This is a genomic window from Type-C symbiont of Plautia stali (assembly GCF_059730935.1).
This window is the reverse complement of record NZ_AP035923.1, coordinates 287686-343854: the sequence shown is the minus strand read 5'-3', so window position 1 is coordinate 343854 and position 56169 is coordinate 287686. Positions and strand designations below refer to the sequence as shown.

Sequence of the window (56169 nt, the reverse complement as noted above, 5' to 3'; positions counted from 1 at the left end):
TGGTGGTAAAACCTTCATTAACAAACAGCGCCTTGCGTCCGCTCACCGGATGGGTGCGGATCACCGGATGCTGCACCGGCGGATGCTTCGCCACGGCCTGCTGCCAGCGCTGATGCTCCTCTTCCGTCTTACGGTACTTATACTCCTGGAACGATTTCTTAAAGTCGTGCTCCGCCTGCAGGCCACTCAGCAGCTGTTTGAACGGCTCTGACAGCGCCTCGTAAGCGGCAATCCCGCTGGTCCACAGCGTATCGCCACCGCTCTCCGGCAGCAGCTTTGAGGCCAGAATGGCGATCGCCGGCGGCGTCTGAATAAAGGTGACGTCGGTATGCCAGTTATCGTTGTCCGGCGGATTATCCTGATGCGTATCCAGCACGATAATCTCTTCCACGCCTTCAGCATGCGGATAAACCGGATGAATGTGCAGATCGCCGAAGCGGATCGCCAGCGCGCGCTGCTGCTCCGGCGTAATGCGCTGATCGCGCAGAAACAGCACCTGGTGACGCAACAGACCGTGATAAAGCTGCTCAAACTGCGCGTCACTCAGCGGATGGCTGAGATCGACATCGCTGACCTGCGCCCCGATATACGGACCCAGCGCGGTAAAGTTCACTCGTTCGTTCATTGCTGTTCTCCATTCCAGGGCGTCAGTCGGCGCTGTAGCGCACGTAAACCCAGTTCTAAACTAAAGGCAATCAGGGCGATCACCGCGATGCCCGCCAGCACCACATCGGTGGCGAGAAACTCCCCAGCCGACTGCACCATAAAGCCCAGTCCGCGCGTCGCGGCAATCAGTTCGGCCGCCACCAGCGTGGACCAGCCCACACCAAGACCGATGCGCAGACCGGTGAGAATCTCCGGCAACGCTCCGGGCAGAATGACAAAACGCAGCAGCTGCCCGCGCGTCGCCCCCAGCGCCTGAGCGGCACGGATCCGCACCTGCTGCGTATTCTTCACGCCGGCCAGGGTGGATAAAGTCACCGGCGCGAAAATTGCCAGATAAATCAGTAAAATCTTTGAGGTTTCGCCAATGCCAAACCAAATCACCATCAGCGGCAAATAGGCCAGCGGCGGCACCGGTCGATAGAGTTCAATCAGCGGATCGAGCAGCCCGCGCACCGCCGGACTAAGCCCCATGGCAATGCCCACCGGAATGCCGATCAGTGCGGCAAAGAACAGCGCCACCAGCATGCGCGTCAGGCTGGCACCAAGGTGCTGCCATAGCGTGGCATCCATAAAGCCCTGCGGACCAGCAATAACCAGCAGCTTATGCAGCACCTGCTGCGGCGGCGGCAGAAACAAGGGCGCAATCAGCCCCAGCGCGGTCACGCCCCACCACAGCAGCAGCAGCACGGCCACGCTCAGCAGGCTCAGCGACAGCTGGCGGGAAAACGGCCAGCGCAGGCGACGAACGCGGGACGTCCGGCGCTTGTCATCAATAACGGCACTCATACAAACGCCTCCCGCTGCGCGAACACCTGATTCAGGACATACTCACGTCGTTCGATAAATGCCGGATCGGATTTGATGCTGCGGCACGGCTCGCCTGCGGCGAAGCGCTGACCAAAGTCGAGCTTCAGGCGTTCCACTACGCGACCCGGACCCGGCGACAGCAGCACCAGTTCGCTGGCGAGAAAGACTGCTTCTTCGATGTCATGGGTGATTAGCAGAATCTGCTTGCCGGTATCGCGCCATAACGTCAGCAGCAGCGTCTGCATCTGCTCGCGCGTGAAGGCATCCAGCGCACCGAACGGCTCATCTAACAGCAGCAGCTGCGGATCAGCGGCCAGCGCACGGGCAATCCCCACGCGCTGACGCTGACCCCCAGAGAGCTGCCAGATAAAACGCTTTTCTGCGCCCTCGAGCCCGACCTTACGGATCAGACGGCGGGCGATCGCGTGCCGTTCAGCTTTTGCCATGCCCGCCAGCTGCAGGCCAAACGCCACGTTATCGATGACATTACGCCACGGCAGTAGCCCTTCGTTCTGAAAGACCACGCCGCGCTCTGCGCCCGGTCCGCGTACCGGCTTGCCATCCAGCGTGATACTGCCGGACTCCAGTGGCAGAAAGCCGGCGATCAAGTTCAGCAGCGTGGTTTTGCCACAGCCGGACGGCCCCAGCACCACCAGCAATTCGCGGCTGGCCAGCTGCAGATTGATATCCTGCAGCGCCGGTTGCCCGGCGTAACGTGCGTTGAGATGGGTGATGCTGAGCATAAGGCCTCCGTTATTTGGCTAAGGGGGCAACAAAGCGCGTGGTGACAAAGCTGCTGTAGTCACTGGCGGCATCCGGCACTTTGCCCTGCTCTTTCAGAAACTGTGCGGTATCGACAATCGCCTTGTTGACCGGTTTGCCCAGCTGTTCCACCTGCTGCTGCGCCGTCAGGTAGGTATTGCCTTTCACCAGCCCGAGGACGTCACTTTCCGGCACGCCGCTCAGGCGCGACAGCTTGCTGAGATTATCCGGCTGCTGCAGCCACTGTTCCGGGTTGGCGATATAAGCCTGCTGCGCGGCAATCGCGCTGCGGGCGAAAGCGGTGACCACTTCAGGATGCTGCCGGGCAAAATCCTTGCGCACCACCCAGACGTCGAGCGTCGGTGAGCCCCACTGCCCGACCTGCGACGAGTCGGTCAGCACCTTGCCGTCTTTCTCCAGTTCATTGACGGCGGGTGCCCAGACGTAAGCGCCGTCGATATCACCGCGCTGCCAGGCAGCAATGATCGCCGGCGGCTGCAGATTAACCAGTTGCACCTGGGTCGGTTTGATGCCCCAGTGTTTCAGCGCGGCCAGCAGGCTGTAATGGGTGGTAGAGATGAAGGGAACGGCAATGCGTTTGCCGATCAAATCTTTGGGCGAGCTGATGCCTTTTTTCACCACCAGCGCTTCAGAATTGCCCAGCTGTGAAGCCAGCAGGAAAGCTTCAATCGGCAGCTGCTGCGTGGCGGCCACCGCCAGCGGGCTGGAACCAATGTTGCCAATTTGCACATCGCCCGAGGCTAACGCACGCAGGACGCTGGCGCCGCTGTCGAATTTGCGCCAGTCAACCGTGGCACCGCTCTCTTTGGCAAAGGTATTGTCAGCCTGCGCCACTTTGGCCGGTTCCGCCGACGTCTGATAAGCCACGGTCACATTGACCGCCTGCGCCTGAAAGGTCATCAGCGCTAACGCGGCTGCTACCGCGCTTATTGTTTTGGTTACTGCCATCATCATGCACCCCAATGTTGAGTCGTGACGGCAGTGTCGCCAGCAGCAATGATTTCATAAAGGAATTAAAAATTATCCCTAATAAAAATCGGTTCTTAGATCAACATCGGGTAACGCTATGCAAAAAGTGCAAATACAAAACCGCTGGTGCGGAACAAATATGTCAGGCGCTCACATGCCGACTGTGGTATTGATCTCGTCTTGATTTTTTCCCCCTTTTACAGCGGTACTGGCCTCCATGTCGATTGAGAAAGTTGCGCGCCTCGCGGGCGTGTCGAAAGCCACGGTTTCACGGGTGTTAAACCAGCATCCTGGCGTCCGGCCAGATACGCGTAAACGGGTGCTGGCCGCAATTAATGTGTGCGAATACCAGCCTAACCTGCTGGCGCGCCAGCTGCGTACCGCGCAAAGCAACATGTTGCTGGTGCTCATTTCCGATATCACCAATCCGTTCTGTTCACGGGTGGTGCAGGGCATTGAGGCGGAGGCCGAAGCGCACGGTTATCACATCCTGTTATGTAATTCCGCCTCACAGCTGCGGCGCGAAACCGCCTATCTGGCGCTGCTGGCCGGCAAAGTGGTAGATGGGGTGATCACCATGGACGCCGCGGCCTGTCTGCAGGGACTGAAAGAGTTGATTGGTGATGCGCCGTGGGTGCAGTGTGCGGAGTACGATCCCTCGGTGAACGCCTCCAGCGTCACCATCGATAACCGTCAGGCGGCCTATGACACGGTGCATTATCTGGCCGGCAAAGGGCGTCAGCGCATTGCGCTGGTCAACTGTGATATGCGCTATCTCTATTCGCACCAGCGCGAAAGCGGCTATCGCGACGCCATCACGCAGCTGGGGCTTGACTGGCACGGCGTCGCTTACGCCAGCGACATCTCCTGCGAAGCGGGCAGCGCGGCGCTGCGCGAACTGCTAACGCAGCCAGAGCGGCCGGATGCGGTGTTTGCGGTATCAGACGTGCTGGCGGTTGGTGTGATTCACGCTGCTCTGGAGGCTGGACTGCGCGTGCCGGAGGATCTGGCGGTAGTCGGCTTTGACGGCATTCCGTTCACCAGCAGCATCAACCCGCCGCTGACCACCATTGCCCAGCCGATGAACCAGATGGGTGCCCGCAGCGTGCAGCTGCTGCTGGCGCGCATCCGTCAGCGCCAGGCGGCAGTGGTGCATGAAGTGCTGCCGTGGACGCGCATTGAGCGCGCCTCCAGCTGACTCAGTGCCAGATCAACAGCACGCAGGCTGCGGTCAGCGCACCCATGGCGAGGTTGAAGATTTTCCACGCGCGCGGGCTGCGCAGCAGGCGGCCAATCAGCGAGCCGAAACCCATCCAGATCACGCCGGAAACCACGTTCACCAGCGCCATGCCGATGCTGATCGCCACCACGGAATGCAGATAGGCGCTGCCGGCAAGGCTAAAGCTGGCGACCGCACCCAGCGCCATCAGCCACGCTTTCGGGTTGATCAGTTGCAGTAACCCGCCCTGCCAGAAAGGCATCTGCTTCACGCTGGCATCGTCGGTCTCCAGCGTTTCGTATTCGGCGGTGGCAATTTTCCACGCCAGCCACAGCAGGTAGAGGCTACCGGCCACTTTCAGTACCAGATGCAGTGAGGGATAGAGCAGAATCAGGCTGCCGATGCCAAACGCCACCATCAGCAACATCACCTGCATGCCAATCATGATACCAATCAGCAGTGGAAAGGTGCGCAGGAAGCCAAAATTAGCACCTGAGGCGGTAAGTAACATATTATTGGGCCCTGGCGTGATGGCCGCGACCCAGAGAAAGCCCAGCATTGATAAAAAAAGACTCAGTTCCATGTATATTCGGGTGCTCCTCACCCAGAAAAGCGAACAACCCATCGAAGCTATCAGCGAGTTATGCATCAGACAAGTACTATCCCAGGCTATTTTGATCGCCCGAGCGGCGAGCGCTTTACCCCGCTGCGCGGCTTCGGCAATGCGCATCTGCAAACGCTGCTGCCGCGCCTGCTGCGCCGGCGCGTCACGCTGCGCCCGCACTGGCAGCGCCTCGATCTGCCAGACGGCGACTTCGTCGATCTGGCGTGGAGCGAAGATCCGGCACAGGCACGTCACAAGCCGCGCATGGTGCTGTTCCACGGGCTGGAAGGCAGTTTCCGCAGCCCGTATGCCCATGGGCTGATGCAGGCGTGTCAGGCGCGCGGCTGGCTGGCGGTGATCATGCACTTCCGCGGCTGCAGCGGCGAGCCTAACCGTCTGCAGCGCATCTATCACTCCGGTGAAACTGAAGATGCGACCTATTTTCTGCACTGGCTGCAGCGCGAATGGGGCACGGTGCCGACTGCGGCGGTCGGCGTTTCGCTCGGCGGCAATATGCTGGCCTGTCTGCTGGGGCTGCAGGGCACGTCGGCCCCGCTGGATGCCGCGGTCGCCATCTCCGCGCCGCTGGCGCTTGAGCCATGCAGCCAGAAGCTGGACGTGGGCTTTTCACGCTTTTATCAGCACTACCTGCTGACCCAGCTGAAGAAAAACGCCACGCGCAAACTGCGCGCCTGGCCAGGCACGCTGCCGGTCGATCTGACGCAGCTGCGCGCCTTCCGCCGGCTGCGTGAGTTTGATGATGCGATTACCGCCCGCGCCCACGGTTTTATTGATGCGCGCGACTATTATCAGCGCGCCAGCGCCATGCCATTGCTGACCGGCGTGCGCAAGCCGCTGCTGATCATCCATGCTAAAGACGATCCCTTCATGACCGATGCGGTGATCCCGCAGCCGCAGCAGTTGTCTGCCACAATTGAGTATCAGCTGACGCAGCAAGGTGGTCACGTCGGCTTCGTGGGCGGCAGCCTGCTGCGACCCAAAATGTGGCTGGAGCAGCGCGTGCCGGACTGGCTCTCAACTTATCTGGATATGTAATTGTGATTATTCCCTGGCAAGAACTCGACCCGACAACGCTGGAAAACCTGATAGAAAGTTTTGTGCTGCGTGAAGGCACCGATTATGGCGAGCAGGAGCGCAGCCTGACGCAGAAAGTGGCCGACGTGCGCCGCCAGCTCGAGCAGGGCGAAGTGGTACTGGTGTGGTCAGAATTGCATGAATCGGTCAATATTATGCCGCGGCGGGAATTTCGCGGCTGATGCGTCAGGCGGCAATTCGTGGTAACAATGCTCATCGCCGGACTTCACAGGGAGCGCTGTTATGTCAGCCAGGCATCCAGTCATAGCCGTTACCGGTTCCAGCGGCGCCGGAACCACCACCACCAGTCTCGCCTTCCGTAAAATTTTCCAGCAGCTGGATCTGCACGCAGCGGAAGTAGAAGGCGACAGTTTCCATCGCTATACCCGTCCGGAAATGGACATGGCGATTCGTAAGGCGCGCGACCTCGGGCGTCACATCAGCTACTTTGGCCCGGAAGCCAACGACTTCGGCCTGCTGGAGCAGACTTTCCGCGACTATGGCCAGAGCGGACTCGGCCAGTCGCGCAAATATCTGCACACCTACGATGAAGCGGTGCCGTGGAATCAGGTGCCGGGCACCTTTACACCCTGGCAGCAGCTGCCGGAAAACACCGATGTGCTGTTCTATGAAGGCCTGCACGGCGGCGTGGTGACGCAGCAGCATAACGTGGCTGAACATGTCGATCTGCTGGTTGGGGTAGTACCGATTGTCAATCTGGAGTGGATTCAGAAACTGGTGCGCGACACCAGCGAGCGCGGCCATTCGCGCGAAGCGGTGATGGATTCGGTGGTGCGTTCGATGGAAGACTACATCAACTACATCACGCCGCAGTTTTCCCGCACGCACCTCAACTTCCAGCGCGTGCCGACCGTGGATACCTCGAACCCGTTTGCCGCGCGTGAAATCCCGTCGCTGGATGAGAGCTTTGTGGTGATCCATTTTCGCGGCCTGGAGGGCATCGCTTTTCCTTATTTACTGGCGATGATCCAGGGCTCGTTTATTTCCCACATGAATACGCTGGTGGTGCCGGGCGGCAAGATGGGACTGGCGATGGAGTTGATCATGACGCCGCTGGTGCAGCGGTTGATTGAAGGAAAACGTATTGAATAGCGCAGGCTAACGCGCCAGTTTCGCCGGGAGGAACTGAGATCGGGAGCGCAGCGCCGCGCTCCCGGCTGGATTACAGCTCCACCACTTCGTAGCTGTGCGTTATCTCGACGCCCTTGCCCAACATGATCGCCACCGAGCAGTACTTCTCCGCGGACAGATCCACCGCGCGCGCCACCGCTTTATCGCTCAGCGCTTTGCCGCTGACAATAAAATGCAGATTGATATGCGTAAAAATGCGTGGCGCTTCTTCGCGGCGTTCCGAGGTCAGTTTGACTTCACAATCGGCGACATCGTTGCGCCCCTTTTGCAGAATCGACACCACGTCAATCGCGCTGCAGCCGCCCGCAGCCATCAACACCATCTCCATCGGGCTGGGCGCTTTATCACCGGAATTGCCGTCCATTAATACCTGATGACCGGATGAGGATTCTCCGAGAAAGGTCAGCCCTTCCACCCATTTCACTCGTGCCTGCATTATTCTTTCTCCTGAAGCGGCGGTTTTGCCGCCAGAGTACGCTTTCACCTGACAAACAGCAATGCAGACGCATCCCCCACCTGCTGAAGCGAGACAACAGGAGACAGGTTGCAAAAGCTATGCTACAAACAGTGCTGAAAATATTTTCGTCACGAAAGACGAAAGCGGGACGAATCAAAAGCATCGCTTACGAATCCACCCCCGAATAACTGTCCCTCACGGGAAACGCTGGACGATTTCACCGCCTGACAGGGAAAACTGCCCCCTGTATTTTGGGCACGATTACAACAGAGGATAATAGCGAATGGTTCTCGGCAAACCGCAAACAGACCCTACACTCGAATGGTTCCTGTCCCATTGCCATATTCACAAATATCCATCCAAAAGCACCCTCATCCATCAGGGTGAGAAAGCGGAAACGCTGTACTACATCGTGAAAGGTTCCGTCGCGGTACTGATTAAAGATGAAGAAGGCAAAGAGATGATACTCTCCTACCTCAATCAGGGGGATTTCATCGGTGAGCTCGGCCTGTTTGAAGAGGGCCAGGAGCGTAGCGCCTGGGTACGTGCGAAAACCGCCTGCGAAGTGGCTGAAATTTCCTACAAAAAATTCCGTCAGCTGATTCAGGTCAATCCGGATATTTTAATGCGCCTGTCGGCGCAGATGGCGCGTCGCCTGCAGGTTACATCTGAAAAAGTCGGCAACCTTGCCTTCCTCGATGTGACCGGCCGTATCGCGCAGACGCTGCTCAACCTGGCGAAACAGCCTGACGCCATGACCCACCCGGACGGCATGCAGATTAAAATCACCCGTCAGGAGATTGGTCAGATCGTGGGCTGCTCACGCGAAACCGTGGGTCGTATCCTGAAAATGCTGGAAGATCAGAACCTGATCTCCGCACACGGCAAAACCATCGTCGTTTACGGCACCCGCTGATTTCTTCTCACCCACGGCGTGATGGCAACATCGCGCCGTTTCTGTTTACGATGAGCTGATGTGGCGTCGAATCATCTATCATCCGGAAGTTAACTATGCGCTGCGGCAAACGCTGGTGCTGTGCCTGCCTGTGGCGCTCGGCTGGCTGTTTGGCGATCTGCAAAAAGGGCTGCTGTTCTCCCTGGTGCCGGCCTGCTGCAACATCGCCGGTCTGGATACGCCACACAAGCGGTTCTTCAAACGGCTGATTGTCGGCGGCGCACTGTTCGCCAGCGGCAGTTTTCTGATTCAGTACCTCACGGCTTACGCTGTGCCGCTGCCGCTGATTCTGCTGGTGTTGCCGCTGCTGGTGGGCGTGACCGGTGAAATCAGCCCGCTGCATGGTCGTTTGCTGCCCGGCACGCTGATCGCCGCCATCTTTACCTTAAGCCTCGTCGGCCGTATGCCGATGTGGGTTCCGCCGCTGCTGTATATCGGCGGGACGCTGTGGTACGGGCTGTTTAACTGGTTCTGGTTCTGGCTGTGGAAAGAGCAGCCGATGCGCGAGACCCTCAGCCTGCTGTATCGCGAGCTGGCCGATTACTGCGACGCCAAATACACCCTGCTGACGCAGCTGACCGATCCGGAAAAAGCGCTGCCACCATTACTGGCGCGCCAGCAGAAAGCGGTCGATCTGATCACCACCTGCTACCAGCAGATGCATATGCTGTCCGCCAGCCGTGATAACAGCCATAAACGCCTGACGCGCGCCTTTCAGGTTGCGCTCGATCTGCAGGAGCATATCTCGGTCAGCCTGCACCAGCCGGAAGAGGTGCAAAAGCTGGTGGAGCAGAGCCACGCCGAGGCGGTGATCCGCTGGAACGCGAAAATCATTTCGGCACGGCTACGCGTGCTGGCCGATGCCATTCTCTATCACCAGCTGCCGGAACGCTTCCACATGGAAAAGCCGCTCGGCGCGCTGGAGAAAATTGCCCGGCAGCACCCGGATAATCCGGTCGGTAATTTCTGCCTCTACCATTTCAGCCGCATCGCCCGCGTGCTGCGCACGCAGAAGCCGCTGTACACCCGCGACCTGATGGCCGATCGCCAGCGACGCCTGCCGCTGTTGCCGGCGCTGCGCAGCTACCTGTCGCTGAAATCTGCCGCGCTGCGGACGGCGGCGCGCTTCGCCGTGATGCTGATGTTCGGCAGCGCGCTGGCGCTGTTCTTCAATATTCCCAAGCCTTACTGGATTCTGATGACCATCATGTTTGTCAGCCAGAACGGCTACAGCGCCACGCGCGTGCGCATTCAGCACCGGGCACTCGGCACCTTCGCCGGCTTGCTGATCGCCGCGGCGTCGCTGCGCTTTGCCGTACCGGAGTCGATTGCCCTGCTGACCATGCTGGTCATCACCCTCGCCAGCTATCTGATCACGCGTAAATATTATGGCTGGTCGATGATTGGCTTTACGGTGACGGCGGTGTATTCGCTGCAGCTGCTGTCGCTGAACGGCGCGCAGTTCCTGCTGCCGCGCATGATGGATACGCTGATGGGCTGCCTGATTGCCTTCGCCGGCATGATCTGGCTGTGGCCGCAGTGGCAGAGCGGGCTGCTGCGCAATAATGCGCATGATGCGCTGGAGGCTTATCAGGAGGCGCTGCGCCTGCTGCTCGGTCCGGAGCAGGCGCCGGAGAAGCTGGCGTATCAGCGCGTCAAGGTTAACCAGGCGCACAACGCGCTGTTTAACTCGCTCAACCAGGCGTCTACCGAACCGGGCTTTAACTTCCAGTATCTGAAAGATATGCGCCTGTGGGTGACTCACAGCCAGTTTATCGTCGAGCACATCAACGCCATGACCATTCTGGCGCGCGAGCACACCATGCTGACGCCAAAGCTGGCAGAGCGCTATTTGCAGTCCTGTGAAATTGCGCTGCAGCGCTGTCAGCAGCGGCTGGCTTACGACGGGCCGGGCAACGACAACAATATTCTGGAAGCGCCGGAGAATCTGAATGAGGGGCCGGTGACGATTGTCGAACAGCATGTGAAGCGCATTCTGCAGCACCTCAATGTGATGCACACCATTTCTTCACTGGCGTGGAGCCAGCGCCCGCATCACGGCCGCTGGCTCAGCGTGCTGAAGCCGAAAGGTTAGTTCAGGACTTTCGCGATCGCCCGGGCGAAGCGCGCCATGCCTTCTGCGATATCGGTCGGCTCAATCACCAGCGACGGCACAAAGCGAATCACATCGCTGCCGGCGGTCAGCACCATCAGGCCTTCAGCGGCGGAAGCGTTGAGGATATCGCGCGCTTTGCTGGCGTGCTGCGCGTTGAGTACGGCACCCAGCAGCAGCCCTTTGCCCCGAATTTCACTGAAGATGTCGAACTGCTGATTGATCTTCTGCAGCGCCGAGACAAACTGCTCACGGCGCGCGTCAACACCGTTCAGTACCTCGGGCGTATTGATGATATCCAGCGCGGTTTCGGCAATCGCACAGGCCAGCGGGTTGCCGCCGTAGGTGGTGCCGTGCACGCCTGGCGCCATCACCGAGGCGATTTCATGAGTGGTCAGCATCGCGCTCACCGGGAAACCGCCGCCCAGCGCTTTAGCGGTGGTGATGATATCTGGCTTGATACCATAGTGTTCGTAAGCAAACAGCTTACCGCTGCGGCCCATGCCGCTCTGCACTTCATCCAGCACCAGCAGCGCGTTGTGCTGATCGCACAGCGCACGCAATCCCTGCATGAATTCCGTCGTTGCCGGCATCACGCCGCCTTCCCCCTGAATCGGCTCCACCACAATCGCGCAGGTGTGGTCGTCAATCACCGCTTTCACCGCTGCCAGATCGTTAAACGGCACATGGACGATATCCGCCGGCTTCGGACCAAAGCCATCGGAGTATTTCGGCTGACCGCCCACCGAGACGGTGAACAGCGTGCGGCCGTGGAAGGCGTTGTGGAAAGCGATAATTTTGCTTTTGAACGGGCTGTGCTTTTTGCAGGCGTAGTAGCGCGCCAGTTTGAACGCCGCTTCGTTCGCTTCGGCACCGGAGTTACCGAAGAATACCCGCTCGGCGAAGGTCGCCGCGATCAGTTTACTGGCGAGGCGCAGTGCCGGCTCATTGGTGAACACGTTACTGGTGTGCCACAGGGTTTCGCCCTGACTTTTCAGCGTTTCCACCAGCGCCGGATGACAATGGCCAAGCGCGGTGACCGCGATACCACCGGAGAAGTCGATATACTCTTTGCCCTGTTGATCCCACACGCGGCTGCCTTTGCCTTTGACCGGCACAAACTGCGCAGGTGCATAAACAGGCAAAATAACGTTATCGAACGTTTCCCGGCTTACCGCTAGATTTTCCGCTGCCATTGATGACCTCATCGGGTTATTTGTTGAGCTGATGTGAAATTATAATCACAAAATATGCATAAAAAATCATGCAATGGCAAACGGAAGTTATGTATTGAGGAAATTCGCCAGCAGCTGATGTCCCTGCTCACTGAGAATGCTCTCCGGATGGAACTGCACGCCCTCGAGCGGCAGCGTACGATGGCGGAAGCCCATGATCTCATCGGCAACGCCGTCGCGCAGGCTCCAGGCGGTGACTTCAAACTCCGGCGGCAGCGTGTCGCGCGCCACAATCAGCGAGTGATAGCGCGTGACGGTTAGCGGATTATTCAGGTTGCGGAACACGCCCTGGCCGGTGTGCTGCACCGCAGAGGTTTTGCCGTGCATCACCTGGCGCGCGCGCACCACCTGCGCGCCGTAGGCCTGGGCGATGGCCTGATGGCCCAGGCATACCCCGAGAATAGGCAACCGTCCGGCAAAGTGGTGAATGGCTTCGAGCGAAATGCCGGACTGATCCGGCGTACAGGGGCCCGGCGAGATCACCAGATGACTCAGCGGCAGCGCTGTCATCTCTTCCAGCGTCATCGCATCGTTGCGCACCACGCGCACCTGCGCGCCCAGTTCACAAAAGTACTGGTAGAGATTCCAGGTAAAGGAGTCGTAGTTATCAATTAGCAGCAGCATACATTACAGATGAATTGAGTGGGTGCTGTCGGTGGACGACAAGCAAGAAAGGTCGCAAAAAAGCAATGTTACCACTTTCGACCTCAATCCCCGCTAGCTGTCAAAAAAGAATCTGATTACTCTCGCACCAGGTGCTAGATCTAACGGAGCTTTGATGACAATACACATGCAAAAAATAAAAAGCCCAGTCCTGGAGGCAATTCACAGTGCAGCAACAGGCCTGTTTGAAGCCGGAGCCCTGAATAAACAGAGCATGCGGGATTTTGACCAACGCTGTCTGGAAGAGGTTAAAGCGCTGGAGGCCGGAGATATCAAAGCGCTGCGCGAAAACCTTAACGTGAGTCAGCCCGTTTTTGCCCGCTACCTCAACACCAGCGTTTCCACGGTGCAGAAATGGGAGAGCGGAGTAAAACGCCCTGGAGGCATTTCACTCAAATTGCTCCACGTCGTGCAAAAACACGGGCTGGAAATATTACTTTAGCGGTGAGGCCGGGCTCACCACTTTCGCAAACTGCGCGTTGAGCGGCGCGAGATCGCCGCCGACGCCGGCGACGATGGCCTTGTGCCAGCTTTCAGGCTCCAGCGTATCCCAGTTCAGCAGATAGCCCGCGTGCAGCGCCAGCTGTTCGAAAAAGATGCGCTGTGCCCGCCCGTTACCGGCACGGAACGGATGCAGGACGTAGATTTCACAGTAGTAGTGCGCGATGCGTGCCACGAAGGTCTGCGGGTCGAGGTCGCACAGGCCCTCTTCCTCCTCCAGTGCGCTCATCAGCGCATTGCCCTCATTCTCGATGTACTCGCAGTGGCAATAGGGCGTGTCGTCGCGCCAGATGTCGATGGTACGCAGTTCGCCGGCCCAGCTGTAGATATCCTGAAACAGCGTGCGGTGAATATGACGCAGGTGCGGCAGGCCAGGCGTGGCCGGTCCGAGCGCCAGCGTGGCCAGCCGCGCCGCGCTGAATGCCAGCTCGGCTTTACGCAGCTGCGCCACGTCGTGAATTTCCAGCAGGTTTTTCAGCACGTCATCGTTGTGCCACAAATAGGGATCGCGCACCGCCAGGCTGTTATCCGCCATATTGCCTCCTCAGCGAGGCCAGACGATCGTCCGCCTGGGCGCTCTCGACGGCAGGTTCATTCAGCGTATAACCGGCCAGTTTGCAGCTGGCCTGATAATTGGCCGCACGGGTTTGCTGCCACAACGTGATTTTCTGTTTTTCGGTGAGTTTGCTGCTCATAGCGCCTCCGGCAAGCAGGATGTGCCCTAAGTATAAGAGCAAATTTCAGCTTTGCCGGAGCGCGGCAGACGGCGCCACCCAGGGGTGGCGCGCAGAGGGATTACGGCAGGACTTTCGCGGAAGTGATAACAATCGGTTTTGACGGCACATTCTGGTATGGCCCGACATCTTTGGTCGGCACCTGGGCGATCTTGTCGATCACATCCATGCCTTTCACTACTTTACCAAACACCGCATAGCCGAAGTCGCGCTGGCCATGGTCAAGAAAAGCGTTGTCCGCCACGTTCAGGAAGAACTGGCTGGTGGCACTGTCTTTCTCAGCGGTACGCGCCATGGAAATGGTGCCACGCAGGTTGCGCAGGCCGTTATCCGCTTCGTTTTTGATCGGCGCGTTGGTCTGCTTCTGCTGCATATCCGCCGTGAAGCCGCCGCCCTGAATCATGAAACCCGGGATCACACGATGGAAAATGGTGTTGTTGTAGAAGCCGTTATTCACGTAATCCACAAAGTTTTTTACTGAAACCGGGGCTTTCTGATTATCCAGTTCAAGTTCGATATTGCCCGCAGAGGTGGTGAGCAGCACGTGCGTATCCCCTTTCGCCGCCAGAGCCGAAGCAGATACAGAAGAGAGCGCTAACAGGGCAACCGCCGCTGTCAAAGTACGTTTAAGCATGAAAGATTCCTTACCTTGGAGAGCAAGCTCAAAAACGAGATTGATTGTAAAGAGCATGTAATACAAGAGCCAGCGTTTTACCTATATTTACGCTGATGTTGCTATCGTCATACTTTTCCCGTCGCGCAATCATTTGCGTGACGAAAATCACACTATTAATGAAATATTTCTCGCACGTTTCACTGCTTGTTTATTACGATCACAGATCAATTTACAATTCATGACACTTTTTGCCACGTCGGCGCATCACAGGTTCAGAACATGACAAACCGTAATCGCATTGGCCTTACCTGGATCAGCTTTTTCTCCTATGCGCTCACCGGCGCACTGGTGATCGTTACCGGTATGGTGCTGGATAATATTGCCCAGTATTTCCAGCTGCCCATCTCAGAGATGAGCAACACCTTCACTTTCCTAAACGCCGGTATTCTGGCGGCGGTGTTCCTGAACGCCTGGCTGATGGTGATTGTGCCACTCAAGCGCCAGCTGATCTTTGGCTTTGTGCTGATGATCCTCGCCGTGGCCGGGCTGATGACCAGCCATAACCTCACGGTGTTCTCGCTGTGCATGTTCGTGCTCGGCGTGGTCAGCGGTATCACCATGTCGATCGGCACCTTCCTGATTACCCATCTGTACGATGGTCGCCAGCGCGGTTCCCGTCTGCTGTTTACCGACTCGTTCTTTAGCATGGCCGGCACCATCTTCCCGATTATCGCGGGCATTCTGCTGGCGCGCGCGCTGCCGTGGTACTGGGTTTACGCCTGCATTGGCGTGATCTACGTGGCGATCTTCATCCTGACGCTGATGGTCGAGTTCCCGGTACTGAAGAGCGAAGCCGCGGTGCAGGGCGGCGAAAAAGAGAAGTGGGGCATCGGCGTGCTGTTCCTGTCGATCGCGGCACTGTGCTACATCCTCGGCCAGCTCGGCTTCATCTCCTGGGTGCCGGAATACGCCACCAAATCGATGGGCATGGATATCGCCGCCGCCGGTCAGCTGGTCGGTAACTTCTGGACCGCCTATATGGTCGGCATGTGGGCGTTCAGCTTCCTGCTGCGCTTCTTCGACCTGCAACGCATTCTGGTGGTGCTGGCGCTGCTGGCCACCGGCCTGATGTTCTGGTTCGTGAAAACCACCGATGCCAGCATGCTGCACTGGATCATTATGTCGCTTGGCTTCTTCTCCAGCGCCATTTACACCACCATCATCACGCTGGGCTCGCTGCAGACCAAAGCGTCATCGCCGAAGCTGGTGAACTTCATCCTCACCTGCGGCACCGTCGGCACCATGCTGACCTTCGTGGTCACCGGCCCGATCGTGGCGAAAGGCGGTGCCCACGCGGCGCTGTCCACCGCGAACGCGCTGTACGCGGTGGTGTTCGTGATGTGTGTGCTGCTCGGCTTTGTCACCAAACATCGCCAGCACGCTCACCAGACTGCCTGATCCCCGAGCGGCGCGAAGCCTCGCGCCGCTATTCCTCTTCCCGCTCCCTTAACGCCGGAACGTCACCGCTTCGCTAGCACCGAGATAAATTTCACTGCTTGCCGGCTGTGTGGCCGCCACCAGCACGCCCTTACGCAGCGAATAGCGCACCGGCACCTGACGGCGCAGCGCATCGAACCCGTTATCAGCAGGCAAAATAATCAGGCTGGCCGCGTTGCCCACCTGCACGCCATAATCCGCCAGCTGCATGGTTTTCGCACTGTTGTGCGTGATGAGTTGCAGACCGCTGTCGATCTGCTCATAGCCCATCAGCTGACAGACGTGCAGCCCCATATGCAGCACCTGCAGCATGCTGGCGGTGCCGAGCGGATACCAGGGATCGAACACATCATCATGGCCGAAGCAGACGTTGATACCCGCCTCAAGCAGCTCTTTCACCCGCGTCACGCCGCGCCGTTTCGGGTAGCTGTCAAAACGTCCCTGCAGATGAATATTCACCAGCGGATTGGCGACAAAGTTAATCTGCGACAGCTTCAGCAGGCGGAACAGCCGCGAGGTATACGCGTTATTGTACGAATGCATCGCCGTGGTGTGGCTGGCGGTGACGCGCGCGCCCATGCCCTCGCGGTGCGCCAGCGCCGCCACGGTCTCGACAAAGCGCGACTGCTCATCATCAATCTCGTCACAGTGCACGTCCACCAGCCGGTCATAGCGCTGCGCCAGCGCAAACGCCTTGTGCAGTGATTCGACGCCATATTCGCGGGTAAATTCATAATGTGGGATCGCGCCCACCACGTCGGCACCGAGGCGCAGCGCCTCTTCCAGCAGCGCTTCGCCGTTGGGATAAGAGAGAATGCCCTCCTGCGGAAAGGCCACGATCTGGATATCGATCCACGGCGCCATCTCCGCTTTCACCTCCAGCATCGCGGTTAATGCGGTCAGCGTGGGATCGGACACATCCACGTGGGTGCGCACGTGCTGAATGCCGTTGGCAATTTGCCACTTCAGCGTCTGCCGCGCGCGCTGTTTCACATCCTCATGGCTGAGCAGCGCCTTGCGTTCAGCCCAGCGCTCAATGCCTTCAAACAGCGTGCCGGACTGATTCCACGCCGGTTCGCCAGCGGTTTGCGTGGTGTCGAGATGAATATGCGGCTCGATAAACGGCGCGCTCGCCAGGCCACCGGCGGCATCCAGCGCATCCGGCTGGGCGGCCGTCTGCGGCGGCTGCGGAATGATGGCGCTGATGTTGCCGTGGCGAATTTCGATCTGCCATAAACCCGGTTGGCCTGCCAGGCGCAGGTTGTTTATCCACTTAAACGCTTGCTGGGTCATATCCTTCTCCGCTGAAAACGCAACATCTTAAGCTAGCACGAAAAACGACCGCGCCGCTGGCAACTTTTCTGCCGCCATTGGGTAATTTTCAACCAAATAAAAGACTTAGATAAAAACGCGTAAAATCAGCAACATACCTCTAAATGGGTATATAAAGCCGCAGTTGATGTACGTCAATAAGCGCCAGAAACAGCGCGCTAAGGTAGGCGCAGATCCCGCAAATTTTGAGGCAAGCATGAGCAAGCACAGTGTCGTTATTATTGGCAACGGCATGGTTGGCCACCGCTTTATCGAAGAACTGATCGACAAAGCCGCCCCTGAGCAGTTCGCGATAACCGTTTTCTGTGAAGAGCCCCGCGTCGCCTATGACCGCGTCCATCTCTCCGCCTATTTTTCCCACCACACCGCCGAAGAACTCTCACTGGTGCGCGAAGGCTACTACGAAAAGCATCAGGTCAATCTGCTGCTCGGCGAGCGCGCCATTACCCTCAACCGTGAGGAAAAGCTGATTCACTCCAACACCGGTCGTGCGGTGCATTACGACACGCTGATTCTGGCCACCGGTTCTTATCCGTGGATCCCGCCGATCGCCGGCGCGGAGGGCAGCGACTGCTTTGTCTATCGCACCATCGAAGATCTCAACGCCATTGAAGCCTGCGCGCGCCGCAGCAAACGCGGTGCGGTGATTGGCGGCGGTCTGCTCGGACTGGAAGCGGCGGGCGCGCTGAAAAATCTCGGCATTGAAACGCACGTGATTGAGTTTGCGCCGGTGCTGATGGCGGAACAACTGGATACGCAGGGCGGCGAACAGCTACGGCGTAAGATCGAACAGATGGGCGTGCAGGTCCATACCGGCAAAAATACCCGGCAGATTGTGCATCACGCTAAGGGCGGTAAAACGCTGGAGTTCGCCGATGGCAGCGCGCTCGACGTCGACTTCATCGTGTTCTCCACCGGCATTCGTCCGCAGGATAAGCTGGCGCAACAATGCGGCCTGGCGCTCGGCCAGCGCGGTGGCGTTGCCATCAACGATCGCTGCCAGACCAGCGATGCGGCGATCTACGCGATTGGGGAATGCGCCGCCTGGCAGGATCGGATTTACGGTCTGGTGGCGCCGGGCTACAAAATGGCGCAGGTCGCCAGCGATGCGCTGGTCGGGCGTGACAGCGTCTTTGCCGGTGCCGATATGAGCGCCAAACTCAAGCTGCTGGGCGTGGACGTCGGCGGCATTGGCGATGCGCACGGCCGCACGCCGGGCGCGCGCAGTTACATCTGGCTCGATGAACAGCAGCACGTGTATAAGCGCCTGATCGTCAGCGAAGACAACAAAACTCTGCTCGGCGCGGTGCTGGTGGGCGACACCAGCGACTACGGCAATCTGCTGCAGCTGGCGCTCAATCACATCGCCTTACCGGAAAACCCGGCGCTGCTGATTCTGCCGGCGGGCAGCGGCGAAAAACCGGCGCTGGGCGTCGATTCGCTGCCGGACAGCGCGCAAATCTGCTCCTGCTTTGACGTCAGCAAAGGCGATATCGTTAACGCGGTGCAGGCGGGTTGCCACACCGTGGCGGCGCTGAAAGCCGAAACCCGCGCCGGTACCGGCTGCGGCGGCTGTATCCCGTTGATTACGCAGGTGCTGAACGCTGAGCTGAGCCGTCAGGGCATCGAAGTCAATCATCACCTGTGCGAGCATTTCGCCTATTCGCGCCAGGAGCTGTATCACCTGATCCGCGTGGAGGAGATCAAGTCGTTTGACGCGCTGCTGGCGAAGTATGGCCAGGGTTACGGCTGTGAAGTGTGTAAACCGACCGTCGGATCGCTGCTGGCCTCCTGCTGGAACGAATACATCCTCAAGCCGCAGCATACGCCGCTTCAGGACAGCAACGATCTCTATCTCGGCAACATCCAGAAAGATGGTACCTACTCGGTGATTCCGCGCACCGCCGGCGGTGAAATCACGCCGCAGGGGCTGATGACGCTGGGCGAAGTGGCGCGGCAATACAACCTTTACACCAAAATCACCGGCTCACAGCGCATCGGCCTGTTTGGGGCGCAGCGCGACGACCTGCCGGCGATCTGGTCACAGCTGATTGCCGCCGGCTTTGAAACCGGACAGGCTTATGCCAAAGCGCTGCGCATGGCGAAAACCTGCGTCGGCAGCAGCTGGTGCCGCTATGGCGTTGGCGACAGCCTCGGCTTCGGCATTGAGCTGGAAAACCGCTACAAAGGCATCCGCACGCCGCACAAGATGAAGTTTGGCGTCTCTGGCTGCACCCGTGAATGCGCCGAAGCGCAGGGCAAAGATGTCGGCGTCATCGCCACCGAAAAAGGCTGGAACCTGTACGTGTGCGGCAACGGCGGCATGAAACCGCGCCACGCCGATCTGCTGGCGGCTGACCTCGACCGCGACACGCTGCTGCAGTATCTCGACCGCTTCATGATGTTTTACATCCGCACCGGCGACCGCCTGCAGCGCACTTCGCTGTGGCTGGAGAGCTTGGACGGCGGCATCGACTATCTGCGCAGCGTGATTATCGACGACCGGCTCGGCCTTAACGCGCAGCTGGAGCAGGAGCTGACGCGTCTGCGCGCTGACGTCCGCTGTGAATGGACCGCCACGGTTAACGACCCGCAGCAGCAGGCGCACTTTGCCACGTTTATTAACAGCCCGCAGCGCGACCCGCTGGTGCAGCACGTCAGTGAACGCGAGCAGCATCGCCCGGCGCGTCCGGCGGAGCGCATCGCTATTACCCTGATCGAGGAGGCTGACGCATGAGCCAGTGGTACACCGTGTGTGAACTCACACAAATCCTGCCCGCTACCGGCGTGTGCGCGCTGGTTAACGGCCAGCAGATCGCCATCTTTCGCCCGCGCGACGATGCGCAGCTGTACGCTCTGAGCAACATCGATCCGTTTGCTGAAGCCAGCGTGTTATCGCGCGGCCTGATCGCCGAACACCAGCACACGCTGTGGGTCGCCAGCCCACTGAAAAAACAGCGTTTTCGCCTGAGCGATGGCGTTTGTCTGGAAGATGACAGCCGCTCGGTGGCGAGCTATGCGGTGCGCGTCAGCAACGGCCAGGTCGAAGTCTGCGCCTGACAGAATTCCTTCACTTTATGAGACGTCACTATGTTTTCTGACACCCTGAACACCTGCGCCGCCAATGCGGCGCGCATTGTACGCACCGCGCAGCACAGCCCGCTGGCCTTCTGGATTGGATCGGCGATGGCCGGCGCTTACGTTGGCCTGGCGATCATCCTGATCTTCACCCTCGGCAACCTGGCGGACCCGGCGTATCGTCCACTGCTGATGGGCGCCACCTTCGGTATTGCCCTGACGCTGGTGATCATCGCCGGTTCCGAGCTGTTTACCGGTCATACCATGTTCCTCACCGTGGGCGTCAAAGCCGGCACCATCAGCCACGGCCAGATGTGGTGCGTGCTGCCGCAAACCTGGCTGGGCAACCTGATCGGCTCAGTGTTTGTCGCCCTGCTCTACTACTACGCCGCTGGTGCGCTGCTGCCGAACGCCGGCTCGCTGATCCACAGCGTAGCGCTGGCAAAAACCACGCAGACGGCGATGGCGCTGTTCTTTAAAGGCGCGCTGTGCAACTGGCTGGTGTGTCTGGCGATCTGGATGGCGGTGCGCAGCGAAGGGGCCGCGAAGTTCATCGCTATCTGGTGGTGCCTGCTGGCGTTTATCGCCTCCGGTTACGAGCACTCCATCGCCAACATGACGGTATTTGCGCTGTCGTGGTTTGGTCAGCACAGCGCCGACCTGACGCTGCGCGGCATCGGCCACAACCTGCTGTGGGTGACGCTCGGCAATATGTTCTCTGGCATGGTGCTGATGGGCCTCGGCTACTGGTATGCCACGCCGCAGGCGCAGCGCCCGCAGACGCAAGCCCAGGCTTCGCCGCTGAAATCGGTATAATCCCTTCCACAGCCCGCACCGTGCGGGCTTTTTTTCAGGATTCGTTATGGATTACTTTCCGCTGTTTTGTCGGCTGCAAGGCAAGCGTTGTTTACTGGTTGGCGCAGGCGATGTGGCTGAACGCAAAGCGCGTTTGCTGCTGGAGGCCGGCGCAGAGCTGTACGTCGGCGCGCGGGATTTTTCTCCGGCGTTTCAGCTGTGGGCTCAACAGGGAAAAGTGACGTTACTGCACGGCGCATTCACCGATGACTGGCTGGATGAATGCTGGCTGGCGATTGCGGCTACCAACGATGATGCCGTCAATCAGCAGGTGGCTGACGCCGCCGAACAGCGCCGCCTCTTCTGTAACCTGGTGGATGCGCCACAGCAGGCCAGCGCCATTATGCCGTCGATCGTCGACCGCTCGCCGCTGATGATCGCCGTCTCTTCCGGTGGCCGCGCGCCGGTGCTGGCGCGTCTGCTACGCGAGAAGCTGGAGGCAATGCTGCCCCAGCATCTCGGCGAACTGGCTGCGCTGGCGGGCTCACTGCGCGAGCGCGTGAAGCAGCATTTTAGCGCCATGGCACCACGCCGCGCCTTCTGGGAGCGCTTCTTTGCCAGCGATCGGCTGGCCCAAACGCTGGCCAACGGCGATCGGGCACGCGCTGCCGCACAGGTCGATGCCTTGTTTGCGGCGCCGCTGACGCAGCAGGGCGAAGTCGTGCTGGTCGGCGCCGGGCCGGGTGATGCCGGTCTGCTGACGCTGAAAGGGTTGCAGGCTATCCAGCAGGCTGATGTGGTGGTGTATGACCGGCTGGTGTCGGAGCCGATTCTTAATCTGGTGCGGCGCGATGCCGAACGCCTCTTCGTGGGTAAACAGGCGGGTCATCACTGCGTGCCGCAGGAACAAATCAACCAGCTGCTGCTGGAGCAGGCGCAGCGCGGCAAGCGTGTGGTGCGTCTCAAAGGCGGCGATCCCTTTATTTTTGGCCGCGGCGGCGAAGAGCTGGAGGTGCTGGCGCAGCATAACATCCCGTTCAGCGTGGTGCCGGGCATCACCGCCGCCTCCGGCTGTGCCGCCTACAGCGGTATTCCCCTCACCCACCGCGACCATGCCCAGAGCGTGCGCTTCGTCACCGGCCATCTGCAGCAGCACGGCGAAATGGAGTGGGGCAAACTGGCGGCGGAGCAGCAGACTCTGGTGTTTTATATGGGCCTCAGCCAGGCGGCCGACATTCAGCAGCAGCTGTTACGGCACGGGATGGACGCAGCGATGCCGGTGGCTATCGTGCAGCACGGCACCACGCCACAGCAGCGCGTCGCCTGCGCCACGCTGCAGGAGCTGGCGACGCTGGCACAGCAGTTTGCCAGTCCGGCGCTGATCATTGTGGGCCACGTGGTCAGCCTGCGCACGCAGCTGCGCTGGTTCTGATGCGGTAAAATACTGTACAGCGCTGCGCTTTGCCGCCAGACTGAGCAGCCAAATCAATCACAAGGAGTTTCCATGCGCATTATTTCTCTGGCCGCGGCGCTGCTGATGCCGCTGAGCGTGGCGGTGAGTGCCGCCCCGGTAACGTGGTCATCGGTCACGGGCGAATGGCAGGTGGTTGCCGTGACGCCGAAAAAGGAGAACGGCCAGATTTACATCAAAAACGATCCGCAGTTTATGGGCGCGCGCGTGGCGTTTAAACCCAATGCGATCAGCTGGACGCGCGGCACTGCCGAACGCGGCATCAATCCGGCGACCGACAATTGCCAGGGAAAACCGCGCCTGAGCGCCGCCAGCGGGGCCGGACAGGATCGTGATTTCAGCTTTCGCTATGGCTTCAACGTGCACTGTGGCAATCAGGCGTGGGGACCGGCACCGGGCGCGGTACTGAGCGTGCTGGCCGACGGCAATGCGCGGCTATTCTGGGATGGCGCAGAGCTGACGCTGCATCGGGTGAAGTAAAGCCTGCGGGGCGCGTTGTGCTGCGCCCCGGCAAACCGGCTTATGGCTGCGCCACGAAGCCTACGGCGTCATACACTTTCTTCAGCGTTTCCTGGGCATGCGCACGGGCTTTCGCTGCGCCATCGCGCATTACCTGGTTGAGGAACGCTTCGTCATTGCGGAAACGATGATAACGCTCCTGCAGCTCAGTCAGCATCTCAGACACAGCATCTGCCACCGCGCCTTTCAGGTGACCATACATTTTGCCTTCGAACTCCTGCTCCAGCTGCGCAATCGACTTACCGGTCACGCCTGACAGGATATCCAGCAGGTTAGACACGCCCGCTTTCTCTTTGATGTCGTAGCGCACCACCGGCGGCTCTTCCGAGTCGGTCACTGCGCGCTTAATCTTCTTCACCACCGATTTGGTGTCTTCCAGCAGACCAATCACGTTGTTGCGGTTGTCATCGGATTTCGACATCTTCTTCGTCGGCTCCAGCAGTGACATCACGCGCGCGCCGGACTTCGGAATAAACGGCTCAGGAATTTTAAACACGTCGCCGTACAGGGCATTGAAGCGCGCGGCGATATCGCGGCTCAGCTCAAGGTGCTGCTTCTGATCTTCGCCGACCGGTACCTGGTTAGTCTGATACAGCAGAATATCGGCCGCCATCAGCACCGGATAATCGAACAGACCGGCGTTGATGTTCTCTTCGTAACGTGCCGATTTGTCCTTGAACTGCGTCATGCGGCTCAGTTCGCCGAAGTAGGCGTAGCAGTTCAGCACCCAGCTCAGCTGCGCGTGCTCCGGTACGTGCGACTGCACGAAGATGGTGCTTTTTTCCGGATCGATACCGCAGGCAAGGTACAGCGCCAGCGTATCCAGCGTGGCTTTGCGCAGCGCGGCCGGGTCCTGACGAACGGTGATGGCGTGCAGATCGACGATGCAGTAAATGCAGTGGAAATCATCCTGCATCTGCACCCACTGACGTAGCGCACCCATGTAGTTGCCAATGGTCAGTTCACCGGAAGGCTGGGCGCCGCTGAAAACGATGGGTTTGCTCATGTTATGTCCTGATAATCACAGCCCGAGAACGGGCAAAAGTTCGCTAAAAGTATCGAGAGTTAAATCGGGCTGGCTGGTGGCAATCGGCTCACCGTAGTTGTAGCCGAAGGTCATCGCAACGTTTGGCACGCCCGCCGCCTGGGCAGCGAGAATATCATTGCGCGAATCACCGACAAACAGCAATTGTCCTGGAAGCACGCCGAAACGGCCGAGAACGAGGAAAATCGCCGCCGGATGTGGTTTTTTCACCACTACATCGTCGCCGCCGATGATCAGAGAAAAGTAGTCGGCAATGCCGAGCGACTGCAGCAGCGGAGCAACAAACGGTGTGGGTTTGTTGGTGACGATGGCCAGCGGCAGACCGCTGGCATGCAGCGCAGCCAGCGTCTCCTGCACCTGTGGAAACAGCGTACTGCCGGCTTCCACCGTTGCGGCGTAATGTTTGTCGAACAGCGCACGCGCGTCGCGCTGCTCGTCGGCCTGTGGCTCACGGCCCAGCGCCCAGCTGAGCGCCCGCGCCATCATGATGTCCGCACCGTTGCCAATCCAGGTCGAGACGCGCTCAACGCCCGCGGGCGGCAGCTGCAAATCGGCCAGCGCCAGATCGATCGCCTGTGCCAGGCCTGGCGCGCTGTGCACCAGCGTGCCATCGAGATCGAACGCCAGCGCGCGGATATCAGTGAAATGAGCCATTAACTTTCTCCAGTTCGCTGCGCATCTCATCGATCACCTTCTTGTAATCCGGATGACCGAAGATCGCCGAGCCGGCAACAAACATATCAGCCCCGGCCGCCGCGATCTGACCGATGTTATCGATCTTCACGCCGCCATCCACTTCCAGACGGATTTGGTAACCGCTCTGGTCAATGCGACGACGCGCTTCGCGCAGTTTATCCAGCGTGCCCGGAATAAAGGACTGGCCGCCGAAGCCTGGGTTGACCGACATCAGCAGAATGATGTCGAGCTTATCCATCACGTAATCGAGATAGCTGAGCGGCGTTGCCGGATTGAACACCAGACCGGCTTTACAGCCGTGCTCTTTGATCAGCTGCAGCGTACGGTCAACGTGCTCGCTGGCTTCGGGATGGAAAGTAATGAAGCTGGCACCCGCTTTGGCGAATTCCGGGATCAGCGCATCGACCGGCTTGACCATCAGATGCACATCGATGGGCGCGGTGATGCCGTAATCGCGCAGCGCTTTCAGCACCATTGGCCCCATGGTCAGATTGGGAACATAGTGGTTATCCATCACATCGAAATGCACCACGTCGCCACCGGCTTCCAGCGCTTTAGCGGTATCTTCGCCCAGGCGGGCAAAATCAGCGGCAAGGATTGATGGGGCCAGTAAAAATTGTTTCATCCGAATCTCCCAATTTTGTGCGCCAGCCGGAGCTGGCGTGATGCGTTGGTCGCGGACGAAACAGGCTAGCGGAAAAGCGCCAGCAGTTCGTCAACCTGAGTGCGACCACTTATGCTTCGGCTGATGGAACGCCGGGCTTTAACTACGTGTAAATCCGCATGCTGATACCACTCGCGCGTCAGCAGGGTATCGTGGTTTGAAATCAGTACCGGGATGCGGCTCTCCTGCGCCAGCTTACTGGCCAGTTCCGCCAGATGCTGCTGCTCACGCAGGCTAAAGCTGTTGGTGTGGTAAGCGGTAAAATTAGCCGTCGCCGACAGCGGCGCGTACGGCGGATCGCAATAAACCACTGAGCCTGCAGGGGCGTTGCCCAGAGTAACATCGTACGATTCACAGACAAAGGTGGCTTTTTGCGCGCGCTCGGCGAACCATAACAGTTCGGCTTCCGGGAAGTACGGCTTACGATAGCGACCAAAGGGCACATTAAATTCACCGCGCAGGTTGTAACGGCACAGGCCGTTGTAACCGTGGCGGTTGAGATAAAGAAACAGCACGGCGCGCTGATAGGTATCCGTGCTGGCGTTGAACGCCGTACGCTGGGCGTAATAGGTTTCCGCCGTATTGCCGCTGGCGCTGAACAGCTGGCGCGCGTCTTCAATAAACGAGGCGGTGCGCGTTTTGACGATATTGTAGAGATTGATCAGATCACCGTTGATGTCCGCCAGGTGATAACGGTCATAATCGGTGTTGAGGAATACGGAACCGGCGCCGACAAAAGGTTCGATTAAACAATCACCTTGTGGCAGATGACGACGGATATCGTCAAGCAGCGGGTATTTCCCTCCGGCCCATTTCAGGAAAGCGCGATTTTTCTTCATGCTGTCGTGGCTATTACATCTTAATTATTGGCTGTGGCGAAACCGACAGCAGATCTGCGCTTAGAACGGGGCCGCAGCGCAGCAGCGCGGCCCCACATCACTTACTGGCTCTCTTTCTTCACCTGGCTGAGCGGTTTAACCCACGGGTTCGCCGCACGCACTTCCGCCGGCAGTGAAGCTACCGCACGTTTGGCTTCGGCCGGTGTGGCATAAGCGCCGCTCACCAGCACGTACCACGGCTGGCCGTTACGCGTGGTTTTATACACGTGATAACCGCTCAGATTCTGTTTCTTCGCCCAGGCGTTCAGGCTCGCTTCTTTCGACGCACCGCTCAGCTGCAGCGTGTAGTTGCCGCCCGATGGCAGCGACTTGCTGGCACCGCCACTGCTGGCCGGTGCGCTGTTGTGCGCGGTGGTGGTGTGCGTTTTGTTCTCTTTCACTGCGGCCGGTTTGCTGGCAGCCGGGGTTTTGTGGCTGCTACTGCTGGCACCGAGGCTGCGCGGTGGCGTCTCAGCGCGTACCGCCGGCGGCGTGACCGCTTTGCCAGCGCTGCCGCTGACCGTTGCCGGTGCGGTAGGCAGCGAACTGTTGCCCTGTGCGCCCTGCGCCGCGGCATCAACGGAACCCTGCTGATTATTCAGCGCGGTATTGAGATCGCCCGGCAGCGTTACGCGCTGCTGGTTGGCCGGTGTGTCAACCGGTGCTGCCTGAGTCGGCGTGGAGGAGACAGACGGCATGGAGATTGACTGGCCGTCACTGCCGGCGGGTGCGGCGTTACCGGCGGTATTCTGCGGCGCACTGCCCTCAGCCGACGGCGTGGCATTCTGCTGGCCGCTCATAGTGGTCGAACCTGACAGGTCGATATTCTTTTCACTGCCGCCGCCAGCCGGTGCCGCGCTACCGGTGCTGGCGCTGTTGCTGGCCGGTTTCTTCTCGTCCGGGCCGGTCAGCGCGGAGCCAATGCCCAGCACCAGAATCAGCAGCACCAGAATGCCGATGCCCATCATCATATGCTGACGGGAAACCGGTACTTTCGCTTTCGGCGCAGAAGACGATTTGCGAGGCCGCGTGGGACGGCGGTCACTGGCGTCAGGTTTTAACTCGTCTTCCGGTTTGAACTCATCCATTTAGCCTCCTCCGTAAAACGGCACGCTTCCCACGTGCCGCATCACTGCTCACTGTTCCCCCGCCGGACAGCAGCCCGACGTAGTCCGGGGATAATCAAGATACTTTGCAATCGTTAATCGCAGCCAGCACCATATCATGCGCCACGCCGCCACGCACTTCGGAGCGGCCAATAGCGAGAGGCAGCACCAGACGCAGCTCGCCGCCGAGCACTTTTTTATCGCGCATCATGTGCGGCAGATAGGCTTCTGCCGTCATGCTGGCCGGGCCGTTAACCGGCAGGCCAGCACGCTGCAGCAGCGCAATAATGCGGTCAGTATCGGCAGCGCTGAACTGACCCAGACGCTCAGCAGTGCGCGCCGCCATTACCATGCCTGCCGCAACCGCTTCACCGTGCAACCAGTTGCCGTAACCCATATGCGCTTCAATCGCATGGCCAAAAGTATGACCGAGATTGAGCAGCGCACGCAGGCCGGTTTCACGCTCGTCGGCCGCCACCACGTCGGCTTTCAGCTCGCAGCAGCGGCGAATGCAGTAAGCCATGGCGGTGTTATCCAGCGCCAGCAGCGCATCAAGATTCTGCTCCAGCCACTGGAAAAATTCACCGTCGAGAATGATGCCGTATTTGATCACTTCCGCCAGACCGGAGGCCAGCTCGCGCGGCGGCAGCGTAGTGAGGCAGTCGGTATCAACCACCACCGAAGCCGGCTGGTAGAAAGCACCGATCATGTTTTTACCGAGGGGATGGTTCACCGCAGTCTTGCCCCCAACCGAGGAGTCAACCTGCGACAGCAAGGTGGTCGGCACCTGAATAAAGCGTACGCCGCGCTGGTAGCTGGCAGCAGCAAAGCCGGTCAGATCGCCAATCACGCCACCGCCCAGCGCAATCAGCGTGGTGTCACGGCCGTGCGGCTTCTGCAGTAGCGCGGTGAAAACCTCGTCCATCACCGCCAGCGTTTTGTACTGCTCACCGTCGGGCAGAATCACCTGATCCACTTTCACCCCGGCGTTGCTCAGCAGCGTCGCGAGTTTGTCCAGATAGATCGGTGCCAGCGTCTGATTCGTCACCAGCATGGCATTGTCGCCGGCTTTCAGCGGCCAAAAAGAAGCCGGATCGTTAAACAGTCCGGCAGCGATGGTGATGGGGTAACTGCGATCCCCCAGTGAGACAGTGATCTTCTCCATGATGACCGATACCTATTGCTGAGCCCTCAGGGTGCTGGATTAATTTTTTTCCAGCATGTTGATGATCTGATTGGCGACAACTTTTGCACTTTGATCGTCAGTGCGAATGGTGACGTCAGCGATCTCTTCATAAAGCGGATTACGTTCGCCAGCCAGCGCTTCCAGTACTTCGCGCGGCGGTTCGTCAACCTGCAGCAGCGGACGCTTTTTATCACGCTGAGTGCGGGCAAGTTGCTTTTCGATGGTGGTTTCGAGGTAGACGACCACACCGCGGGCGGAGAGACGATTACGGGTTTCACGGGATTTGACGGAGCCGCCACCGGTCGCCAGGACAATGCCCTGTTTCTCGGTCAGCTCGTTGATGATTTTCTCTTCACGATCGCGAAAACCGGCTTCGCCTTCCACATCAAATACCCAGCCTACATCCGCTCCGGTACGTCGCTCAATTTCCTGATCGGAATCGAAAAATTCCATATTGAGTTGCTGAGCTAACTGACGACCAATAGTGCTTTTGCCGGCACCCATCGGCCCAACCAGAAAGATATTGCGTTTCTCTGCCATTTTGTCGGTATTACTAAGAATTCGTTGATGATACCCCGCGTTCAGCACATTGCTGGCGGGACAGGAACTGAGACCTCATGAGCGTTAGCAAGAGTCAGACGGAAAATTATCTCAACACTCATGGCCGTTTGGCAACCGAATAAATTGCCCCCGGCGACCTTCAAACAGGACCGGTCTGTGGTTCGCGAGACGGTAACGCTCTTCCTTTTTTGCCATCCTTGTGCGCGCTACAGGTGCGCTGGCTGGGCCTGTCGCTCCCGACAGCTTACCTGCGTAAACTGTGGAATAGGTGCCGTTGCTGACGTCCTGTACCACCCAAAATTCGGGCATATTTCTTTCGATGTCAGTATCGCTTGTCACTGACACCCGCCGGAAGGTTATCCTGCCGCGTTCCGTTACACCGTTTTAAAATCGCTAAACCTTGTATGCTAATTCCTGCCCTGCGTCAACGCAGTTGGTCATATGGAGCGAATTTTCCGCTTTATCCGGCGGTAAGCGCTGCTTCCCTGACCAGTCGCGGCGTGATGAAGATCACCAGCTCACGTTTTTTGCGCTCGTCGGTCTGCTGACGAAACAGACTGCCGAGCAGCGGCACCTCGCCCAGCCACGGCACGCGCTTTTCGCCCTGGGTGCGCTGCTGCTGGAAAATACCGCCCAGCGCCAGCGTTTCACCGTCGCGCAGCGTCACCTGAGTGGCGATTTCCTGCTTATCGATGCTCAGCACCTGACTTTCCCCCATCGTCAGGCTGCGACCCGGCATGTTCTGGCTCAGCCGCAGCGTGAGCTGAATACGCCCGTTGCCCAATACTACTGGCGTCACCTCCATGCCCAGCACCGCCTCTTTGAACTCAATCGCCGTCGCACCGCTGTTACCGGATTTCACCTCATAGGGGATTTCGGTGCCCTGCTTGATGGTGGCGGTCTGCTGGTGTGAGGTAAACAGTCGCGGGCTGGCGATGATTTCGATCTGGTTCTCCTGCTCCAGCGCACTCAGCTCCAGATTAAGCAGTTCGCCACTCATCGGTCCGAGCGTGACGCCGGCGCGTATCGCCGGATTGCTCACCGCCAGCGGCACCAGCAGCTGCGGATTGCGCAGCGCCCCTGTGACGACATCGCCGGGTGCGGTGCTCCAGCTGACGCCGAGCTCGCGCAGATGCTCTTCATTGATGGTGACAATGTGCGCTGACAGCTCCACCTGCTCCAGCGGCAGATCCAGCGCCTGCAGCCAGCGCTCGGTATCGCGCAGCGCCTGCGCGCTGTCCCGCAGCAACAGGCTGTTGGTACGGCTATCCACCGTCACGCTGCCGCGCGGCGTCATCAGCGAGCGTTCCGCCTGCAGGCTGCGGTAGACATCGCTGGCGCTGGCGTAGTGCAGCGTGACGGTGCGCTGCTCAAGCGGCGCCTGCAGCTGCTTCTCTTCACGCTCCGCCTGTGCCTGCTGTGCCTGTCGCTGCTGCCAGCTCTCCGGATAGACCAGCAGCACGCCCTCCTCCTGGATCACCGTGAGTTTCGCCAGCCGCGTGACCAGCGCCAGCGCACGCTCCCAGCCGACGTTATCGAGTCGCAGCGACAGCCGCCCCTCCACGCCCGGCGCGATCAACAGGTTGGTTTGCTGATAGTCAGCCAGCGCCTGCAGAATGCGCTCGACCGGCGCATCATCAAATACCAGGCTCAGGGGCTGATCAGCGGCGTGCAGCGGACTGCTCAGCGCCAGCCACAGCAGCAGCGTCATCCTTTTCATAAAATCCTCCTTTTATTACCCATGTGATGTGCTGCGGCGGACAGCTTTGCGTGGCGCTCAGTACCAGCGTATGTGCACTGAGCTGGGTTACCTGCCACGGTGCCACCGGAAAAGCAGCCGGTGCACTCAGCCGCTGACGTTTGCCCTGCGGTGAAACCAGCCAGGCCACAAAGTGCGGCGCGCGACCAATGATGCCCTGTAATCGCCAGCCCTGCGGTACGGCAGCGGGCGCCTGACACTGGCTGGCAGCCTGCGGCTGGAACGGATCGCGTGCCAGCGCCCAGCTGCTGCACAGCAGTAACACCAGTGCGCTACTCCGCATCGTCACTCTCCAGCCAGAATTCGCTGTGTAACACGCCCTGCTCCGCCTGCAGCTGAAAACGCTGTGGCACCGCTAATGCCGTCGCAGCCAGCCCGCTGAACAGCGGCAGAAATTGCGGCCAGCTCAGGCGCAGCGCCAGCTGCTGTGGCTGGCTGTCCGGATGCCATGCCTCGAGCAGATTGCCGCGCGCCGCCACCAGTTGCTCTAACGATACGGACGCCGCCGTTGCCGCTGGCTGCAGCGTTGCGATCTCCGCCTGAATCTGTCCGATGGCCGGTCGCGCGTCCAGCTGCTGCTGACGTTGCTGGTGCTGCTGCGCCAGTTGTGACAGCTGCTGTTGCAGCGTGCTGAATTGCTGCTGTTGCGGACGCAGCAGCAGTAGCCACGCCAGCCCGAGTAGCAGCAGCGCCAGCAGTTGCAGGCTGGCTATTCGCCACGTCAGTGCCAGCTGCAGCCAGCGCTGGATGAGTTCATTCATCGGTCGCCTCCTGCAGCCGGGCGCGCAGCGCGAAGCGGTAATCCCCCTGCGCCTGACGCTGTACGCTGCCCTGCTTCACCGCCGCAAACAGCGGCTGCGTCTGCAGCTGATGGCGGAACGCGCTGACATCAGCCAGGCTTTGCGCCAGACCGTCCAGCACCAGTTGCCCCTGACGCCGCTCCACGCGACTCAGCCACAGGGTCTCCGGCATCAGTGCGGGCAGTTGCTGCCAGAACTGCTGCCAGCGTTGATGCTGCTGCAGCCGCTGTTGCTGCGCCTGCTGCCTGCGTAACAGATCATCCCGCTGCGCCATCAGCGTTTGCTGTTGCGCCAGCCGCTGCTGGATCTGCTGGAGCTGCATGGTCATATCGGCCCGCTGCCGGACTGCATGCTGGAGCCGCTGTTCAGCGCGCCACCACAGCAGCAGCGTGAGTAACAGCGTTACCAGCAGCACGACAACCAGCAACGCTACACTGTGCTGGCGGCGTAGCAGCAACTGCTGTGCCCGCCACGGGAGCAAATTGACCGCCAGCATCAGTAATCCTCCGGACGCAGCGCCAGGCCTAGCGCAATCGCCAGCGCGCCCGCCTCTGCCGGTAGCGGCGGTTGCAGATAGTGCAGCAGCGCCAGCGGCTTGCAGCGCTGCACTTCCGCCCCCGGCAACGCCTGCGGTGAGGTGCAGAACACCGTTTGTGCCTGGGGAAAGGTGTCACGCAGATGGGCGAGCGTCAGGGGTTCGGTCCCCGCGCCGCAGGCGCTATTTTCGCCGGCCAGCGTCCACAGCCAGTGATCGCTGAGCGGATGGATCAGCAGCTGATGCGGGCGCAGCGGAAAGCGCATGGCGATCTGCGTCAGTGCCAGACTGCTCAGCTCAAACACGTCGGGGCGCAGTCCGGCCTGCTGCAGCGGCGCCAGCCACTGGGCGATGACGTCGCGGCGCGCGGCGGTGACGTGCAGCTGGCTGGCACTGCCGCCCAGCCGGTAATCCAGCGACAGCGAGGCGGCTTCGACCGGGAACAGGCGTGATGCGGACGCGTTAACGTAGCGGCTGAGCGCCGGCTCGCGCAGTGAGGTTTGCGGCAACGGCAGCGTACGCTGCAGCACCAGCTGCGGCGGCAGGCCAACGCGCAGTGAGTAGCGCCTGGGTAAATGACGTTGCCAGCGCAGCAACATCTCCTGTAACACTGGCGAGGTTTGCAACACGCCGTTGCGTAACGTATCGTGCGGCAGCGGCTGCTGCCACCAGTGTCGCAGCTGCCATCCGTGACGGCGTCGTTCAATGCCAAGGGCGCAGAGTTGCCCGTTCTGGATGTCCAGTCCAATTTGCCAGCGCTGAAAAGCCATGCGCGCGATCTCCTTATCGTTACAGGAAAAAGGATGATTACCCGCATTGCATGAAGAATGACGGGTATATCAAAGCGTCAGGCTTGCCTTTATACTACCGCGCGATTGTTTATAAACTGCCCAAACGCCAACAGATGGGAATTCTCAGGTGAAGTTCGTAAAGTATTTATTGATCCTTGCAGTGTGTTGCATTTTGCTGGGAGCCGGCACGGTTTATGGTTTGTACAAATACATAGAGCCGCAGCTGCCTGATGTGAACACATTGAAAGATGTGCGCCTGCAAACCCCGATGCAGGTTTACAGCGCGGATGGCGAGCTGATCGCCCAGTACGGTGAAAAGCGCCGTATCCCGCTCACCCTGCAACAGATGCCGCCTGAGCTAATCAAAGCGTTTATCGCCACCGAAGACAGCCGCTTTTATGAGCACCACGGCGTCGATCCAGTGGGGATTTTCCGCGCCGCCAGCATCGCGCTGGTCTCCGGCCACGCCTCGCAGGGCGCCAGTACCATTACGCAGCAGCTGGCGCGTAACTTCTTCCTCAGCCCTGAACGCACGCTGATGCGTAAAATCAAGGAAGCCTTCCTGGCGATTCGCATCGAGCAGTTGCTGAGTAAGGATGAAATCCTTGAGCTGTATCTGAATAAAATCTATCTCGGCTATCGCGCTTACGGCGTCGGTGCGGCGGCGCAGGTGTACTTCGGTAAACCGGTCGATCAGCTGTCGCTGAGTGAGATGGCGATGATCGCCGGCCTGCCGAAAGCGCCGTCGACCTTTAACCCGCTCTATTCACACGCCCGTGCGCTGGCGCGCCGTAATGTGGTGCTGGCTCGCATGCTGGATCAGAACTACATCACGCAGCAGCAGTATAACGACGCGCGCAACACGCCGCTGACCGCCAGCTATCACGGCCCGGAAATTGCCTTCTCTGCACCGTATCTCACCGAGTTAGTGCGTCAGGAGATGGTGAAACGCTACGGCGACAGCGCCTATGACGATGGCTACAAGGTGTATACCACCGTGACCCGCCATCTGCAGGAAGCCGCACAGCAGGCGGTGCGTAACAACGTGATGGCGTACGATATGCGTCACGGCTATCGCGGTCCGACCAACGTGCTGTGGAAAGTGGGTGAAGCCAGCTGGGATCACACCCGCATCGTCAATACGCTGAAAAATCTGCCGGTCTACGGTCCGCTGAATGCCGCCGTGGTCACCAGCGCCAGCGCCGACGAAGCCACCGCCATGCTGAAAGATGGCAGCAGCGTTTCGCTGACTTTAGCCGGCGTGCGCTGGGCGCGTCCGTATAAATCCGACACCCTGCAGGGCCCGACGCCGCGCAGCGTCACTCAGGTGCTGCAGGCTGGCCAGCAGATTTGGGTACGTAAAGTCGGTGACGCGTGGTGGCTGGGACAGGTGCCGCTGGTGAACTCGGCGCTGGTGTCGCTCAATCCGGAAGATGGTGCGGTACGCGCGCTGGTCGGTGGTTTTGACTTCAACCAGAGTATGTTCAACCGCGCCACTCAGGCGCTGCGTCAGGTCGGCTCGAACATCAAGCCGTTCCTGTATACCGCCGCCATGGACCGCGGCCTGACGCTGGCCTCCATCCTCAACGACGTGCCGATTTCACGCTGGGATGCCGGTGCCGGCGCAGACTGGCGACCAAAGAACTCGCCGCCGACCTATGCGGGTCCGATTCGTTTACGCCAGGGGCTGGGTGAGTCGAAAAACGTGGTAATGGTGCGCGCGATGCGTGCTATGGGCGTTGATTACGCCGCTGAGTATCTGCAGCGCTTTGGCTTCCCGGCGCAGAACATTATCCATACCGAGTCGCTGGCACTGGGCGCCGCATCCTTCACGCCAATGCAGGTGGCGCGCGGCTATGCGGTGATGGCCAACGGCGGCTTCCTGGTCGATCCTTACTTCATCGCGAAGATTGAGAACGAACAGGGCGGCGTGATTTTCCAGGCGCAGCCGAAGATCGCCTGCCCGCAGTGCAATCTGCCGGTGATCTATGGCGACACCAAAAAGTCGGTGGCGCTGAATGAAGAGAGCGTGGAAAACGTTGCCACCTCGAATCAGCAGCAGAATCAGACCGTGCCGCAGCCCGAGCTGGAGCAGGTACCGGCGCAGCCGCAGCCGGCCGGCGATCAGCAGTATGCGCCGCACGTGATCAACACGCCGCTGGCGTTCCTGATTAAGAGCGCGCTGAACTCCAACATCTTCGGTGAACCGGGCTGGATGGGAACCGGCTGGCGTGCCGGTCGCGATCTGAAGCGTAACGATATCGGCGGCAAAACCGGTACCACCAACAGTTCCAAAGATGCCTGGTTCTCCGGTTATGGTCCGGGCGTGGTGACGTCGGTGTGGATTGGCTTTGATGATTCGCGCGCGCTGGGTCGCACCACGGTATCGGGTGCGATTCCGGATCAGATCTCCGGCTACGAAGGCGGCGCGAAGAGTGCGCAGCCGGCATGGGATGATTACATGAAAGTGGCGCTGGATGGTGTGCCGGTGCAGCCGCTGACACCACCGGACGGTGTGGTGACGGTGACCATTGACCGCAGCACCGGCAAGCTGGCAAACGGTGGCGGCAACACCCGTCAGGAGTACTTCATTAACGGCACCCAGCCGACCGAGTATTCGGTGCATGATGTGGGCACCACCATCATGGACAACGGTGAAAGCCACGAACTGTTTTGATCAAAAAAGCCGGGGGAAATCCCCGGCTTTTTGTTTTTACCCCGTGCGACTTTCCGCGCCTTTTATTGCGCCGCCAGGTGTCCTCAATAACTCAACCGCCCCTGCTTCACCAGCCACTCACGCACCATGAACAGCGCGCTGACGTTACGCGCCTCGCGAAAATCCGGCTCTTCCAGCAGCGCCAGCAGATTGCTGAGCGGCCAGCGGCGTACAATCAGCGGCTCCGGCTCATCCCCTTCCAGCTTCTCTTCGTATAACCCTTCAGCTACCACGATATTCATCTTGCTGGAGAAATAGGACGGCGCCATGGTGAGTTTGCCCAGCGCTTCCAGCTGGTGCGCGCCAAAGCCCACTTCTTCTTTCAACTCACGGTTGGCGGCTTCAAAAGCGCTTTCACCAGGATCGATTAAACCTTTCGGGAAGCCCAGCTCATAGGTTTCCAGTCCGACGGCGTACTCCTGGATCAGGATCACGTCATCGCCAATGATCGGCACAATCATCACCGCTTCACGATCGGAGGGCTTCATGCGCTCATAGACGCGACGCGCACCGTTGCTGAAGGCGAGATCAACCGCTTCGATGGTAAACAGGCGGGAGCGGGCCACCGCTTCCACGTTGAGGATGTCAGGTTTTTTCAGGGGAGTGGTCATATCAGCCTCAAACTTAGCACAGCCTTGTGAAACGCGATGACGTCAGCATACCGAAGCCCGCGGCATTGTGCGACACGCAGCGCGGGTCAATCATGGTGACATACATTTGTCCGCTGCCGCTAACAACTTCTTGTTATCTGCACAGTAAGATTTTCACAATAAGTCAACGGGGTAGCAGCAAATTCGGATAATACCGATGTTTAATTGAGGGGCTTGTGAGTACCATCCCGTTAAGGAATAATCTAACAAATTTATAATACAATGATTTTGCGCGGTATTTTGTTTCATTTGCCTCTTGTCAGAATGACTTCTGCTCGCCAAAATTGACTCGTATTGCAGGTTTTACCGGGAGCACATCGTAAACGTGACGGCAGTTTTTTGGCTGGATTGAGCAAAGCATGAGCACTCTTATCGTCATTCTGGCTGTCATGCTGGCCTGTTCGTTAGTGGCCGGAATCGGCTACTGGTACGCTATGCGGCATCGTCCGCCGTTGGCGAAACCACTGCCGTTTATCAGTCCGCCCTGCCGTAAACTCACCGATGAAGAACGCGCTGCCGTTGAGAAGTATATTGCGTCGCTGGGTAAAGCGCGTCAGCACAGCGGCGGGCGATCGACCCGATCGTCACGGGAACCCGAAGCGCTGGCGCTGACCGCACAGAGCAATAATGTTTATCCCGTTACCCGCTCCATCACCCGTTACGGCCTCTCCACTGACGATCCCCACAAATGGCGCTACTACCTGGATGAAGTCGAGGTACATCTGCCGCCGCTGTGGGAGCAGTACATCGCTGAAGAAAACTACGTCGAGCTGATCCGTACCCAGACCCTGCCGCTGGTGATCTCGCTCAACGGCCACTCGCTGGTGAACTATGCGGTGGAACAACCGGCGCTGCCACCGCTGGTGCGGCCGATGTCGACCAACGCTTCGATTCGTAAAGAGGAGAGCGAAAACGTCGAGCTGCTACAGGTGCGCAAAGAGTCGCCGGAAGAGTATCAGCTGTCTCGCGCCGACGGCACGCGTGAAGCGAGCGCCATTTGCTGCGCCTTCCTGCTGTTTTTCCTCAGTCTGGTGCTGCCCGGCAGCCTGATGCTGTGGATTGCGCTGCCCGCCGGCGCGATCGTTGCTGTCAGCCTGTGGTTTATGTATCGATTCCCCGGTGAAAAAGGGCTGCGCGATGTGCACTGTCTGCGCGGCGCACCGAAGCGCTGGGGCCTGTTTGGCGAATCCAATCAGGAGCAGAGCAACATCTCGCTCGGCATCATCGACTTAATCTATCCGGCACACTGGCAGCCTTATGTGGCGCATGACCTGGGCCAGGTAACGGATGTGGATATCTACCTGAATCGTCAGGTGGTACGCCAGGGGCGCTTCCTGTCGCTGCAGGATGAAGTCCGCAACTTCCCGGTACAGCGCTGGCGTAAAAACCTGGTGCTGGCGTGCGGTTCGCTGCTGGTGCTGGTGATGCTGGTGAGCTGGATTCCGCTCAGCATGCCGATCAAACTCAGCCTCGCCTGGTTAAAAGGGACTGAGAGCGTGGAAGTGAACAGCGTCGATAAACTCACTGCCCTGCCGCTGCACATTGGCGATAGCCTGAAAGTGAGCGGCACCGGCATGTGCTCGGTTCCGGGCAATTACCAGAGCAACCGCAGCTACGGCTACATGCCGTTCGACTGCTCGGCGATTTACTGGAACAACGCTGCGCCGCTGCCGCTGCCGCAGTCGGACATCATCGATAAAGCCGCCGCGCTGCTGGAGACCACCACGCAGCAGCTGCATCCGGAAACCAACACCGACCCGAAACTTAACCCGCAGCTGGCGTCGGCGATTCAGAAATCAGGCATGATCCTGCTGGATGATTTCTCCGACCTGGTGCTGAAAACCCAGCAGCTGTGCAGCCAGCAGCAGGACTGCGTGCGCCTGAAAAATGCGCTGGTCAACCTCGGTAACGCGAAAGACTGGGATACGCTGATTCACCGTGCGGATTCCGGCAAGCTCAACGGCATGAACGTGCTGCTGCGTCCGGTTAGCGCCGAAGCGCTGGAGAATCTGGTGAACACCGCCACCTCGACCTTCTTCTCGCGGGAGACGCGTCGCGCAGCGGAAACCCTTAACAGCCCGCCGCCGGGCGGATTCCTGATCATTAGCGATGAAGGCCGGCAGATGGTGAACCAGCCGCAGCCGTCGGTGGCGCTGTTCGATCTCGACGCCCCTTCACAATGGCACGAACTGCAGCGCCTGTCCGGCATGCTGCTGCACACGCCGTTTGCCGCCAGCGGTATCATTACCAGCATTACCACCGATGCCAACGGCACGCGCCACATCGCCCTGCACAACGAGCCCGACGCCATGGCGCAGTGGCGCTATCTGGGCACCGCGCTGCTGATGCTGGTGCTGATTGTCAGCGCCGTCAGCAACGGCCTGCTGGCGCTGCGCCGCATCCACCGCAACCGCCTGCGTATGGCGCAGATTCAGCAGTATTACGACAAGTGCTTTAACCACAACCTCAGCACTATGCAGAGCGTGCGCTCGCTGTTCTGACCCTCCGCCTTCTGTGCTACCCTGTCGCCCTGTTTTTCAGGGCGGAAAACAAAATGCCGATTACGCTTAAGGGATTGGCGATGGATCGGCAGCCCGCAACGGCACCTCGCCCTTGATTTATCACGTTGTACCCATACCTTTGGGTATCCGGCTCCGGCCCGATCCATCTTTCCGGCGTCATGCGACCGTGTGCGACCGATCGCCACACGGCGCGACGCAGCGTAACAGCAGGAGCCGCAATGAAAGAGAAAACCAGTGAAGGCGTCCGCCTTGATAAATGGCTGTGGGCCGCGCGCTTCTATAAAACCCGCGCGCTGGCTCGCGACATGATTGAAGGCGGCAAAGTGCATTACAACGGCCAGCGCAGCAAACCGGGCAAAGTGGTCGAACTGCAGGCCGAGCTGACGCTGCGTCAGGGCAACGATGAGCGCACGGTGATCATCACCGCCATCGGCGACCAGCGGCGTCCGGCCAGCGAAGCGCAGCAGATGTACGCGGAGACGGCCGCCAGCATCGAAAAGCGCGAAAAGAACGCGCTGGCGCGCAAAATGAATGCCCTGACCATGCCGCATCCCGATCGCCGCCCGGATAAAAAAGAGCGCCGCGATCTGCTGAAATTTAAATTGTCGGGCGATGAATAACTCGCGCCCCCACGAGAGAAACCTTATGTCTGTTCAAGATCAACTGCATCGCTACCTGTTTGAAAACGTCGCCGTGCGCGGCGAGCTGGTCAACGCATCTCAAACCTGGCGCGACATCGTGCAGAACCACGACTACGCCGAGCCGGTCAAAACGCTGCTGGGCGAACTGCTGGTCGCCACCAGCCTGCTCACCGCTACGCTGAAATTTGACGGCGATATCACCGTGCAGCTGCAGGGCGATGGCCCGCTGAGCATGGCGGTGATCAACGGGAATAATCGCCAGGAGCTGCGCGGCGTGGCGCGGCTGAAAGAGGATGCGGAGATCGCCGTAGGCAGCAGCCTGAAGCAGATGGTGGGTAACGGCTATCTGGTGATCACCATTTCACCTGAGAAAGGCGAGCGCTATCAGGGCGTGGTCGGCCTGGAAGCCGATACGCTGGCGGGCTGTCTGGAAGATTACTTCATGCGTTCCGAGCAGCTGCCAACCCGCCTGTTCATTCGCACCAGCGAGAAAGGCGCAGCCGGTATTCTGCTGCAGGTGCTGCCCGCGCAGGAGCCCAACCTGGATGACTTCAACCATCTGGCCACGTTAACCGAAACCGTGAAGAGCGAAGAGCTGATTGAGCTGCCCGCTACTGACGTACTGTGGCGTCTCTATCATCAGGAAGAAGCCACGGTTTACGATCCGGCGCCGGTCAGCTTCAAATGCACCTGCTCGCGCGAACGCTGCGGTGAAGTGCTGAAAACGCTGCCGCCAGAGGAAGTGGATGAGATTCTGGCCGAAGACGGCAAAATCGATATGCACTGCGACTACTGCGGCACACACTACGTGTACGACGCCGTGGATATTGCTGCTATCCGTAACGCTCCCTCCGGCAATAGCGATCAACTGCATTAATCAGCAAACGGGCGGTGACGCCGCCCGTATTTTCCGCCGGCGTAGCGCTATGATTTTTCACGGAAATTAACTAATTTACGCTAACTTTAGTTTCATAAGTGGCAGATTTCTCTACTTGTCACGTTCCAGCTCGCATTTTTAACTCTCTTCACTTTTCCACCTCGCTCAGACGTGTACACTGCGCGCGATCTGCCCTGTGCGGCTATGCGCAGCAGGACGCAGAAACCCTCATAAAAAATGCCATGAAGTACCGATTTAAGGAGCAGTCACATGCGCGTTAACGGCCTGACATCGCAAGACCTCGAAACGCTCGGAATTAGCGGCACCACCGAGGTGGTGTACAACCCTGATTACGCCACGTTATTTCAGGAAGAAACCCGCCCGGAGCTGGAAGGTTACGCGCGCGGCACCCTGACGCAGAGCGGTGCCATTGCCGTGGATACCGGCATCTTCACCGGACGTTCGCCGAAAGATAAATACATTGTGCGGGATGACACCACGCGTGACACGCTGTGGTGGAACGATGTTGGCAACGGCAAGAACGACAACCAGCCGCTGTCACAGGAAACCTGGCAGGCGCTGAAAGATCGCTGCACGCAACAGCTTTCCGGCAAGCGCCTGTTTGTGATTGACGCCTTTTGCGGCGCCAACCCGAATACCCGCCTCAGCGTACGTTTCGTGATGGAAGTGGCGTGGCAGGCGCATTTCGTCAAAAACATGTTTATCCGTCCGACTGAAGCCGAACTGGCTGAGTTTACGCCGGATTTCGTGGTGATGAACGCAGCGCAGTGCACCAATCCGGACTGGCAGGCGCAGGGTCTGCATTCAGAGAATTTTGTCGCCTTTAACCTGACCGAACGCATGCAGCTGATCGGCGGTACCTGGTACGGCGGCGAGATGAAAAAAGGCCTGTTCGCCATCATGAACTATCTGCTGCCGCTGAAGGGTATCGCCTCGATGCACTGCTCGGCCAACGTCGGCAAAGCGGGCGACGTGGCGGTATTCTTTGGTCTGTCCGGTACCGGTAAAACCACGCTCTCTACCGATCCGGATCGTCAGCTGATCGGCGACGATGAGCACGGCTGGGATGACGACGGCGTCTTTAACTTCGAAGGCGGCTGCTACGCCAAAACCATCAATCTGTCAGAACAGGCTGAGCCGGAGATTTACCGCGCGATTCGCCGCGATGCGCTGCTGGAGAACGTGGTGGTGCGCGCCGACGGCACGGTCGATTACGCCGACGCCAGCAAGACGGAAAACACCCGCGTGTCTTACCCGATCGAGCACATCGAAAACATCGTGCAGCCGGTGTCGAAAGCGGGCCACGCGAAGAAGGTCATCTTCCTGACCGCCGATGCCTTTGGCGTACTGCCACCGGTTTCGCGTCTGACGCCGGAGCAAACCCAGTACCACTTCCTGTCCGGCTTTACCGCCAAACTGGCCGGCACCGAGCGCGGTGTGACGCAGCCCACCCCGACCTTCTCCGCCTGTTTTGGCGCGGCGTTCCTGACGCTGCATCCAACGCAGTACTCGGATGTGCTGGTGAAACGTATGCAGGCGTCCGGCGCGCAGGCCTATCTGGTGAATACCGGCTGGAACGGCAGCGGCAAGCGCATTTCGCTGAAAGACACGCGCGCTATCATCAACGCGATTCTGGCCGGTGAGCTGGATGAAGCGGAGACCGTGACGCTGCCGGTGTTTAATCTGCAGGTGCCCACCACGCTGGCACAGGTGGACGATGCCATTCTCGATCCGCGCCGCAGCTGGCCTGACGCCGCCGCCTGGCATCAGGCTGCCGAAGCGCTGGCGCAGCGCTTTATCACCAATTTCGAGAAGTACACCGATAACGATGCCGGTAAGGCGCTGGTGCAGGCCGGCCCGCAGCTGTGAAGTAGCCCAGCCGCCACAACGGCGGCTTAGCGATGGCACATTTCGTCGCGGCGCGATTTATCGCGCATGCCTGCAGCGGCAATATCGCTGATGGATGCGCAATAGATTGCGCCGCGACGGTTGGTGCGGAAATTTAACTAACAGTACTGCTTACTGCCGTCGTGGCACTGTTTTCCGGAATCGGTAACCACGCGCGGATACGTAATCCGCCGCGTTCACTGTCGCCAATCTCCAGCGATCCGTCATGCGCATCGATAATACGCTGCACAATCGCCAGGCCCAGACCGGTGCCGCTGGTGCTGCGCGCGCTGTCGCCGCGTACAAACGGCTGGAACAGATGCTGTAACTGATCCGGCTTAATGCCCGGACCATCATCCTCCACCTGGAACCACGCACGATTCAATTCCTGACCGCTGCTGACCTTGATCCAGCCGTTCCCGTAGCGCGCCGCGTTAACCACCAGATTCGCCACCGCGCGTTTAATCGACAGCGGGTTAATATCCAGCATCAGCTCCGCGTCCATCACCGCATTCTCAATCTCGCGTTCGTAGCCGCTCTCCGCCGCCACCACTTCGCCCAGCACGCTATTCAGATCGGCGCGCTCGGTTTGCATCTCCTGCCCGGTGCGCAGGTAATCGATGAACTGCTCGATGATGGCGTTACACTCTTCGATATCTTTGTTGATCGACTCGGCCAGGTAGCCATCTTCCTCGCCCATCATCTCGGTGGCGAGACGGATGCGCGTCAGCGGCGTGCGTAAATCATGGCTGACGCCGGCCATCAGCAGCGTACGGTCATCGGCCAGCTGCTTCACGCCCGCCGCCATCTGGTTGAAGGCGCGCGTCACCGAACGCACTTCCGAAGCACCGTATTCGCGCAGCGGTGGCGGAATAATGCCTTTCCCCACCTGCAACGCAGCGTGTTCGAGATCGACCAGGGGTCGGTTTTGTATACGGATAAACAGCCAGGCGCCGCCAATCGCCAGCAGCATAATCGCCAGGGTATAGCGGAACAGCGGTGAGAAGTCGCCCTGATGGATTTCGGTCAGCGGTACGCGCACCCAGATATCCGGCGACAGCCAGGTTTTCAGCCAGACCACCGGCGAGTTTTTGTTAACCTCAACCCGCACGTCGGTCGGCCCGCCCAGCTGCTGCGCCATCTGTTCACTGAGGAATTCATAATGCTGCGCCCAGCGCAGCCCGCTCTCTTCCGCCGCCGCGTTGGTATACAACGAGATGCCCAGTTCACGATAAATTTCTCGCCGGAAGGCCGGCGGCACTTCCAGCTGCGTACCATCCTCCAGCTGCAGCCGATCGGTCATCAGCATACGCACTTCGTAGGCGAGGACTTTGTTGAACTGCTGCAGGCTGGGAAGGATGGCGAAATTGAGCACCACCAGGTAGGTCGTTACCAGGCTGACGAACAGCAAGGTAACGATCAACAACAGGGTGCGGGCAAACGAACTGCGGGGTGAGAAGCGCAATCGCCTCATGCTTTACTGCCGTCCGGAACGAACACGTAGCCAAGGCCCCAGACGGTCTGGATGTAGCGCGGATGCGCCGGATCTTCTTCGACCATGCGGCGCAGACGAGAGATCTGCACGTCGATAGAACGCTCCATCGCACTGTACTCACGCCCGCGCGCCAGGTTCATCAGCTTATCGCGCGACAGCGGCTCACGCGGATGGCTCACCAGCGCTTTCAGCACGGCGAACTCTCCGCTGGTCAGCGGCATCGGCTCATCTTCACGGAACATTTCGCGCGTGCCGAGGTTCAGTTTGAACTTACCGAAGGCGATGACCGCTTCTTCCTGCGACGGCGCGCCCGGCAGCTCATTGGCCTGACGACGCAGCACAGCACGAATTCGCGCCAGCAGCTCACGCGGGTTGAACGGTTTTGGAATGTAGTCATCGGCGCCGATTTCCAGCCCCACGATACGATCGACCTCTTCACCTTTCGCGGTGACCATAATGATCGGCATCGGGTTACTCTGGCTACGCAGACGACGGCAAATTGACAGGCCATCTTCGCCCGGCAGCATTAAATCGAGCACCATTAAATGGAATGATTCGCGGGTCAGCAGACGATCCATCTGCTCGGCGTTGGCGACGCTGCGCACCTGAAAGCCCTGTTCGGTGAGATAGCGTTCGAGCAGTGCGCGCAGACGCATATCATCATCGACGACCAGAATTTTGTAGTTCTCTTGCATGTTCAACTCCCAAAGGCGCCATTGCCTGAGCCGATATTGTGTAAAAAAGATGCCTGTCTGTGACAGTCATTAATGGTTTATATTCTAGCCGAAATTGTTACAAAGCATATTAAACAGCAGCTTATCTTTAATTTTAACCGCGAACTGCGGCTCCGCTCGCGCTTTTCTGACTGATTTTGACGCCGTTTAGCGCTTGTCTGAAAATCAGCGGCGTTTTCTGCCGGCGAGTGGTCCAGCCGGGCCGTCCCGCTTCCGCCGTCAGGCGGGGCGCGCCATTTGGCTTAAGTTTAGCCTGCAGGATAAGCCAGCGGCCGCGCTCAGCAGCATAAAATAGCGCGTTTTCACCGCTGACTGCGTATCCGCGCTCGGAACAGTGCCAGTGCGCGCGCAAAATAAGGCCAGCGTTAAATAAAGTGATTTAAATCAGTCAGTAAACTCCCCTTTCCTCTGCGCAAATGATCTCCGACACTGCATCGGTACCTGCTTACTGAGTTCATGTGGAGAAGAAAGATGAAAAAAACCGTTGTTCTGCTGAGCGCTCTGGTACTCACCAGCCTCACACAGGTTCAGGCCGCTACGCCAGCGGGCGAAGCCGCCGGCGCACAGGCGTCGACCACGGCCAAAGGTAATTCCGATGCTATCGGCATCGGTGCGGTGGGTGCCCTGCTCGGCGTCGCGCTGGCCACCATGGGCGGCGGCGATCACGGCGGTAGCAGCACCTCAACGACCACGGCGACCACGCCGGGCAAATAACGCTTATCTGGCGCGGCAAGGCTGCGGCGCTTCCCCCTCTTATACTGCCAGCCCTTTCGCCAGCGGAGAATAAGTTGCGCCCCGGCTTGTTTCACCAGGCCATTACTCTCCGCCTCTTTTTTCCTCACTTTCCGTGACGTACTCAATGCGGTTCACAAACCACACCTTCTGCCCTTCCGGCGTGTTTACCGTCACCTCGTCATCCACCTCTTTTTTGATCAGCGCGCGTGCCATCGGCGAGTCGATGGAGATGTACTCTTTCACCGTATCGCCATAGATCTCGTCCGGTCCGACGATGCGAAAACGCTTCACGTCGCCCTGCTCATTCTCCACTTCCACCCAGGCACCGAAGAACACTTTGCCCTCCTGCTGCGGCGCATAATCAACAATTTTCAGCTCGGCGAGGCATTTACGCAGATAGCGCACGCGCCGATCAATCTGGCGCAGCAGGCGCTTGTTATAGGTGTAATCGGCGTTTTCAGAGCGATCGCCCAGGCTGGCGGCCCAGGAGACAATGCGGGTGATTTCCGGCCGCTTCTCATTCCACAGATGGTCGTGCTCAGCACGCAGCTTGTTATAGCCTTCGCGGGTAATCAGTTGGGTTTTCATCGCTTCACTCGTGGTTACAGCCCTGTTCACTGCACAGAGGCTATCACAAAGCCTTACCTGCCCGGACAGGCACCCAGCGTCTTTTTCATCAGGCGCACATAATCGGCGACCAGGCCGGGCGTCCAGGTCATGATTTCTGCCCGTTCGCGCAGCGCGCAGGCGCCCCAGAACGCCGGCTGCAGCAGCAGCGCAAACACCTGCTGCAGCCGCTGGCCGTAATAGCCTTCAAACGCCACGTCCAGCGCATCCACCACGGTGGTCGAACAGTTTTTTGCCGTCAGATTATACAGGCTGTCACCACGGTTGGCCTGCCAGTAGCTGGCGAGCGCCTGCCCGTTGTAGTGCTGAAAATTGAAGGTTAAATCCGGGCTGCGCCAGTCGGCAATCTCTGCCGCCAGCGAGGGGAGAAAACGGCCGGGGCGATCGTTAATCTGTCCGGCCAGCAGCAGACGCGGCAGCTCGTGCGGTTGCGGATCGATCTCCTGCTGCGGATAAAGGCTGATGTAGCCGCGCTCGCCAAAGCTCAGTGCCGCGTGGCCGGTACAAAAGTGCCCTTCACCGTTAATCACGCCGATGTAACGGTCAATCACATAGCGCTTCGGCTGTTGACTGGCTTCAGACTGCGCCTGCCAGACGTGGACACAGAGAGGAAATGCCGCGGCGACCGGCGGAAAGCGGGCCTGCTGCCACGGCCGGAGCCGCGCGATATGACGATGGCCGCGACAAAACCACGGCAGCAGCGTAACGGACTGACCCGCCGGCAGGCGCTGCCACTGGCGCCAGACGCGCCACACCGTCAGGCTGAACGACAGCAGCAACAGCACCAGCCAGCTGCCCAGCAACAGGCAGGTATGCAGGTTGTCATTGAAAAACAGCACCACGCTGAGCACCATCTCGCCGCAGCCCAGCATAAAATGTCGCACCCAGCGCTGGCGCTGAATCAGCGCCGCGCTCAGGCAGCGAAACAGGCCGTTAAACAACAGGCAGATTTCCATCACCGTCAGCAGCAGTTTCTTCAGTTGCCTTTCATCACCGTGCCACAGCGCGCCGGCCAGCAGCGTGCCGACAAAAATCAGGGAAAACAGCAGATTAAGCCAGCGCTGCAGCGACACCTCGCCGCTCAGCAGGTTAAACAGCAGCGACAGCGACAGTAAGAGCGCCAGCACCTGTAGCGACAGATTGATATGCCCATCGACCAGCACGTCCGCCACGATCATGCCGGCCAGCAGCACGCCGCACAGCGCCAGGCCATAAATCAGCAGACGATAACGCACCAGCAGCTCGCGTCCGGCCAGCAGCAGCAGTAATTTGATCATTGCTTCACCCTCCTTCCGTGGTTTGCCACGGATTATAGGGCAGAGGCGGGGCGAGCCTGGCAGCAACCGGCACGCCATTGCGTTGGGGTTTAACACATAGGTGGCTAAGTTTCTCTGAGTTGCGCGCTGCATTCAGAAAAAGACGGATTCACCGGTCAGCGGCTGGCAATTTGCGGCCTCAGTCCGTATAACTGTCCCCTATTTCTAACCCTGTGTAAGCAAGACAGTTACTGATGATGAAAGATTCGCTGAGCCAGATTATCGCAGGTGAGCTGAAGGCTCGCGCCGACCAGGTTGACGCCGCCATTCGCTTGCTGGACGAAGGGAACACCGTGCCGTTTATCGCACGTTACCGTAAGGAAGTGACCGGCGGGCTGGATGATACCCAGCTGCGTACGCTGGAGAGCCGTCTCGGCTATCTGCGTGAGCTGGAGGAACGCCGCCAGTTGATTCTGAAATCCATTGATGACCAGGGCAAACTGACGCCGGAATTAGCCACTGCTATCAACGGCACGCTGAACAAAACCGAGCTGGAAGATCTCTATCTGCCTTATAAGCAGAAGCGCCGCACGCGCGGGCAGATCGCTATCGAAGCCGGGCTGGAACCGCTGGCAGAGACGCTGTGGAACGATGCGTCTCAGGACCCCGAGCAGCTGGCAGCGCGTTATGTCGACGCGGACAAAGGCGTTGCCGATGTGCGTGCCGCGCTGGATGGCGCACGCTATATCCTGATGGAGCGCTTCGCCGAAGACGCCACGCTGCTGGCGAAAGTGCGTGATTACCTGTGGAAGAACGCCCATCTGGTTGCGCGCGTGGTGGAAGGCAAAGAGGAAGAAGGCGCTAAATTCCGCGACTACTTCGATCACCACGAAGCGCTGAGCAGCGTGCCGTCGCACCGCGCGCTGGCCATGTTCCGTGGCCGTAACGAAGGCGTTTTACAGCTGTCGCTCAACGCCGATCCGCAGTTCGACGAGGCACCGCGCGAAAGCTACGGTGAAACGCTGATCGCCGACCACCTTGGCCTGCGCCTGAACAACGCACCGGCCGACAGCTGGCGCAAAGCCGTGGTCAGCTGGACCTGGCGCATCAAGGTCCTGCTGCACCTCGAAACCGAACTGATGGGCACCATCCGCGAACGGGCAGAAGACGAAGCGATCAACGTGTTTGCCCGTAATCTGCACGATCTGCTGATGGCGGCCCCGGCCGGCATGCGCGCCACCATGGGTCTCGATCCTGGCCTGCGCACCGGGGTCAAAGTGGCGGTGGTCGATGCCACCGGCAAGCTGGTCGCGACCGATACCATCTATCCGCATACCGGCCAGGCGGCCAAAGCCGCGACCTCGGTGGCAGCACTGTGCGCGAAACATCAGGTTGAACTGGTGGCGATCGGCAACGGCACCGCTTCACGTGAAACCGAGCGTTTCTTCCTCGACGTACAGAAGCAGTTCCCGCAAATCAAAGCGCAAAAAGTGATTGTCAGTGAGGCCGGAGCATCGGTCTATTCCGCTTCCGAACTGGCGGCGCAGGAGTTCCCCGATCTCGACGTTTCGCTGCGCGGTGCGGTGTCTATCGCCCGTCGTCTGCAGGATCCGCTGGCAGAGCTGGTCAAAATTGACCCGAAATCGATTGGCGTTGGCCAGTATCAGCACGATGTCAGCCAGAGCCAGCTGGCGAAAAAACTCGATGCGGTGGTGGAAGATTGTGTGAACGCCGTGGGCGTCGATCTGAATACCGCTTCGGTGGCGCTGCTGACGCGAGTCGCCGGCCTGACGCGCATGATGGCGCAGAACATTGTCAGCTGGCGTGACGAAAACGGCCGTTTCCAGAACCGTCAGCAGCTGCTGAAGGTGAGCCGCCTTGGGCCGAAAGCCTTTGAACAGTGCGCCGGCTTCCTGCGCATCAACCACGGCGATAATCCGCTGGATGCCTCAACGGTGCATCCGGAAGCCTATCCGCTGGTGGAGCGCATTCTCGCCGCTACGGAACAGGCGATTAATGAACTGATGGGCAATCCGGGTAGCCTGCGCGACCTGAATGCGCGCGACTTCACCGATGAGCGTTTCGGACTGCCGACCGTCACCGATATCATCAAAGAGCTGGAGAAACCGGGCCGCGATCCGCGTCCGGAGTTCAAAACCGCGCAGTTTGCCGAAGGCGTGGAGACGCTCAACGACCTGCTGCCGGGCATGTTGCTGGAAGGTGCGGTGACCAACGTGACCAACTTCGGCGCGTTCGTCGATATCGGCGTGCATCAGGACGGCCTGGTGCACATCTCATCGCTGTCGGACAAATTCGTAGACGATCCGCATCAGGTGGTGAAAGCCGGCGATATCGTCAAAGTGAAGGTGATGGAAGTCGATCTGCAGCGTAAGCGTATCGCGCTGACCATGCGTCTGGATGAGCAGCCGGGTGAAAGCAACGCGCGCAGCGGCGGCAACCGTGGCGCAGGCAAAGAGGCCGCGCGGCCGGCCGCCGGTGCCAAAGGCCGCGGCAAACCTGCCAGCGCCAGCGTCGGTAACAGTGCGATGGGCGATGCGCTGGCGGCCGCGTTTGGGAAGAAACGCTAAGCGGCGCGCGAGTACAGGAGGTTGATAAATTGTCCTGGCGGACTACGCTGAAAAAACCGTGTGAAAAAATGACCTTCCGCGTAACCCGGCGATCCGATGGACATTATCAACTTCCTGCTCGATGAGATTTATGAAGGTAGCTTCCCCGTCGCGGCGCGCGAGCGCCTGCTTTCGCACATCCGCGCGGCGCGCGACACGGTAAAGCTGCCGCGTAAAGCACACTGGGATGAAAAAGACGTGGTGCTGATCAGTTACGCTGACCAGTTCCGCGAACCCGAGCAGCCCACGCTCGCCAGCTTTACGCGCTTTTATCAGCAGCATCTGCAGTCCACCTTCAGCCTGGTGCATCTGCTGCCATTTTTCCCCTACTCGTCCGACGATGGCTTCTCGGTTATCGATTACCACAAAGTGAACCCGATTTGCGGTGACTGGCAGCACATCACGGCGCTGCACAGCGAAACCCGGCTGATGTTCGATTTCGTCTGTAACCACATGTCGGCGCACAGCGCGTGGTTTCGCCACTTTCTGGCGCAGGATGCCGGCTGGGACGACTTTTTTATCAGCATGCCGCCCGCCACCGATCTCAGTGCCGTGACGCGCCCGCGCACCTCACCGCTGCTGACGCCGTTTACCCTCGCTAACGGCGACACGCGCTTTATCTGGACCACCTTCAGCGCCGACCAAATCGATCTCAACTTCGCCAATCCGCAGGTGCTGATCCGCATGGTGGGCGTGCTGCTGGATTATCTCAATAAAGGCGCGGATTACGTGCGGCTGGACGCGGTAGGCTACATGTGGAAAACGCCGGGCACACGCTGTATCCATCTGACCAAAACCCATCAGCTGGTGAAGCTGTTTCGCGCCATCGCCAACGAAGTCGCGCCAGGTACGGTGATCGTGACCGAAACCAACGTGCCGCATCAGGATAACATCAGCTATTTCGGCAACGGCCACGACGAAGCGCAGATGGTTTACCAGTTTTCGTTGCCGCCGCTGGTGCTGCACGCCATTCACTCCGGCTCGGCGCGCGCGCTGCGCCAGTGGGCCAGCACGCTTGAGCCCGGTGATGGCGGCACCACCTTCTTCAATTTTCTCGCCTCGCACGACGGCATTGGCCTCAATCCGGCACGCGGAATTTTGTCGGAAGTCGAGATTGTGGCGCTGGTGCGTGAACTTGCGCTGGAGGGCGCGCTGGTCTCCTATAAAAACAACCCGGACGGCAGCACCAGCCCGTATGAAATCAACGTAACGTATCTGGATGCGCTCAATCACCAGACCGACGATGACGAGACGCGCCTGCGTCGCTTCCTGCTGGCGCACGCGATTCTGCTGGCCTTTCCCGGCGTGCCCGCCATCTATATTCAAAGTATTCTCGGCTCGCGCAATGACAACGAGGGCGTGCGCGCTGCCGGGCACAACCGCGCCATCAACCGTGAGAAGTACAGCCTGCGCGATATCGAACAGCAAATCAGCGGCGGCAACCCGCTGCGTCAGCAGGTGTTTGAGCGGCTTAGCGCGCTGATTCAGCTGCGCACCCGGCAGCCGGCGTTCCATCCGGACAATCCGATGACGCTGCTGGAGAGCGACAACGCGGTGCTGCTGCTGCGCCGTCACGCCGCGGACAGCGACGAAGGGTTACTGTGCGTGTTCAATCTCAGCAGCCGCGAGATCAGCACCACGCTGCCGCAGGCGCGCCCTTTTCAGGATGTGATCAGCGGGCAGCGCGTGGATGGCAGCCAGCCGCTGGTGCTGGCCGCCTGGCAGTTTATGTGGCTGCGTGGATGAACTGCTGCACCTGCTGGCAGAACGCCTCCGGGTGCGAAATAAACGGCGCGTGCGCGGCCTTCGCGATGACAACCGACTGCGAATGCGGCCAGCGCGCATCCAGCTGCGGCGCAATGCGGCGCGGCACCAGGCCATCCAGCGCGCCATAAATACGCAGGAACGGCAGCGTCAGCCCATCCAGTGCGCTGCGCAAATCATCGTGGCGCAGAATGTTCAATCCCCCTTCCAGTACCGCCACCGACGGCATTGGCTGCGACAGTACTACCTCTTTCAGCTGGCGCGCATCCTGGCGCGCATTTTCCGTACCCATGGTTTGCAGCGCGAGAAAACGCTCCACCGTGCGCTGGAAATCGCTGCTCAATTGCTGCTGGAACGTTGCCAGCGTCTCAGGCTGGATGCCCGGCCATTCATCCCGGGCGGTAAAGCACGGCGACGACGCCACGCTAATCAATGCCGCCACGCGATCGGGCTGGCTCAGCGCCAGCTGGCTGGCCACTAAGCCGCCCAGCGACCAGCCGAGCAGCACGGCGCGCGCTGGCAACTGCGGTAATAGCTGTTGCGCCATCTGCGCCAGGCTCAGCGGCTCAAATCCCTGGCTGCGGCCAAATCCCGGCAGGTCCACCAGGTGCAGACGAAAATGCGGGCTGAGTCGCGGAACAATGTGTTGCCACACTTCGGCGTTCAGTCCCCAGCCGTGCAGCAGCACAAGATCGCGATCGCCTGTGCCTGTGGTGTGCCAGTAAAGCGAACTCATCGGTTACACTCCCGAAAAGTGAAAAGGAGGTCGCTATGCTAGCAATCCCGGCCCTGTGTTGGCTATGCCGTCTGCCGCTGCGGATCGCCCGGCACGGCCTGTGCAGCGTATGTCTGCGTCAGCTACCGGCGCTGCCGGCGCTCTGTCCCTGCTGCGGACTGCCGGCCAGCGGCGATCAGCCGTGCGGGCGCTGTCTGCGCCGGCCGCCGCCGTGGCACGCTCTCACTTGCGTGAGTGATTATGTGCCGCCGCTGAGCGAATGGGTGCAGCAGCTCAAATTCTCGCGCGCAACCGCACTCAGGGTGATGCTGGCGCGGCTGCTTTTGTTAAAATTATTAACAAAGCGCCGCCAGCAGCCGTTGCCGCGTATCGATCTGGTGCTGAGCGTGCCGCTGCATCGCCGCCGCGCCTGGCAGCGTGGTTATAATCAGGCCGCGCTGCTGGCTAAACCGCTGGCGCGCTGGCTCGGCTGTGAATACCGCGAAGGGCTGCGCCGGGTGCGTCACGGTGCGGTGCAGCATGCGCTCAGCGCCCGCGCCCGGAAAAGTAATCTGCGTGGCGCGTTTCGCCTTGAAATGGCGGTGCGCGGACGCCACATCCTGCTTATCGATGATGTGGTGACCACCGGCAGCACGGTGGGGGAAATCAGCCGCTTATTACTGGCGCAGGGCGCGGCCAGCGTACACATAGGATGCCTGTGCCGTACCTTGTAGAGCGTCGGCGTTGGGCGTATTATAACCAGGTATTTTAGTCAACTATTGAGCAATCGCCATGATCCGTATTACTGATACTGCGCAAGAGCACTTCGCAAAACTGCTGTCAAAACAGGAAGATGGCACCCAGATTCGCGTATTCGTTATTAACCCGGGTACGCCAACCGCCGAGTGCGGCGTCTCCTACTGCCCGCCGGATGCGGTCGAAGCCACCGATACCGAACTGAAGTTCGACAAGCTGTCTGCGTATGTCGATGAGCTGAGCGCGCCGTACCTCGAAGATGCGGAAATCGACTTCGTGACCGATAACCTCGGCTCACAGCTCACGCTGAAAGCGCCGAACGCCAAGATGCGTAAAGTGTCGGATGATGCGCCGATGGTTGAGCGCGTGGAGTATCTGCTGCAGGCGCAGATCAACCCGCAGCTGGCCAGCCACGGCGGTCGCGTCTCGCTGATGGAGATCACCGACGAAGGCTATGCCATTCTGCAGTTCGGCGGCGGCTGTAACGGTTGCTCGATGATTGACGTGACGCTGAAAGACGGCATCGAGAAAGAGCTGCTGGCCGCCTTCCCTGAGCTGAAAGGCGTGCGCGATCTCACCGAGCATCAGCGCGGCGAGCACTCCTACTACTGATAGAAGATGCGGCAGCCACCCCGGCTGCCGCGTGTTTTACGGCTTCTTACGCCCTTCATTGACGATCGCCAGCAGCTGCTGCACTTTCCGGTAACTAAACAACTTCTCCAATGGTACGCGCAGTTTGCGCCGCCAGTTGGGGTATTCGGCTACCGTGCCCGGCACGTTGACCGGCGTCTCCATTCCCAGCCAGTCCTCCGGCTGCAGCCCCAGCAGGGCGCTGTCGGTGTACGCCAGAAAGCGGTGCACGCCCTGATTCAGCGCAGGCGTCAGACGCTGGCCGGCGCGGTTTTTGCTGCGCGCATCAATGGCTTGCGCCTCGCTCAGGGCGTTCAGCAACGCGGTTCTCTGCCGATCGCGGTCCGCGATGGCCGCCTTCAGCATGCTGCGTTTAGTAAACAGCCCCAGCTGCTCGCGCAATTGCAGATCGGCGGCATGCCAGAATCCACTCAGCGTCGGTAAATCATGGGTACTGGCACTGGCAATCGACTGGCGCGGATAGGCTGCCGGTGGCCGGAACTGCCCCTCCTCCCCGCACTCGAACATCAGCACCTTCCACGAAAAAATGCCGCGGTCGCGCAGCAGGCTGACGATCTCCTGCGGCACGGTGCCGAGATCTTCACCGATCACCATACAGCGCTGACGCTGACTCTCCAGCGCAAGGATCGCCAGCAGGTCGTGCACCGGATAGGCAACATACGCGCCTTTGTCGGCACCTTCGCCATAGGGAATCCACCACAAACGCAGTAGCGCCATCACGTGATCGATGCGCAGCGCCCCGCAATCGCGCATATTGGCGCGCAGCAGATCGATAAACGGCTGATAGCCCCGCGCGCGCAGCACATGTGGATCGAGCGGCGGCAGCGCCCAGTTTTGCCCGAGCGGGCCAAGCGGATCCGGTGGTGCACCCACCGATGCCCCCAGCTTATACAGCTGCGGATCCTGCCAGGTTTCCGCGCTGTGCTGTGCCACGCCAACCGCCAAGTCGCGATATAACCCGACCGCCATCCCCAGCTGCTGGCTACGCTGCCAGCAGGCGGCGAACTGCTGCTGCGCCAGCCACTGCAGCCAGCTCCAGAACAAAATGTCGTCCTCATGCTGCGCGCACCACTGCTGCACCTCCGGCTGCTGCGCCTGCTGCCAGCCTGACGGCCACTTTTCCCAGCCCCACTCATCGGGATGCTGCTGGCTGCGCGCCGCTACGATGGCGTCAAACGCCGCCTGGTAGCGCAGCGCATCGCCGCCTTCAGCCAGAAACTGCTGAAACGCCGGCTGCCGGGTCAGCTGCGGCTGTGCGTGCTGCCAGACAAAACGCAGCGCAGTCAGCTTGAGCGTCGTCACCGCGCGATAATCGACAAACGCTGCGCTGCGCGCCTGTTTTAGCGCTTTGCGCGTTGGCGCGCTGTGCCACCAGCGCTGGGCGGCGTCACTGTGGGTGAATTCGTCGATTTGATTGATGTCGATGTACAGCACGTTGAGCCAGCGGCGCGAGCTCGGGCTGTACGGGCTGACGTGATCCGGCTGCGCCGGATAGAGCGCATGCAGCGGGTTGAGACCGATGAAATCGCCGCCGTGAGCGGCGACCTGCTCCAGCATCTGCATCAGATCGCCAAAGTCGCCGATGCCCCAGTTACGCGCTGAGCGCAGCGTGTAGAGCTGCACCAGCGCGCCCCAGCGCTTCTCCCCCTGCGCCAGCGCTGGCGGCAGATAACAGCGCGCCGGTGCGATGATAATGCGCGTCTGCCACTGCTGGCGTGAAGTGCTCAGCGTGAGCTGATGGTAGCCCTCGGGCAGTTCTGCCGGCAGCGCCAGGCTTTCTCCCGCGCTCAGCGTGCCGTCATAGTGCTGCCCCTGCTCGCTCACCAGCTGCCAGCGGTAGTCGTCGCTGCCCTGCGGCGTCAGTTCAGGCAGTCCGGGCGGCGTGAACACCAGCACCGGCGGCAGCGGTGGCGCGTTGCCCGTCGGGGCGTCCATCAGCGCCATCAGCGCGCGTTTGGTGTCGTCGCTGATGGTCTGTGACTCACCTTTATTGTTGATAAAACTCAGTGCGATACCGGCATCCCGTGCAGCCTGATCCAGTTTCTTCATGGCCATGTTGTCTCCTTCGTTGCCGTGCGCACATTACGCATGCAGCGTCATTTTCCGGCGGCTCAGCGCGCCGCCTGCCAGATACGCTGTTGATAATCGCGAATCGAACGATCGGCACTGAAGCGGCCGGTATGCGCCGTGTTGAGAATCGCCGCTTTGGTCCA

Annotated in this window: 55 protein-coding genes (2 of these 55 cut by a window edge); 23 read left to right on the top strand and 32 right to left on the bottom strand. The window is 59.7% G+C overall.

Annotation, left to right across the window (positions count from 1 at the left end; all coding sequences use genetic code 11):
- The 4 genes in view from tauD to tauA are tightly spaced (at most 10 nt apart) and all read right to left on the bottom strand, a layout consistent with a single transcriptional unit that may run on beyond the window.
- On the bottom strand, positions 1-625 hold the 5' portion of the coding sequence (tauD, locus tag AC6I7J_RS01525) for a taurine dioxygenase (RefSeq protein WP_125309844.1). Its footprint begins 215 nt before the window's first position; 625 of the gene's 840 nt are visible here — the first part of the coding sequence; the start codon lies at positions 623-625; its stop codon lies beyond the left edge, outside the window.
- Entirely contained in the window at positions 622-1452 is an 831-nt protein-coding gene (gene tauC / locus AC6I7J_RS01520) for a taurine ABC transporter permease TauC (RefSeq protein WP_021507448.1), read from the bottom strand. Before tauC ends, tauD begins: the two co-directional genes overlap by 4 nt.
- Complete coding sequence (tauB, locus tag AC6I7J_RS01515; RefSeq protein ID WP_021507447.1) at positions 1449-2216, bottom strand: taurine ABC transporter ATP-binding subunit; 768 nt, start codon at positions 2214-2216, stop codon at positions 1449-1451. The genes tauC and tauB overlap by 4 nt, the downstream gene beginning before the upstream one ends.
- A 10-nt stretch (positions 2217-2226) precedes the next feature.
- Entirely contained in the window at positions 2227-3207 is a 981-nt protein-coding gene (gene tauA / locus AC6I7J_RS01510) for a taurine ABC transporter substrate-binding protein (protein WP_498007201.1), read from the bottom strand.
- A gap of 235 nt (positions 3208-3442) precedes the next feature.
- Here tauA and AC6I7J_RS01505 point away from each other — a divergent pair, with 235 nt between their 5' ends.
- Positions 3443-4423 carry a LacI family DNA-binding transcriptional regulator gene (locus tag AC6I7J_RS01505; protein WP_021507445.1) on the top strand — a complete coding sequence of 327 codons (981 nt, stop codon included), beginning with the start codon at positions 3443-3445 and terminating at the stop codon, positions 4421-4423.
- Between the two features lies 1 nt (position 4424).
- Here the strand turns inward: AC6I7J_RS01505 and AC6I7J_RS01500 are convergent, their stop codons facing one another.
- Positions 4425-5027 carry a LysE family translocator gene (locus AC6I7J_RS01500; protein WP_031279689.1) on the bottom strand — a complete coding sequence of 201 codons (603 nt, stop codon included), beginning with the start codon at positions 5025-5027 and terminating at the stop codon, positions 4425-4427.
- Between the two features lie 60 nt (positions 5028-5087).
- On the opposite strand from AC6I7J_RS01500, the gene AC6I7J_RS01495 reads away from it, so the two are divergent.
- The 3 genes from AC6I7J_RS01495 to AC6I7J_RS01485 all read left to right on the top strand — a co-directional run bounded on the left by AC6I7J_RS01495 (position 5088) and on the right by AC6I7J_RS01485 (position 7256).
- Positions 5088-6104 carry a hydrolase gene (locus AC6I7J_RS01495; protein ID WP_058759291.1) on the top strand — a complete coding sequence of 339 codons (1017 nt, stop codon included), beginning with the start codon at positions 5088-5090 and terminating at the stop codon, positions 6102-6104.
- 2 nt (positions 6105-6106) lie between these two features.
- Positions 6107-6325: a YheU family protein gene (locus tag AC6I7J_RS01490; protein ID WP_021507442.1), complete on the top strand. Its 219-nt coding sequence runs from the start codon at positions 6107-6109 to the stop codon at positions 6323-6325.
- A gap of 61 nt (positions 6326-6386) precedes the next feature.
- Positions 6387-7256: a phosphoribulokinase gene (locus AC6I7J_RS01485; protein ID WP_498006603.1), complete on the top strand. Its 870-nt coding sequence runs from the start codon at positions 6387-6389 to the stop codon at positions 7254-7256.
- Positions 7257-7326: 70 nt separating this feature from the next.
- Here AC6I7J_RS01485 and AC6I7J_RS01480 read toward each other — a convergent pair whose 3' ends face one another.
- Positions 7327-7731 carry an OsmC family protein gene (locus AC6I7J_RS01480; RefSeq protein ID WP_021507440.1) on the bottom strand — a complete coding sequence of 135 codons (405 nt, stop codon included), beginning with the start codon at positions 7729-7731 and terminating at the stop codon, positions 7327-7329.
- Between the two features lie 304 nt (positions 7732-8035).
- Between AC6I7J_RS01480 and crp the strand changes: the two genes are divergently transcribed.
- Both crp and AC6I7J_RS01470 read left to right on the top strand, forming a co-directional pair.
- Positions 8036-8668 carry a cAMP-activated global transcriptional regulator CRP gene (crp, locus tag AC6I7J_RS01475; protein ID WP_000242755.1) on the top strand — a complete coding sequence of 211 codons (633 nt, stop codon included), beginning with the start codon at positions 8036-8038 and terminating at the stop codon, positions 8666-8668.
- Positions 8669-8726: 58 nt separating this feature from the next.
- The gene (locus tag AC6I7J_RS01470; protein ID WP_498006601.1) at positions 8727-10802 is read left to right on the top strand and encodes a YccS/YhfK family putative transporter; all 2076 of its coding nucleotides are present in this window, start codon (positions 8727-8729) and stop codon (positions 10800-10802) included.
- On the opposite strand, the gene argD is transcribed toward AC6I7J_RS01470, so the two are convergent.
- Together argD and AC6I7J_RS01460 are read right to left on the bottom strand one after the other, a co-directional pair.
- Positions 10799-12016: a bifunctional acetylornithine/succinyldiaminopimelate transaminase gene (argD, locus tag AC6I7J_RS01465; RefSeq protein ID WP_058780170.1), complete on the bottom strand. Its 1218-nt coding sequence runs from the start codon at positions 12014-12016 to the stop codon at positions 10799-10801. The two genes, AC6I7J_RS01470 and argD, sit on opposite strands and share 4 nt — an antisense overlap.
- A gap of 87 nt (positions 12017-12103) precedes the next feature.
- Complete coding sequence (locus tag AC6I7J_RS01460) at positions 12104-12679, bottom strand: aminodeoxychorismate synthase component II (protein WP_498006599.1); 576 nt, start codon at positions 12677-12679, stop codon at positions 12104-12106.
- Between the two features lie 154 nt (positions 12680-12833).
- Here AC6I7J_RS01460 and AC6I7J_RS01455 point away from each other — a divergent pair, with 154 nt between their 5' ends.
- Complete coding sequence (locus AC6I7J_RS01455; RefSeq protein WP_498006597.1) at positions 12834-13160, top strand: helix-turn-helix domain-containing protein; 327 nt, start codon at positions 12834-12836, stop codon at positions 13158-13160.
- On the opposite strand, the gene AC6I7J_RS01450 is transcribed toward AC6I7J_RS01455, so the two are convergent.
- The 3 genes from AC6I7J_RS01450 to ppiA form a co-directional block, all read right to left on the bottom strand.
- Entirely contained in the window at positions 13152-13754 is a 603-nt protein-coding gene (locus AC6I7J_RS01450) for a putative adenosine monophosphate-protein transferase Fic (protein WP_166711855.1), read from the bottom strand. The two genes, AC6I7J_RS01455 and AC6I7J_RS01450, sit on opposite strands and share 9 nt — an antisense overlap.
- Positions 13744-13914 (bottom strand): YhfG family protein, encoded by a 171-nt coding sequence (locus AC6I7J_RS01445; RefSeq protein WP_021507436.1) that lies wholly within the window; start codon positions 13912-13914, stop codon positions 13744-13746. The genes AC6I7J_RS01450 and AC6I7J_RS01445 overlap by 11 nt, the downstream gene beginning before the upstream one ends.
- Positions 13915-14014: 100 nt before the next feature.
- Positions 14015-14587, bottom strand: coding sequence for a peptidylprolyl isomerase A (gene ppiA, locus AC6I7J_RS01440; RefSeq protein WP_021507435.1), 573 nt, complete (start codon positions 14585-14587; stop codon positions 14015-14017).
- Between the two features lie 261 nt (positions 14588-14848).
- Between ppiA and tsgA the strand changes: the two genes are divergently transcribed.
- Entirely contained in the window at positions 14849-16027 is a 1179-nt protein-coding gene (gene tsgA / locus AC6I7J_RS01435; RefSeq protein WP_021507434.1) for an MFS transporter TsgA, read from the top strand.
- A 48-nt stretch (positions 16028-16075) separates the two neighbouring features.
- Here tsgA and AC6I7J_RS01430 read toward each other — a convergent pair whose 3' ends face one another.
- Positions 16076-17359, bottom strand: coding sequence for a cytosine deaminase (locus AC6I7J_RS01430; protein WP_141496736.1), 1284 nt, complete (start codon positions 17357-17359; stop codon positions 16076-16078).
- A gap of 235 nt (positions 17360-17594) precedes the next feature.
- Here AC6I7J_RS01430 and nirB point away from each other — a divergent pair, with 235 nt between their 5' ends.
- The 5 genes from nirB to AC6I7J_RS01405 all read left to right on the top strand — a co-directional run bounded on the left by nirB (position 17595) and on the right by AC6I7J_RS01405 (position 23222).
- Positions 17595-20135, top strand: coding sequence for a nitrite reductase large subunit NirB (gene nirB, locus AC6I7J_RS01425; RefSeq protein WP_346818574.1), 2541 nt, complete (start codon positions 17595-17597; stop codon positions 20133-20135).
- Positions 20132-20458: a nitrite reductase small subunit NirD gene (gene nirD, locus AC6I7J_RS01420; protein WP_058759297.1), complete on the top strand. Its 327-nt coding sequence runs from the start codon at positions 20132-20134 to the stop codon at positions 20456-20458. Before nirB ends, nirD begins: the two co-directional genes overlap by 4 nt.
- 30 nt (positions 20459-20488) lie before the next feature.
- Positions 20489-21292, top strand: coding sequence for a nitrite transporter NirC (nirC, locus tag AC6I7J_RS01415; RefSeq protein WP_021507430.1), 804 nt, complete (start codon positions 20489-20491; stop codon positions 21290-21292).
- A 46-nt stretch (positions 21293-21338) separates the two neighbouring features.
- A complete protein-coding gene (gene cysG, locus AC6I7J_RS01410; protein WP_480310372.1) occupies positions 21339-22703 on the top strand; it encodes a siroheme synthase CysG in 1365 nt (454 codons plus the stop codon).
- Positions 22704-22775: 72 nt separating this feature from the next.
- Complete coding sequence (locus AC6I7J_RS01405) at positions 22776-23222, top strand: hypothetical protein (RefSeq protein ID WP_058780174.1); 447 nt, start codon at positions 22776-22778, stop codon at positions 23220-23222.
- A 40-nt stretch (positions 23223-23262) separates the two neighbouring features.
- Here AC6I7J_RS01405 and trpS read toward each other — a convergent pair whose 3' ends face one another.
- From trpS to pilM, 12 genes are all read right to left on the bottom strand, one after another.
- Positions 23263-24267: a tryptophan--tRNA ligase gene (gene trpS / locus AC6I7J_RS01400; protein ID WP_058770971.1), complete on the bottom strand. Its 1005-nt coding sequence runs from the start codon at positions 24265-24267 to the stop codon at positions 23263-23265.
- 15 nt (positions 24268-24282) lie between these two features.
- Positions 24283-24960, bottom strand: coding sequence for a phosphoglycolate phosphatase (locus tag AC6I7J_RS01395; RefSeq protein WP_021507426.1), 678 nt, complete (start codon positions 24958-24960; stop codon positions 24283-24285).
- Positions 24944-25627, bottom strand: a complete 684-nt coding sequence (gene rpe, locus AC6I7J_RS01390; RefSeq protein WP_021507425.1) for a ribulose-phosphate 3-epimerase — start codon at positions 25625-25627, stop codon at positions 24944-24946. The genes AC6I7J_RS01395 and rpe overlap by 17 nt, the downstream gene beginning before the upstream one ends.
- Positions 25628-25692: 65 nt before the next feature.
- On the bottom strand, positions 25693-26505 hold the full coding sequence (gene dam / locus AC6I7J_RS01385) for an adenine-specific DNA-methyltransferase (protein WP_021507424.1): 813 nt from the start codon (positions 26503-26505) through the stop codon (positions 25693-25695).
- Between the two features lie 101 nt (positions 26506-26606).
- Entirely contained in the window at positions 26607-27632 is a 1026-nt protein-coding gene (locus AC6I7J_RS01380; RefSeq protein WP_498006593.1) for an SPOR domain-containing protein, read from the bottom strand.
- A gap of 94 nt (positions 27633-27726) precedes the next feature.
- Positions 27727-28815 carry a 3-dehydroquinate synthase gene (aroB, locus tag AC6I7J_RS01375; protein WP_058780177.1) on the bottom strand — a complete coding sequence of 363 codons (1089 nt, stop codon included), beginning with the start codon at positions 28813-28815 and terminating at the stop codon, positions 27727-27729.
- A gap of 39 nt (positions 28816-28854) precedes the next feature.
- On the bottom strand, positions 28855-29376 hold the full coding sequence (aroK, locus tag AC6I7J_RS01370) for a shikimate kinase AroK (RefSeq protein WP_010617392.1): 522 nt from the start codon (positions 29374-29376) through the stop codon (positions 28855-28857).
- 481 nt (positions 29377-29857) lie between these two features.
- Positions 29858-31117, bottom strand: a complete 1260-nt coding sequence (gene hofQ / locus AC6I7J_RS01365; RefSeq protein WP_215787039.1) for a DNA uptake porin HofQ — start codon at positions 31115-31117, stop codon at positions 29858-29860.
- Positions 31059-31439 (bottom strand): HofP DNA utilization family protein, encoded by a 381-nt coding sequence (locus AC6I7J_RS01360; RefSeq protein WP_058780178.1) that lies wholly within the window; start codon positions 31437-31439, stop codon positions 31059-31061. The genes hofQ and AC6I7J_RS01360 overlap by 59 nt, the downstream gene beginning before the upstream one ends.
- Entirely contained in the window at positions 31429-31917 is a 489-nt protein-coding gene (locus tag AC6I7J_RS01355) for a HofO family protein (RefSeq protein ID WP_058774996.1), read from the bottom strand. Before AC6I7J_RS01355 ends, AC6I7J_RS01360 begins: the two co-directional genes overlap by 11 nt.
- Complete coding sequence (locus AC6I7J_RS01350) at positions 31910-32452, bottom strand: PilN domain-containing protein (protein ID WP_498006590.1); 543 nt, start codon at positions 32450-32452, stop codon at positions 31910-31912. The genes AC6I7J_RS01355 and AC6I7J_RS01350 overlap by 8 nt, the downstream gene beginning before the upstream one ends.
- The gene (gene pilM / locus AC6I7J_RS01345) at positions 32452-33261 is read right to left on the bottom strand and encodes a type IV pilus biogenesis protein PilM (RefSeq protein ID WP_498006588.1); all 810 of its coding nucleotides are present in this window, start codon (positions 33259-33261) and stop codon (positions 32452-32454) included. The genes AC6I7J_RS01350 and pilM overlap by 1 nt, the downstream gene beginning before the upstream one ends.
- 148 nt (positions 33262-33409) lie before the next feature.
- Between pilM and mrcA the strand changes: the two genes are divergently transcribed.
- Positions 33410-35959, top strand: a complete 2550-nt coding sequence (gene mrcA / locus AC6I7J_RS01340; protein ID WP_031279687.1) for a peptidoglycan glycosyltransferase/peptidoglycan DD-transpeptidase MrcA — start codon at positions 33410-33412, stop codon at positions 35957-35959.
- 83 nt (positions 35960-36042) lie between these two features.
- Here mrcA and nudE read toward each other — a convergent pair whose 3' ends face one another.
- On the bottom strand, positions 36043-36609 hold the full coding sequence (gene nudE / locus AC6I7J_RS01335; protein ID WP_021507415.1) for an ADP compounds hydrolase NudE: 567 nt from the start codon (positions 36607-36609) through the stop codon (positions 36043-36045).
- Between the two features lie 398 nt (positions 36610-37007).
- Here nudE and AC6I7J_RS01330 point away from each other — a divergent pair, with 398 nt between their 5' ends.
- The 4 genes from AC6I7J_RS01330 to pckA all read left to right on the top strand — a co-directional run bounded on the left by AC6I7J_RS01330 (position 37008) and on the right by pckA (position 42578).
- Entirely contained in the window at positions 37008-39149 is a 2142-nt protein-coding gene (locus tag AC6I7J_RS01330; RefSeq protein ID WP_058770964.1) for an intracellular growth attenuator family protein, read from the top strand.
- Positions 39150-39388: 239 nt separating this feature from the next.
- Positions 39389-39790 carry a ribosome-associated heat shock protein Hsp15 gene (hslR, locus tag AC6I7J_RS01325; RefSeq protein ID WP_021507413.1) on the top strand — a complete coding sequence of 134 codons (402 nt, stop codon included), beginning with the start codon at positions 39389-39391 and terminating at the stop codon, positions 39788-39790.
- A 25-nt stretch (positions 39791-39815) separates the two neighbouring features.
- A complete protein-coding gene (gene hslO / locus AC6I7J_RS01320) occupies positions 39816-40688 on the top strand; it encodes an Hsp33 family molecular chaperone HslO (protein WP_058774992.1) in 873 nt (290 codons plus the stop codon).
- A 270-nt stretch (positions 40689-40958) separates the two neighbouring features.
- On the top strand, positions 40959-42578 hold the full coding sequence (gene pckA, locus AC6I7J_RS01315) for a phosphoenolpyruvate carboxykinase (ATP) (protein ID WP_278707714.1): 1620 nt from the start codon (positions 40959-40961) through the stop codon (positions 42576-42578).
- Between the two features lie 133 nt (positions 42579-42711).
- On the opposite strand, the gene envZ is transcribed toward pckA, so the two are convergent.
- Both envZ and ompR read right to left on the bottom strand, forming a co-directional pair.
- Positions 42712-44070: a two-component system sensor histidine kinase EnvZ gene (gene envZ, locus AC6I7J_RS01310; protein WP_058774990.1), complete on the bottom strand. Its 1359-nt coding sequence runs from the start codon at positions 44068-44070 to the stop codon at positions 42712-42714.
- The gene (gene ompR, locus AC6I7J_RS01305) at positions 44067-44786 is read right to left on the bottom strand and encodes an osmolarity response regulator transcription factor OmpR (RefSeq protein WP_001157751.1); all 720 of its coding nucleotides are present in this window, start codon (positions 44784-44786) and stop codon (positions 44067-44069) included. The genes envZ and ompR overlap by 4 nt, the downstream gene beginning before the upstream one ends.
- Positions 44787-45296: 510 nt before the next feature.
- Between ompR and yjbE the strand changes: the two genes are divergently transcribed.
- On the top strand, positions 45297-45539 hold the full coding sequence (yjbE, locus tag AC6I7J_RS01300) for an exopolysaccharide production protein YjbE (protein ID WP_021507409.1): 243 nt from the start codon (positions 45297-45299) through the stop codon (positions 45537-45539).
- A gap of 102 nt (positions 45540-45641) precedes the next feature.
- On the opposite strand, the gene greB is transcribed toward yjbE, so the two are convergent.
- Complete coding sequence (gene greB / locus AC6I7J_RS01295) at positions 45642-46148, bottom strand: transcription elongation factor GreB (RefSeq protein WP_021507408.1); 507 nt, start codon at positions 46146-46148, stop codon at positions 45642-45644.
- A gap of 53 nt (positions 46149-46201) precedes the next feature.
- A complete protein-coding gene (locus tag AC6I7J_RS01290) occupies positions 46202-47464 on the bottom strand; it encodes a hypothetical protein (protein ID WP_498006586.1) in 1263 nt (420 codons plus the stop codon).
- A gap of 236 nt (positions 47465-47700) precedes the next feature.
- Between AC6I7J_RS01290 and AC6I7J_RS01285 the strand changes: the two genes are divergently transcribed.
- Both AC6I7J_RS01285 and AC6I7J_RS01280 read left to right on the top strand, forming a co-directional pair.
- A complete protein-coding gene (locus AC6I7J_RS01285) occupies positions 47701-50031 on the top strand; it encodes a Tex family protein (protein ID WP_498007200.1) in 2331 nt (776 codons plus the stop codon).
- Between the two features lie 96 nt (positions 50032-50127).
- The gene (locus AC6I7J_RS01280) at positions 50128-51816 is read left to right on the top strand and encodes an alpha-amylase family glycosyl hydrolase (RefSeq protein ID WP_059011199.1); all 1689 of its coding nucleotides are present in this window, start codon (positions 50128-50130) and stop codon (positions 51814-51816) included.
- Here the strand turns inward: AC6I7J_RS01280 and bioH are convergent.
- Entirely contained in the window at positions 51797-52570 is a 774-nt protein-coding gene (gene bioH, locus AC6I7J_RS01275) for a pimeloyl-ACP methyl ester esterase BioH (protein WP_141496745.1), read from the bottom strand. The two genes, AC6I7J_RS01280 and bioH, sit on opposite strands and share 20 nt — an antisense overlap.
- Before the next feature lie 35 nt (positions 52571-52605).
- On the opposite strand from bioH, the gene gntX reads away from it, so the two are divergent.
- Entirely contained in the window at positions 52606-53283 is a 678-nt protein-coding gene (gene gntX / locus AC6I7J_RS01270) for a DNA utilization protein GntX (RefSeq protein WP_059011196.1), read from the top strand.
- Between the two features lie 58 nt (positions 53284-53341).
- Positions 53342-53917 carry a Fe-S biogenesis protein NfuA gene (gene nfuA / locus AC6I7J_RS01265; RefSeq protein WP_021507402.1) on the top strand — a complete coding sequence of 192 codons (576 nt, stop codon included), beginning with the start codon at positions 53342-53344 and terminating at the stop codon, positions 53915-53917.
- Between the two features lie 36 nt (positions 53918-53953).
- Here nfuA and malQ read toward each other — a convergent pair whose 3' ends face one another.
- The gene (malQ, locus tag AC6I7J_RS01260; protein ID WP_498006583.1) at positions 53954-56011 is read right to left on the bottom strand and encodes a 4-alpha-glucanotransferase; all 2058 of its coding nucleotides are present in this window, start codon (positions 56009-56011) and stop codon (positions 53954-53956) included.
- Between the two features lie 56 nt (positions 56012-56067).
- Positions 56068-56169, bottom strand: partial view of a maltodextrin phosphorylase gene (gene malP, locus AC6I7J_RS01255; protein ID WP_498006581.1) — the 3' portion only. 2304 nt of this gene lie beyond the right edge of the window; 102 of the gene's 2406 nt are visible here — the last part of the coding sequence; its start codon lies off the right edge, out of view — the gene reads right to left on this strand; the stop codon is at positions 56068-56070.

Coding starts and splice junctions, on each gene's coding strand:
- tauC (WP_021507448.1), bottom strand. CDS start 1,452: ATGAGTGCCGTTATTGATGACAAGCGCCGGACGTCCCGCGTTCGTCGC.
- tauB (WP_021507447.1), bottom strand. CDS start 2,216: ATGCTCAGCATCACCCATCTCAACGCACGTTACGCCGGGCAACCGGCG.
- tauA (WP_498007201.1), bottom strand. CDS start 3,207: ATGATGGCAGTAACCAAAACAATAAGCGCGGTAGCAGCCGCGTTAGCG.
- AC6I7J_RS01505 (WP_021507445.1), top strand. CDS start 3,443: ATGTCGATTGAGAAAGTTGCGCGCCTCGCGGGCGTGTCGAAAGCCACG.
- AC6I7J_RS01500 (WP_031279689.1), bottom strand. CDS start 5,027: ATGGAACTGAGTCTTTTTTTATCAATGCTGGGCTTTCTCTGGGTCGCG.
- AC6I7J_RS01495 (WP_058759291.1), top strand. CDS start 5,088: ATGCATCAGACAAGTACTATCCCAGGCTATTTTGATCGCCCGAGCGGC.
- AC6I7J_RS01485 (WP_498006603.1), top strand. CDS start 6,387: ATGTCAGCCAGGCATCCAGTCATAGCCGTTACCGGTTCCAGCGGCGCC.
- AC6I7J_RS01480 (WP_021507440.1), bottom strand. CDS start 7,731: ATGCAGGCACGAGTGAAATGGGTGGAAGGGCTGACCTTTCTCGGAGAA.
- crp (WP_000242755.1), top strand. CDS start 8,036: ATGGTTCTCGGCAAACCGCAAACAGACCCTACACTCGAATGGTTCCTG.
- AC6I7J_RS01470 (WP_498006601.1), top strand. CDS start 8,727: ATGTGGCGTCGAATCATCTATCATCCGGAAGTTAACTATGCGCTGCGG.
- argD (WP_058780170.1), bottom strand. CDS start 12,016: ATGGCAGCGGAAAATCTAGCGGTAAGCCGGGAAACGTTCGATAACGTT.
- AC6I7J_RS01460 (WP_498006599.1), bottom strand. CDS start 12,679: ATGCTGCTGCTAATTGATAACTACGACTCCTTTACCTGGAATCTCTAC.
- AC6I7J_RS01455 (WP_498006597.1), top strand. CDS start 12,834: ATGACAATACACATGCAAAAAATAAAAAGCCCAGTCCTGGAGGCAATT.
- AC6I7J_RS01450 (WP_166711855.1), bottom strand. CDS start 13,754: ATGGCGGATAACAGCCTGGCGGTGCGCGATCCCTATTTGTGGCACAAC.
- AC6I7J_RS01445 (WP_021507436.1), bottom strand. CDS start 13,914: ATGAGCAGCAAACTCACCGAAAAACAGAAAATCACGTTGTGGCAGCAA.
- ppiA (WP_021507435.1), bottom strand. CDS start 14,587: ATGCTTAAACGTACTTTGACAGCGGCGGTTGCCCTGTTAGCGCTCTCT.
- tsgA (WP_021507434.1), top strand. CDS start 14,849: ATGACAAACCGTAATCGCATTGGCCTTACCTGGATCAGCTTTTTCTCC.
- AC6I7J_RS01430 (WP_141496736.1), bottom strand. CDS start 17,359: ATGACCCAGCAAGCGTTTAAGTGGATAAACAACCTGCGCCTGGCAGGC.
- nirB (WP_346818574.1), top strand. CDS start 17,595: ATGAGCAAGCACAGTGTCGTTATTATTGGCAACGGCATGGTTGGCCAC.
- nirD (WP_058759297.1), top strand. CDS start 20,132: ATGAGCCAGTGGTACACCGTGTGTGAACTCACACAAATCCTGCCCGCT.
- nirC (WP_021507430.1), top strand. CDS start 20,489: ATGTTTTCTGACACCCTGAACACCTGCGCCGCCAATGCGGCGCGCATT.
- cysG (WP_480310372.1), top strand. CDS start 21,339: ATGGATTACTTTCCGCTGTTTTGTCGGCTGCAAGGCAAGCGTTGTTTA.
- AC6I7J_RS01405 (WP_058780174.1), top strand. CDS start 22,776: ATGCGCATTATTTCTCTGGCCGCGGCGCTGCTGATGCCGCTGAGCGTG.
- trpS (WP_058770971.1), bottom strand. CDS start 24,267: ATGAGCAAACCCATCGTTTTCAGCGGCGCCCAGCCTTCCGGTGAACTG.
- AC6I7J_RS01395 (WP_021507426.1), bottom strand. CDS start 24,960: ATGGCTCATTTCACTGATATCCGCGCGCTGGCGTTCGATCTCGATGGC.
- rpe (WP_021507425.1), bottom strand. CDS start 25,627: ATGAAACAATTTTTACTGGCCCCATCAATCCTTGCCGCTGATTTTGCC.
- dam (WP_021507424.1), bottom strand. CDS start 26,505: ATGAAGAAAAATCGCGCTTTCCTGAAATGGGCCGGAGGGAAATACCCG.
- AC6I7J_RS01380 (WP_498006593.1), bottom strand. CDS start 27,632: ATGGATGAGTTCAAACCGGAAGACGAGTTAAAACCTGACGCCAGTGAC.
- aroB (WP_058780177.1), bottom strand. CDS start 28,815: ATGGAGAAGATCACTGTCTCACTGGGGGATCGCAGTTACCCCATCACC.
- aroK (WP_010617392.1), bottom strand. CDS start 29,376: ATGGCAGAGAAACGCAATATCTTTCTGGTTGGGCCGATGGGTGCCGGC.
- hofQ (WP_215787039.1), bottom strand. CDS start 31,117: ATGAAAAGGATGACGCTGCTGCTGTGGCTGGCGCTGAGCAGTCCGCTG.
- AC6I7J_RS01360 (WP_058780178.1), bottom strand. CDS start 31,439: ATGCGGAGTAGCGCACTGGTGTTACTGCTGTGCAGCAGCTGGGCGCTG.
- AC6I7J_RS01355 (WP_058774996.1), bottom strand. CDS start 31,917: ATGAATGAACTCATCCAGCGCTGGCTGCAGCTGGCACTGACGTGGCGA.
- AC6I7J_RS01350 (WP_498006590.1), bottom strand. CDS start 32,452: ATGCTGGCGGTCAATTTGCTCCCGTGGCGGGCACAGCAGTTGCTGCTA.
- pilM (WP_498006588.1), bottom strand. CDS start 33,261: ATGGCTTTTCAGCGCTGGCAAATTGGACTGGACATCCAGAACGGGCAA.
- nudE (WP_021507415.1), bottom strand. CDS start 36,609: ATGACCACTCCCCTGAAAAAACCTGACATCCTCAACGTGGAAGCGGTG.
- AC6I7J_RS01330 (WP_058770964.1), top strand. CDS start 37,008: ATGAGCACTCTTATCGTCATTCTGGCTGTCATGCTGGCCTGTTCGTTA.
- hslR (WP_021507413.1), top strand. CDS start 39,389: ATGAAAGAGAAAACCAGTGAAGGCGTCCGCCTTGATAAATGGCTGTGG.
- hslO (WP_058774992.1), top strand. CDS start 39,816: ATGTCTGTTCAAGATCAACTGCATCGCTACCTGTTTGAAAACGTCGCC.
- pckA (WP_278707714.1), top strand. CDS start 40,959: ATGCGCGTTAACGGCCTGACATCGCAAGACCTCGAAACGCTCGGAATT.
- envZ (WP_058774990.1), bottom strand. CDS start 44,070: ATGAGGCGATTGCGCTTCTCACCCCGCAGTTCGTTTGCCCGCACCCTG.
- ompR (WP_001157751.1), bottom strand. CDS start 44,786: ATGCAAGAGAACTACAAAATTCTGGTCGTCGATGATGATATGCGTCTG.
- yjbE (WP_021507409.1), top strand. CDS start 45,297: ATGAAAAAAACCGTTGTTCTGCTGAGCGCTCTGGTACTCACCAGCCTC.
- greB (WP_021507408.1), bottom strand. CDS start 46,148: ATGAAAACCCAACTGATTACCCGCGAAGGCTATAACAAGCTGCGTGCT.
- AC6I7J_RS01290 (WP_498006586.1), bottom strand. CDS start 47,464: ATGATCAAATTACTGCTGCTGCTGGCCGGACGCGAGCTGCTGGTGCGT.
- AC6I7J_RS01285 (WP_498007200.1), top strand. CDS start 47,701: ATGAAAGATTCGCTGAGCCAGATTATCGCAGGTGAGCTGAAGGCTCGC.
- AC6I7J_RS01280 (WP_059011199.1), top strand. CDS start 50,128: ATGGACATTATCAACTTCCTGCTCGATGAGATTTATGAAGGTAGCTTC.
- bioH (WP_141496745.1), bottom strand. CDS start 52,570: ATGAGTTCGCTTTACTGGCACACCACAGGCACAGGCGATCGCGATCTT.
- gntX (WP_059011196.1), top strand. CDS start 52,606: ATGCTAGCAATCCCGGCCCTGTGTTGGCTATGCCGTCTGCCGCTGCGG.
- nfuA (WP_021507402.1), top strand. CDS start 53,342: ATGATCCGTATTACTGATACTGCGCAAGAGCACTTCGCAAAACTGCTG.
- malQ (WP_498006583.1), bottom strand. CDS start 56,011: ATGGCCATGAAGAAACTGGATCAGGCTGCACGGGATGCCGGTATCGCA.